Genomic DNA, 57,307 nt, shown 5'->3' on the forward strand with positions numbered 1-57,307 from the left:
AACGCCCGGTCCCATTCCGAACCCGGAAGCTAAGCCCTCCAGCGCCGATGGTACTGCACCCGACAGGGTGTGGGAGAGTAGGACACCGCCGAACATCCGTTACCGAAAGGGGACCCAACACACTGGGTCCCCTTTCGTGTTTTGTATGAAAGGAATGGCTGTGTCGGAAAGCAGTGGTGATCGTCGGAACTTCCGCGGAGACGGCACTCACCGTTCCGAAGGACACCAAGGACAGCAGGGAAACCGCGGTGGCCGCCCGTCGGATCGTCAGGGTTCACGTGACGACCGGCGTCAGGCGCCGAGCGGTGGGCAGGACCGTGCCGGCCGCCCCAACGGTGGCGGAGGCCAGTGGCGCGATCGCGACGATCGGCGCACCGAGAATCGCGGCGAGTACCGCGGTGGCGACAGTCGCACGGGCGATGCCCGCGGTGAGCGTCGCGGTGACGACCGTCGGCAGTTCGACAGTCGTGGTGACGACCGTCGCGGGACCGGCGGCGCCCCGCGCCGTCGTGGCGGCGAGGGCGGCTTCGGTCCGGCACGTGGCCGCGAGTCCATGGGCCCGAACCGTCGTGACGCTCGCCCCGACGAGCCGGATCTGCCTGACGAGGTCGAGGCCGGCGAGCTCGATCCCGCAGTACGCCGGGATCTGCTGAGCCTGGACAAGAACAATGCGAATGCGGTTGCCCGGCACCTGGTGATGGCCGGTCGGCTGATCGAGGACGACCCGCGTCTGGCACTCGCGCATGCCCGTGCCGCACGCCAGCGCGCCGGACGTATCGCGGTGGTTCGTGAGACCGCAGGAATCACGGCCTACCACGCTGGTGAGTGGGCCGAGGCACTGTCCGAGTTGCGTGCAGCCCGCCGGATGTCGGGTGGGCCGGGATTCCTCGCGGTCATGGCCGACTGCGAGCGGGGTCTGGGTCGTCCCGAGCGTGCCATCGAGCTGGGTCGCAGCGACGAGGCTCGGGCGCTCACCGGTGAGGACGCCAGCGAACTGCGGATGGTGGTCGCGGGTGCACGCATGGATCTGGGGCAGTTCGACCAGGCCGTGGTGACGCTGCAGACTCCGGATCTCGACGCGTCGCGCTCGGGTGCGGCTGCGGCCCGTCTGTTCTACGCGTACGCCGACGCGCTCGTCGCGGCCGGCCGGATCGAGGACGGACTCAAGTGGTTCCTCAACTCGGCGGCCGCCGATCTCGACGGTGACACCGATGCGGAGGAGCGTGTGGCCGAGCTGACCGGAGACGGTCAGTGACGGAGGCAGTGGGTGTCCCGCTCCGCGCGGGGTACGACGTGTTGCTGCTCGACCTCGACGGCACCGTCTACCAGGGGCCGGAGGTCATTCCGGGTGCGCGGGAAGCCCTCGACGCGGGCGACGAGCGTCAGCTGTATGTGACGAACAACGCCAGCCGGAGTCCTGCAGAGGTCGCCGCTCATCTGCGTGACCTCGGCTTCCATGCTGCGGACTCGGACGTCGTGACGAGCTCGCAGTCGGCGGCGCGCTTGCTGTCGGAGCGTCTCGCTCCCGGTGCAGCCGTCCTCGTCGTTGGGACGGACGCACTCGCGGCCGAGGTCGAGAACGTCGGTCTCCGTGCCGTCCGGCGGTTCCAGGACGAGCCGGTCGCCGTCGTGCAGGGGCACTCGCCTGCCACCGACTGGGTGATTCTCGCCGAGGCCACGTTGGCAATCCGGGCGGGTGCGTTGTGGATCGCCGCGAACGTCGACACGACGCTCCCGACCGAGCGCGGGTTGGTGCTGGGCAACGGATCGATGGTTGCCGCGGTGCGGACCGCCACCGGGCGGGAGCCGATCGTCGCGGGCAAGCCCGCTTCTCCGTTGATGGAGGATGCGCTGAATCGTGCGGGCACCGGACGGCCGCTCGTCGTGGGCGATCGTCTCGACACCGATATCGCCGGCGCGAACGCGGTGGGTGCCGAATCGTTGCTGGTCCTGACCGGGGTGAGCACGACAGCCGATCTGCTGCGCGCCGACGAGACGCACCGTCCGACCTACGTCGCCGAATCGCTGGACGCTCTCAACCGTCCGGCTTCGGCATCTGCGGTCGGCACTCGGCCGGGGTGGCCGGTGGAATTCGTCGGGGGAGACCTCGTGATCCACGCTGCTCCCGGTGTCCCGGACGGGACCCGCACGGGCGCGTTCCTGTCGGTTCTCGCTGCCGCGTGGCGGCATCCCGAGTTCGTCCGTGTTCGCGCCGGTGACGACACGGCGCGCGCCGCCGTGTCGTACCTTCTGGGCGAGATGTGACGCCGCGACCGGTCGGGTCACCGGCCGGTCGCAGGTGGTCTGTTGTCGGGCGAATGGGCTAGGTTTGCAGCGATGAGCACGTCAGTACCACTTCCAGGCCAACACCTCCCGGACGCCGGCGGCGGAGCCGATCCGGCGGGCGTCCACCGCCGTGTCGACGAGCTGCTGTCGCAGCTCGGGGACGCGTCCGGTAGCTCGCCCCAGTCTGGTGATGCCGAGGAACTCGCACGTCAGGCACAGATTCTCGAACGGGCTCACGATGTTCTCGTCGAGTCCCTGGCAGCAGTGGACAAGGTCTGAGGTGGCACGTCGAGCAAGAGTCGATGCGGAACTCGTGCGGCGGGGGCTCGCTCGCTCACGTGAGCATGCGGTCGAATTGATCTCGGCCGGACGCGTCCTCATCTCGGGGAACGTGGCAACCAAGCCGGCGACCGCGATCGAGGCCGGCACGCCGCTGCTCGTGACCGACGTCGACGAAGAGATCTCGTGGGCGTCGCGCGGTGCACACAAGCTGATCGGTGCGCTCGACGCGTTCATGCCCGAGGGACTCACGGTCGAGGGTCGGCGGTGCCTGGATGCGGGCGCCTCGACCGGCGGTTTCACCGACGTTCTCCTGCACAACGGTGCACGTGAAGTTGTCGCCGTCGATGTCGGCTACGGCCAGCTCGTGTGGCGGCTCCAGTCCGATGATCGTGTCCACGTGATCGACCGGACCAACGTCCGATCCATCGATGCGGAGACCATCGGAGGTCCGGCCGACCTTGTGGTGACCGACCTGTCGTTCATCTCACTCAAACTGGTTCTGCCGGCACTGGTCGCCTGCGCCGCCGAGGGCGCCGATCTGGTGCCGATGGTCAAGCCTCAGTTCGAGGTCGGCAAGGAACGTGTCGGCACCGGTGGCGTGGTCCGCGACCCCCAGCTGCGTGCGAGCGCGGTGCTCGAGGTTGCGCAGGCCGCGGCCGAACTCGGGTTGCGGACGGTCGGGGCAGTGGCGAGCCCTCTGCCGGGGCCGTCCGGCAACGTCGAGTACTTCCTCTGGCTGCGCAAAGACGTCACCGCCGTCGCCACCGGCACCGCACCGGCCGAGATCGGGGGAGCCGGCGGTCCCGAGCCGTCGGTGGAGGACCTCATTCGTCGTGCCGTTCAGGAAGGTCCACAGTGACCGATACCCCCGCGACCGCCGGCCAGGAGGTCGCCGCGCCGCGCCAGATTCTGCTGGTCGCCCATTCGGGCCGTGCCGAGATCACCGAAACGGCCCGTCGTGTCGCGGCCATCTGTGCCCGCGCGGGCATCGCGTTACGACTTCTCGAGAACGAGGTCGATCTGGAGCGGGTCGAATCACTCGGGACGGGGTCGGACCGGCCTGACGTCTCCGTGGTACCGGAAGGGCCGGGTGCTGCCTCGGATTGCGAGATGGTGATCGTGCTCGGCGGCGACGGCAGCTTCCTGCGTGCGGCCGAGCTGGCGCAATCCGCGGATGTCCCCGTCCTGGGTATCAATCTCGGGCGGATCGGGTTCCTCGCTGAGGCGGAGGCCGAGCACCTCGAGGCGGCGATGGAGCAGGTGGTGCGGCGCGAGTACCGCATCGAGCACCGGATGACACTGGACGTGATGGTCCGGATCGAGGACCGGATCGTCCAGCGCGGATGGGCGCTCAACGAGGCGAGTATCGAGAACCGGTCCCGGCTCGGCGTGCTGGAAGTGGTCCTCGAGGTCGACGGCCGTCCGGTCTCCTCGTTCGGCTGTGACGGAGTGCTCGTCGCGACACCGACCGGATCGACGGCGTACGCTTTCTCTGCCGGCGGACCGGTCGTGTGGCCGGAACTTGAAGCGCTGCTGGTCATTCCGAGCAACGCGCATGCGTTGTTCGCGCGTCCACTGGTCACCAGTCCCGAGTCGATCGTCGCTGTCGAGACGGTAGCGGACAGCCACGACGGCCTCGTGTTCTGCGACGGACGGCGCACGCTGGAACTGCCGGCTGGTGCCCGCGTCGAGGTGATACGCGGCAAGGATCCGATCCGCTGGGTCCGTCTGGATTCCGCGCCGTTCGCGGACCGGATGGTGCGCAAGTTCGATCTTCCGGTGACGGGGTGGCGAGGGAGGAAGCGGTAACTGTGCTGGCGGAGATTCGGATCGACAACCTCGGAGCCATCTCGTCGGCCTCCGCTCAGTTCCACGCAGGCCTGACGGTACTCACGGGTGAGACCGGCGCCGGCAAGACCATGGTCGTCACCAGCCTGCATCTGCTCAGCGGTGCGCGCGCCGACGCCGGACGCGTGCGCGTGGGCGCGGCGCGTGCGGTCGTCGAGGGCCGGTTCACCGTCGACGACTCCGCCCCACAGGTCGACCGCGAGGTTGCGCGACTGCTCGAGTCGTGCGGTGCGGAGCGGGACGAGGACGGCAGCATCATCGCGGTGCGCACCGTGGGCGGCGACGGACGGTCCCGAGCCCACCTGGGCGGGCGCAGTGTCCCGGCCGGCGTGCTCTCCGAGTTCACCGACCCGCTGCTCACCGTGCACGGGCAGAACGACCAGCTGCGCCTCCTGCGGCCGGATCAGCAGCGTGCCGCGCTCGATCGGTTCGCGGACAAGACGATCGGCCCGCTGCTCACGCGCTACCGCAAGCATCGAGCCGAGTGGGTCGAGGCACGGACGGAGCTGATCGAACGGACCAGCCGGACGCGGGAACTCGCGCAGGAGGCCGATCAGCTGACGTTCGCGCTCGAGGAGATCGACCGCGCCGCGCCGACACCGGGCGAGGACACCGACATTGTCACCGAGGTGCGCAGGCTCGGTGATCTCGATTCGTTGCGTTCGGCCGCCGAGGGCGCGCAGGCCGCGCTCGCCGGCATCGACGACGACGCGCTGGGCGGAGCGTCGGCGGCCCTCGACCTGTTGGGTGAGGCCCGCTCGCGGATCGAGTCGTCGGACGATCCGGCCCTGGCGGGACTGGGGCCGCGGCTGGGCGAGGCGATCGCTGTCGTCGCGGACGTTTCGGGCGAGCTGTCCGGGTACCTGTCCGGGCTACCGAGCGATCCCGGTGCGCTGGACACTCTGCTGACCCGTCAAGCCGAACTGAAGGCACTGACGCGTAAGTACGCGGCAGACATCGACGGTGTGCTGGCGTGGGCCGACACGGCCCGTGAGCGGCTCGCGAAGATCGATGTCTCTGCGGACGCGCTCGCGGACCTGTCTGCTCGCGTCGACGAGACCGCGAAGCTCACCGCGGAGGCCGCGGTGAAGCTGACGGCCGCCCGCACGAAGGCGGCGACGAAGCTCGCGAAGGCGGTCAGCGATGAGTTGGCCGGTCTCGCGATGGGACGGGCCGCGCTCGACGTGTCGGTGCGGGCCCGCGAGGCCGGACCCAACGACTCGGCGCCGCTGGCGGTCGACGGCCGGGAACTGCATGCCGGAGCGTCCGGGGTCGACGAGGTGGAGTTTCGGCTGGCCGCGCACAGCGGAGCCCAGGCACTGCCGATCAGCAAGAGCGCGTCGGGCGGTGAGTTGTCCCGCGTGATGCTCGCGCTCGAGGTGGTGCTCGCGGGCTCGGATCGGGGCGCGACCATGGTCTTCGATGAGGTGGACGCCGGTGTGGGCGGCCGCGCGGCGGTGGAGATCGGACGTCGCCTCGCTCGTCTCGCGCGGACCCATCAGGTCATTGTCGTCACTCATCTGCCGCAGGTGGCGGCCTTCGCCGACACACACCTCGTGGTGGACAAGACCGACGACGTGCGCCGCGGCGTCGACAGTGGTGTGCGCACCCTGACCGAGGACGATCGGGTGGTCGAACTCGCTCGCATGCTCGCCGGCCTGGACGACACGGAGACCGGCCGCGCGCACGCCGAGGAGTTGTTGTCGATCGCGGGGCAGGAGCGCAGTACCGCCCACGCATAGCACGAAAACCGACTTTTCTGTTGGTATAGCTGTGACGGGTGTGGTAGTCGATACGGCGCGCCTCCACGATCATCCGCGTGCGACGGGCGATCATCGAGGTCATGAAGATGCCGGCGCTGCTCTCCCGAAAGACCGAATCCCTACCCGGAATCAGTGGCATCGCTCGAGTCGACCGCGACACCACCAAGTTGCTGCGTCGCGTCGGACACGGCGACATCGTCGTCCTCGACGAGATCGATCTGGACCGCGTCACGGCGGACGCCCTGGTGGCCGCCGGCGTGCTGGCGGTCGTCAACGCGTCCCCGTCCATCTCGGGTCGCTACCCGAACCTCGGTCCCGAGGTGCTGCTCGCCAACGGCATCGTGCTGGTCGACTCGGCCGGGACGGAGATCTTCAAGGCGATCAAGGACGGGTCGAAGATCCGCCTGCACGAGGGCAGTGTCTTCGCCGGTGACCGTGCCCTGGCGAAGGGTGAGGAGCAGACCGAGGCCGAGATCTCCGATCGCATGATCGAGGCCAGGACCGGGCTGGTCGACCATCTCGAGGCCTTCTCGGGCAACACGATCGAGTTCATCCGTTCCGAGAGTCCGCTGCTGATCGACGGCGTCGGCGTGCCGGACATCGACGTCGACCTCGAGGATCGCCATGTCGTGGTCGTGGCCGACGGACCGGACCACCAAGCCGATCTGAAGGCTCTCAAGCCGTTCATCAAGGAGTACTCACCGATCCTCATCGGTGTCGGCGCCGGCGCCGACACCCTGACGAAGGCGGGATACCGCCCCGACCTGATCGTCGGCGATCCCGAGGACATCACCGCCGAGACCCTCAAGTGCGGTGCCGAGGTTGTGCTGCCGGCCGACCCGGACGGTCACGCGCAGGGACTGTCCCGGATCCAGGACCTCGGCATCGGCGCGATGACGTTCCCGGCGTCGGCGTCGCCGTCGGATCTGGCGCTGCTGCTGGCCGACCATCACGGCGCGTCGCTCATCGTCACGGTCGGCAGCACCGTCTCGCTCGACGAGTTCTTCGACCGCGGCCGCCGCGATACCAACCCGGCGGCCTTCATGACGAGGCTCAAGGTCGGGCCCAAACTGGTGGACGCCAAGGCCGTGGCGACGTTGTACCGCAGCCGGGTGTCCGGCGCGGCGATCGCGCTGCTGGTGCTGGCGGCGCTGACCGCGGTGATCGTGGCGCTCGTCGTCTCGAACATCGGCGGTGACGCAATGGACTGGGCAATCGACACGTGGAACAGCTTCGCGCTGTGGGTTCAGGGGCTGTTCAAGTGATTTCGATGCGTCAACATGCCATCTCCATAGCGGCGATCTTCCTGGCACTCGCGATCGGCGTCGTGCTGGGTTCCGGGCTGCTGTCGAACGGGATGCTCTCCGGGCTGCGGGACGACAAGGCCGAGCTGCAGAACGAGATCGAGGATCTGAACCAGGAGAACAACCAGCTCGGCGAACAGCTCATGTCGGCGGACGGTTTCGACTCCGCCGTCGCGGACCGAATCGTCCGCGACACCCTCGCGCAGCGTTCGGTGATCCTCGTCACGACGCCGGATGCCGATCCTGCCGACATCGACGGGATCAACCGTGTCGTGGCCCAGGCCGGTGGCGCGATCACCGGTCGCGTGTCGCTGACCAAGTCGTTCGTCGACTCCGTCAACGGCGATCAGTTGCGCACGACGGTGACGAACATCATTCCAGCGGGCATCCAGTTGCGGACCGGCGCGGTGGACCAGGGCAGTCTGGCGGGAGACCTGCTGGGCTCGGTGCTGCTCCTGAACCCGCAGACGGCGCAGCCGCAGACCACTCCCGAGGAGCGCGGTCTGGCGCTCGAGACGCTGCGTGGCGGCGGCTTCATCGACTACGACGGAAACGTTCAACCTGCACAGTTGGCGGTTGTGCTGACCGGTGAGGGGGATCCCGAGAACACCGGCGGTAACCGGGGCGCGGTGATCGCACGGTTCGCGGGAGCGCTCGACGGGCGTGGCGCCGGCACCGTGCTGGCGGGCCCACCGGCCGCCGCGGAGGGCAGTGGGCCGATCGCGGTGGCCCGTGCGGACGCGGCCGTCTCGGCGGTGCTCACCACGGTCGACAACGTCGATCGGGAGTCGGGTCGAATCACGACGGTGCTGGCGCTCCAGGAGCAGCTCGGAGGCGGTTCCGGACGGTACGGGACGGGTCCCGGCGCCACCGCGGTGACCGTCGGCGCGCCGACGCCGTAGGACAGGTGTGACGCCTGTCGCTCCCGAACCGGAGCGTCGTGCGAGGCGGCCGGGCGAGAAGGTGTTACCGTGAAGTCCCGTGGGTCGGCAGGCCCCAGAACGCTCAACTCAGACCAAGTCCTGCACAGTCGTCACGGGAGCCCCTTTGCCACAGTCACGCATCCAGTCGCGTAGCGCCACCAAGCACATCTTCGTGAGCGGGGGTGTCGCCTCCTCTCTCGGTAAGGGATTGACCGCTTCCAGCCTCGGTGAGCTGCTCACCGCGCGCGGACTGCGCGTGACCATGCAGAAGCTCGATCCCTACCTCAACGTCGATCCCGGAACGATGAACCCGTTCCAGCACGGCGAGGTCTTTGTCACCGAGGACGGCGCCGAGACCGACCTCGACGTCGGACACTACGAGCGGTTCCTCGACCGCGACCTCAACGCGTTCGCGAACGTGACGACCGGTCAGGTCTACTCCGCGGTCATCGCCAAGGAGCGCCGCGGCGAGTACCTGGGCGACACTGTCCAGGTCATCCCGCACATCACCGACGAGATCAAGAGCCGCGTCCTCGCGATGGCCGGCCCCGACGCCCAGGGCCAGGTGCCCGACGTCGTGATCACCGAGATCGGTGGCACCGTCGGCGACATCGAGTCCCAGCCGTTCCTCGAGGCGGCCCGCCAGGTGCGCCACGACGTCGGCCGGGAGAACGTCTTCTTCCTGCACGTGTCGCTGGTGCCGTACCTCGGCCCCTCCGGTGAGCTCAAGACCAAGCCGACGCAGCACTCGGTGGCCGCGCTGCGCAACATCGGTATCCAGCCGGACGCGCTGATCCTGCGCTGCGATCGTGACGTCCCGCAGGCGCTCAAGGCGAAGATCGCGCTGATGTGCGACGTCGACGTCGACGCCTGCATCTCCACGCCCGACGCGCCGTCGATCTACGACATCCCGAAGGTGCTGCACAGCGAGGGACTCGACGCCTACGTCGTCCGTCAGCTCGGCCTGCCCTTCCGTGACGTGGACTGGACGGTGTGGGGCGACCTGCTCGACCGCGTGCACAACCCGCGCGAGACGGTCCGCGTCGCGCTGGTCGGCAAGTACGTCGACCTGCCGGACGCCTACTTGTCCGTCACCGAGGCACTGCGCGCCGGTGGTTTCGCGCACCGCTCCAAGGTCGAGATTTCGTGGGTTCCGTCCGACGAGTGCGAGACCGAGGAAGGTGCCCAGGCCGCGCTCGGCGAGGCCGACGCCGTCCTGATCCCCGGCGGTTTCGGTATCCGCGGCATCGAGGGCAAGCTCGGCGCGATCCGCTTCGCCCGCACCCGCCAGATCCCGCTGCTGGGCCTGTGCCTGGGCCTGCAGGCCGTCGTCATCGAGGCGGCGCGCTCGGTGGGTCTGAAGGACGCGAACTCCGAAGAGTTCGATCCGGACACCAAGCACCCGGTCATCTCGACGATGGCCGACCAGGAGCACATCGTCGCCGGCGAAGCCGACCTCGGCGGCACGATGCGCCTGGGCGCCTACCCGGCGGTGCTGGCCAAGGGATCGGTCGTCGCGAAGGCGTACGACAGCGAGAACGTCTCCGAGCGCCACCGTCACCGCTACGAGGTCAACAACGCGTACCGCGATCGCATCGCCAAGAGCGGTCTGCAGTTCTCCGGCACGTCGCCGGACGGCCATCTCGTCGAGTTCGTCGAGCTGCCCGCGGACAAGCACCCGTTCTTCGTTGCGACGCAGGCGCATCCGGAGCTCAAGAGCCGTCCGACCCGTCCGCACCCGCTGTTCTCGGCGTTCGTCGCCGCTGCCCTCGCCCGCAAGGCAGGTATGCAGGCGCCGGTCGACGCACCGGCCGATCCGGCCACCGCGGACAGCGTCGGATAGCGCACCCGTATGAGCCTGCCGGGGGAGCACGAGTTCGACACGGTCGACTCACGCGACGTGTACAGCGGGGCGATCGTGGCCCTGCGCGTGGACCGGGTCGCGATGCCCGGCGGGCGAGAAGCTGATCGGGAGGTCGTCGAGCATCACGGGGCAGTAGCCGTCGCGGTGCTCGACGACACCGACCGGCTGGTTCTGATCAAGCAGTATCGGCACCCGCTGGGCCGCCGACTGTGGGAGCTACCGGCCGGTCTGCTCGACGAGCCCGGTGAGGTGCCGTTGGATGCGGCGCGCCGCGAACTCGTCGAGGAGACCGGGTTGGCCGCCGACCGGTGGTCGGTGCTGGTCGATGTCGCGTTGTCGCCGGGGTTCACCGACGAATCGGTGCGGGTGTTCCTGGCTCAGGGTCTGCACGACGTCGGACGTCCGGACGCGCACGACGAGGAGGCCGACCTCGAGATCGCCCGCGTGCCGCTCGACGACGCGGTGGCGATGGCACTGCGCGGCGAGATCGTCAACGCGACCGCGGTGTCGGGGATCCTCGCGCTGGCGGCGGCCCGCGCACGCGGTGCGGTCCTGCGCCCGGCCGACGCGGACTGGGTCGACCGGCCCGACACGTTCGCGCGACGCAAACACGCCGGGGCGGACCGCGGACCGGCATGACGGCGCTCGGCGGACAGATCGACACGTACCTGGACCACCTGGCCGTCGAGCGCGGTGCCGCGCGCAACACCCTCAGTTCATACCGGCGCGACCTGGACCGGTATGCGCGGTTCCTCGCGGACCGCGGCATCGAGGATCTGCGATCGGTCGGCGAGGCCGATGTCAGTGAGTTCGTGGTGTCCCTGCGCAAGGGTGATCCCGAGAGCGGAACCGTCCCGCTCGCCGCGAGTTCGGCGGCGCGGGCGTTGATCGCGGTCCGCGGTCTGCACCGGTTCGCGGCCGCCGAGGGGGTGACGTCGGTGGACGTCGCCCGGGCCGTGAAACCGCCCACCCCCGGCCGTCGTCTGCCCAAATCGTTGTCCCTCGACGACGTGCTCGCGGTCCTGGACGCGGCCGGTGGCGACGGCGCCTCCGACAACCCGCGCACCCTCCGCGACAGGGCGCTGCTCGAGTTGCTGTACTCGACCGGTGCGCGGATCTCTGAGGCGGTGGGACTGGACGTCGACGACCTCGACACCGAGTCTCGCGCGGTGCTGCTGCGGGGCAAGGGCGGCAAGGAACGCGTCGTCCCCGTCGGCCGGCCCGCGATCGCCGCGATCGACGCCTATCTGGTGCGGGGACGCCCCGCGCTGTCGGTGCGGGGCACGCCGGCGCTGTTCCTCAACATCCGCGGCGGCCGGTTGTCCCGGCAGAGCGCGTGGCAGGTCCTGCACACCGCAGCCGAGAAGGCCGGCATCACGGTCGCGGTGTCGCCGCACACGCTGCGGCACTCGTTCGCCACTCACCTGCTCGACGGCGGCGCGGACGTGCGCGTCGTCCAGGAACTCCTGGGCCACGCCTCGGTCACCACGACGCAGATATACACCATGGTCACGGTGGGTGCCCTCCGTGAAGTGTGGGCGCAGGCCCACCCCCGCGCACGTTGACGCGGTTGCGTGTTGGCAGTCGTTTGAGATCACGAAGCGGTAGCGTTACGGCATCAGCTATCGACAGGACGGGATCAACAGGACGGGGAGCATCGGACCGTGGTGACACCGCAGCCGCCTGAGGCGGAGCCAGCGCACCCGTATTCCAGGGGCGCGCTGTCATATGCAGAGAAGATCGAGATCGGGCAGGGCATCGAGACCGAATCGGAGGCGCCGTTGGGGCCCACCGGACGCCCGCTGCGCGAGGTTCCCGAACCGGCGCCCGTCAGCGGTCACGGGCCCGCCCGGATCATCGCGATGTGCAACCAGAAGGGTGGCGTCGGCAAGACGACGTCGACGATCAATCTGGGCGCCTCGCTGGCCCAGTACGGACGCCGCGTGCTGCTGGTGGATCTCGACCCGCAAGGCGCCTTGTCCGCGGGTCTCGGTGTGGCACACCATGATCTGGATCTGACGGTCCACAACCTGCTGGTGGAGCGCACGTCGATCGACGACGTCCTGATGCGCACCCGGATCGACGGACTGGATCTGCTGCCCAGCAACATCGACCTCTCGGCCGCCGAGATCCAGCTGGTCACCGAGGTGGGTCGTGAACAGACGCTCGGACGCGTGCTGCACCCGGTGCTCGACCGCTACGACTACGTGCTGATCGACTGCCAGCCGTCGTTGGGGCTGCTCACCGTCAACGCGCTCGCGTGCGCCGACAGCGTGATCATCCCGATGGAGTGCGAGTACTTCTCGCTGCGCGGTCTCGCGCTGCTCAACGACACCGTCGACAAGGTCCGGGACCGACTCAATCCCCGGCTCACGCTCGAGGGCATCGTCGTGACGATGTTCGACAGCCGCACGCTGCACGCTCGCGAGGTGATGTCGCGGGTCGTGGAGGTGTTCGGTGACCTGGTGTACGACACGGTCATCAACCGGACTGTGCGGTTCCCCGAGACCAGCGTAGCGGGGGAGCCGATCATCACGTGGGCCCCCAAGTCGGGCGGCGCCGAGGCCTACCGGGCGCTTGCCCGCGAGGTGATCCACCGTTCCGGCCGGTAGCGATGTGAGTACCGATGTCGCAGCGGCGGCGCCGGCCGAGCGGTCGGCCGGAGAGCAGTCGGGCTTCCGGCTGCGCCTGCGCAATTTCGAGGGACCGTTCGATCTGCTGCTGACGCTCATCAGCCAGCACCAGTTGGATGTCACCGAGGTGGCGCTGGCGGAGGTGACCGACGAGTTCATCTCGTACACCCGCAGCCTCGGCAGTGAGATGGGTCTGGATCAGACCACCGAGTTCCTGGTGGTGGCGGCGACCCTGCTGGATCTGAAGGCGGCACGACTGCTGCCCGCCGGCGAGGTGGACGACGACGAGGACCTGGCTCTGCTCGAGGCCCGCGACCTGCTGTTCGCGCGGCTGCTGCAGTACCGCGCCTACAAGCAGGTTGCGCAGCTGTTCGGAGAGCTCGAGACCGCCGCCCTGCGCCGCTATCCGCGGTCGGTGTCGGTCGAGGACCGATTCGTCGGGCTGCTGCCGGAGGTGCTGCTGGGTGTCGATCCCCGGCAGTTCGCGGAGATCGCCGCGACCGCGTTCCGACCGCGCCCGGTTCCGACCGTCGGACTGGATCACCTGCACGTCCCGACGGTGTCGGTGCCCGAACAGGCGGTACGGATCCTCGAGCTGCTCCGTGCGCGCGGCGCCGGCGTCTGGGCCCCGTTCGGGGATCTGATCGTCGAGTGTGAGAGCCAGGTGCAGATCGTCGCGCGGTTCCTGGCGCTGCTCGAGCTCTACCGGGAGCGATCGGTGCAGTTCGAGCAGCCCGAGCCGTTGGGGGATCTGCTGGTGAGCTGGACCGGCGAGGAAGTGTCGGCACCCGCGAGTGAGGAGGACTACGAATGACGTCGATCGATGCGGACGACATGAGCCCGTTCGAGGACGAGTTCGTCGAACTGCCCGACGACCGGCTCGCTGCCGCGCTCGAGTCGATGCTGCTGGTCCTCGATACTCCTGCCGCCCCCGCGACCCTCGCGTCGGCGCTCGGGCTGCCCGAGGCCCGGATCGAGACGATGCTGCGGACCATGTCCGCCGACTTCACCGCCCGCGGCAGCGGCATCGACCTGCGCTACGCCGGTGACGGCTGGCGGTTCTACACCCGCAACGAGTTCGCTCCCTACGTCGAACGCCTGCTCCTCGACGGTGCCCGCTCCAAGCTGACCCGTGCCGCGCTCGAGACGCTCGCCGTGATCGCCTACCGGCAGCCGCTGACCCGGGCCCGGATCAGTGCCGTCCGCGGCGTCAACGTCGACGGCGTGATCCGCACCCTGCTGGCGCGCGGTCTGATCACCGAAGCGGGCCCTGATCCGGATACCAATGCCACCACGTACGCGACCACCGAACTGTTCCTCGAACGTCTCGGCTTGGCGTCTCTGACCGATCTGCCGCCCATCGCGCCCCTTATTCCCGACGTCGATGTGATCGATGACATCGCTGAGAGCCTCGAAGCCGACCCGCGATTTGCGAGAATGGACAACGCAACACCTTCGACGGGGTCGGCAAACGCGCCGCACCCCGAGATCGACCCAGATAACTGACAGGGATCAAAAGTGAACAAGCCCGCTCGCCGTGATGGCACACCGGACCGCAAGAAGAAGCCGACGACAGGCCGCCCCGACGCTTCGGCAAAGAAGTCGCTGAACAAGCGTGGGAAGCCGAAGTCGACAAAGCCGCAGCGCGCCCAGGCGCCCGCGCCCAAGATCAGCAACGCCAAGCCCGCCCGCAACCAGTACGCGGAGGTCGATCGTGATCTCGCGCCCTTGAAGGGTGACGGGGTGCGGCTGCAGAAGGTACTTGCGCAGGCCGGTGTCGCCTCCCGCCGCGCAGCCGAAGAACTCATCGACCAGGGCCGAGTCGAGGTCGACGGCCGCATCGTCGTCGAACAGGGCCTGCGGGTCGATCCCGAGAACGCGATCGTCCGCGTCGACGGTATCCGCGTGGTCGTCAAGAAGGACCTCGTCCACATCGCGCTGAACAAGCCGCGTGGCTGGCAGTCCACGATGTCCGACGACCTGGGACGCCCGTGCATCGGTGACATCGTGTCCGAACGCGTCTCCGCCGGTCAGCGCCTCTTCCACGTCGGCCGGCTCGACGCCGACACCGAAGGCCTGATCCTGCTGACCAACGACGGCGACCTCGCGCACCGGCTGATGCACCCGTCGTACGAGGTGCCCAAGACGTACCTCGCCACCGTGCAGGGTGTCGTCGACCGCAACGTCGGCAAGCAGCTCAAGGCCGGTGTCGTGCTCGACGACGGCCCCGCCACGGTCGACTCGTTCGCCGTGATGGACATCAACGGCGGCAAGTCGCTGGTGAAGATCGTCCTGCACGAGGGCCGCAAGCACATCGTGCGCCGTCTGCTCGATGCCGTCGGGCACCCGGTGGTGCGTCTGGTCCGCACCGACATCGGTGCCGTCGCGCTCGGCGACGGGCGTCCCGGCACCCTGCGGGTCCTCGGCCGCGGCGAGGTCGGCGGCCTCTACGGGGCGGTGGGTCTGTGACCGCACCGACCCCACTGGTCGTCGCGATCGACGGCCCGTCGGGCACCGGTAAGTCGAGCGTGTCGCGTCGTGTCGCGACGAGCCTCAGCGCCCGCTACCTCGACACCGGTGCGATGTACCGGATCGCGACGCTGCACGTGCTGCGCCGCGGTGTCGACGTGACGGATCCCGCGGCGATCGCGGCGGCGACGGCGTCGCTGCCGCTGACGATCGGGACCGATCCGCAGACCGACGGCGTGCAGCTCGACGGTGAGGACGTCACCGACGAGATCCGCGGTGCGGCCGTCACGCAGGCGGTGTCCGCAGTGTCCGCGGTGCCCGAGGTGCGGACGTTCCTGGTGGATCTGCAGCGCCGCATCGCGGAGCAGGCCGGACGGATCGTCGTCGAGGGGCGCGACATCGGTACCGTCGTGCTCCCGGACGCGGACGTGAAGATCTTCCTGACCGCCTCCGCGGCGGCGCGGGCGACGCGACGCAACGCCCAGAACATCGCCGAGGGGCGTGGTGACGACTTCGCCGCCGTCCTGGCCGATGTGCAGCGTCGCGACCACCTCGATTCCACGCGCGCGGTATCTCCGTTGCGTCCCGCGGCGGATTCGGTGACGGTGGACACGAGCGAACTGGGTATCGAAGACGTGATCGGCAGGTTGCTGCTGGTGGTAGGCGACAGAACTGGAGCAGTGCAGTGACCGACGGTTTTACTGGAGATTCGACGGCGATCGAGTACGCCGGCGACGGAATCTGGAGCGAGGAGTCCGACTGGGACCTCGCGGACTACATCGACGGTGAGGACGGCGAAGACCACATCGCGGTACCGACCCTCGCGGTGGTCGGGCGACCGAACGTCGGAAAGTCGACGCTCGTCAACCGCATCATCGGCCGCCGTGAGGCCGTAGTCGAGGACATCCCGGGCGTGACCCGCGACCGTGTCTCGTACGACGCCAACTGGGCCGGACGCCGGTTCATGGTGCAGGACACCGGCGGCTGGGAGCCCGACGCCAAGGGGCTGCAGCAGTCGGTGGCCCGGCAGGCCGAGCTGGCGATGCAGACCGCGGACGCGATCCTGCTCGTCGTCGACGCCGTCGTAGGTGCCACCGCGACAGACGAGGCGGTGGCACGGGTGCTGCGTCGCTCGAAGACGCCGGTGATCCTGGTCGCCAACAAGGTCGACGACAGCCGCACCGAGTCAGAGGTGGCGTCGCTGTGGTCGCTCGGGCTCGGCGAACCGCGCCCCGTCAGCTCCATTCACGGCCGCGGCACCGGCGACCTGCTCGACGACGTCCTCGCCGTCCTGCCGGAGACCCCGCGTGAGGGCACCGGCGGTCAGGGCCCGCGACGGGTGGCGCTGGTCGGTAAGCCGAACGTCGGCAAGTCCAGCCTGATCAACAAGCTGTCGGGCGACGAGCGCTCGGTGGTCCACGATGTCGCCGGTACCACCGTCGACCCAGTCGACTCGCTGGTCGAGCTCGGCGGCAAGGTGTGGAAGTTCATCGACACCGCGGGCCTGCGCAAGAAGGTCAACCACGCCAGCGGGCACGAGTTCTACGCCTCGCTGCGGACCAAGGGTGCGATCGAGGCCGCCGAGGTCGCGATCCTGCTGATCGACGCGTCGAAGCCGATCACCGAGCAGGACCTGCGCGTCCTGAGCATGGTCGCCGAGACGGGTCGTGCGCTGGTGCTCGCCTTCAACAAGTGGGACCTGGTCGACGAGGACCGGCGGCTGATGCTCGAGAAGGAGATCGACCGCGAACTGGTCCGCGTGCCGTGGGCGCAGCGGGTCAACATCTCCGCGCACACCGGTCGCGCCGTCCAGAAGCTCGTTCCCGCGCTCGACACGGCGCTGGAGTCGTGGGACAAGCGCATCCCCACCGGACGCCTCAACAACTGGCTCAAGGAGGTCGTGGCGGCCACGCCGCCGCCGATGCGTGGCGGCCGCCTGCCCCGCATCATGTTCGCGACCCAGGCCGGCACCCGCCCGCCGACCTTCGTGCTCTTCACCACGGGCTTCCTCGAGGCCGGCTACCGCCGGTTCCTGGAGCGTCGCCTGCGTGAAGAGTTCGGCTTCGACGGCAGCCCCGTCCGTATCTCGGTGCGCGTGCGGGAGAAGCGGGACCGCAACAAGCGTTGACGGGTTCCCGGCTCGCACGGGTTTTGCAGGAATCACACCGGAGTTCTTCACCGAACAGGTGTGTGACGACGACAAAACCCGTGCGAGATCGGGTCCGCGATTGCCGAACATTGCCTCTGACCAGGCGATTAGCTTTCGCAAGCGTCACTGTTGTAATCTTCTGAGGCGCCCGAACGAGGGCGTGGACGGGCTGTGGCGCAGCTTGGTAGCGCACTTGACTGGGGGTCAAGTGGTCGCAGGTTCAAATCCTGTCAGCCCGACCGAGGAAAACTCAGGTGAGAGTCCATCTCACCTGAGTTTTCTTGTATCTGGGGACATCCTGAGACGCTCTGGCATAAGGCAGGCCCTCGGGATCGGCGTGGCCGCGGCTCCACTGGTTGTGGGTCGGAATGGCACCGCGATCGGGGCGTGCTTGCGCGGTGCCGCTCCTGTACGGGCGTTGTCGGCGACCACCGGCACTCCGAGCCCATTGCCTCGGGGCGAACAAGACAGGTACTCGAACAGGTAGAAGTACCGTCGCTCCCACCACGTCCGCTAGGGCACGCTCGATGCGTCCTGTTCAACAAGAACGCAGGGAGAGTGACCACGATGTTCCGCGGACGCAAGACGCTCATCACACTGGACGACGGCGGTTGGTGCTTCGCCAGGCTCGTCGGGCGTCAGCGTCGTGAGTCCGGTCTGCGCGTCGAACTTGTCCGTCCCGCCGCGAGCAAGCTGCCGACCTTCACCGTCGCCGCCCCGAACTGCGGGATCGGCTTCGCTCTGTAGCGAGCGCCGGAGGAGCGTGGACGATGTTGTGCTTCGGTCTCCGATGCGTCAGCGCGGATAGTCGGCTGGTCCGATCCGCCATAGAGATCGCTCGCCCAGCGTTGGCGGGATCGATCATTGCTCTCCGTCCCGTGCTCCGCGGACTTCAGGCCGGGGACGATCGCCCGCGCAGGATGGCGATCGTTGCGCTGGACAGTGGCGCCTGGTGTTTCGGCTGGATCATCGGCGGACTCAGCTCGAAGGGTGCCCGAGTTCGATCCCTCGCTCGCATGCCCGGCGAGAAGTACCCCACCTTCACGCTCGCCGCCCCGGACGACGAGGGCCCCAGCTCTTCGACGTCATGAACTGAGAACGGCGAGAAGCCCCGGCGCGAAGACTATTCGAGTCGGGCTTCGTGCATCGAGGGCCAACGCCAACGCCCCCTCGGATGTCCCGTCCGCACACTCGCTGATGCTTCCGGCTCCACGTCCTCACTGGGCGAAGCCTCGATGCACCCTGGATCCTCACGGTGCACGTCGCTTTCATCGTTTTGCCGGTTCAGGGTGGGGCCATGGACGAGCTTGTGGAGCAACTCCTGCCGTCCGACGGTCGTACCGGACCGCTGACGCCGGATCAGATCCAGGGCATTGTCGACCAGATCCCGACCTCGAGCGATCTGTACGTGACAACTGCACCGGGTTGATGTCGGCGATGCAGCTGATGCTCGCCGATGTCGATCGGCAGGCGATCGTCGAGGACTGCACGCGCCCCGGAGAGAATCTGGCGGGGCCGTTCGCCGAGCAGCTACTCGAGCTCATCACGTCCCTGGGGATTCCAGCTGTGCGCTCACCGGTCCTTGATCTGGGTGCCACGTCGTGCGGGCCCGCGGCGACAGCTGGCCGCTGGGCTGGGCGGATGCCCCGAAAGGATGACTTCGAGGGTGAAAACGCTCTGTCGAGGTGCGCGGGGAGGAGTTGGACTAACGTCCAACTCACTGCTCGCCTCCTGACTCGAGTGGTGGTGACGTCCCGTTCTTGACGGATCCCGGGAAGTTGCAGGCGGTGGCTTCCGCACGCATTTCGAACGCACATTTCGAAAGGGAGCCACCGCCCACCCGGTCGGTGTGACGAGATCGGCGTTACGGCCGGTGATCCGGCCCCGAGCCCCTTGCGGGCGGGTGGGATCTCTGGTGCCGCGGCGGACTCTCGCGATGCGGGAGCAACTTCTCTACTCTTCGGCTTCGTCTATCCGTTTGAGCGAGCCATCGAAAGCATGGTTCAACAACAAGCGTGTTCGCTCAGAGCGCGGCCCGCACGACGTCGTGCCGATCGCGCCTCCGTGATCCGCCCTGCCGCAACCGAACTGGCGCTGCACTTCGAATTGGTGCGCGGTGACCGCAGCTCGCCGCCGGTGGCGCCAAGCTCCTGAAGATCCCCGGTGTCGGTGTCGTGACTGCGGCTCGCATGCTGGCGCGCACCGGCGATCCCACCCGGTTCGTGAACGAGGTGGACAATCCCCTCGGCGGGCCGGCTTCACGGGACGTGGAGCGCTGTAGTCGGCCCTATGTCGGATACTTGGGGGCGAGCGTGGCGAAGGATCGACGCAGGAGTTCCACCGCGTCCATGGTCTCGTCAGGCTCCGCCCAGGTGGTCATCGCAACGTCGAAGCAGGCCAGCGACGCCTGCACCAGTGTCTGTGCTCGCAGTACCGCGAGATCGCCGGCGAGTCGCTCCTGCACGAGCGGGGTGAGCAGACTCGCCCACAGTAGATGCTTCTCCAGGTTGCGAGCGCGTAGGGACGCTGCGCTCGTCAGAACGCGCATGGTCCTCTTGCTTCCTTGTTCGTCCCTGTTCGGTTGAGCCAGCAGGGCTTCGAAGGACACGCGCAGAGAATCCCAGACCGGTTCATCGGCCGGCCGCGCGGCGAAGGCGTCGCGGACGAACTCACCCCAGGGAACGAGGTCGCCGATGACGGCGTCTTCCTTGGCCGGGAAGTAGCGGTGGAAGCTGCGGGCCGAAATGCCCACCTCGGCGGCGATCTGCTCGACGGTGACCGCATCGAAACCCTGCTGGGCGAACAGGTCGATCGCGACCTTGGCGATCCGTGCACGCACGGCCTCGCGCGTGATGTCGCGCAGGCCCGGATTCGATGAGCTTTCCACGATGGAAGCGTACAGTGTCGAAAGTGTCAGAGACTGCCACGTATGACGCATCATGACAATCGACGAAAGGCTTCATCATGGACACTCGCACTCTCGGCCGGCAGGGCCTGACCGCTGCCGCTCTCGGCTACGGGGCGATGGGCACCGCCACGGGTTATGGCCCCACCGACGACACCGAGTCGATCGCCGCGATCCGAAAGGCCCATGAGCTGGGCGTGACGATGTTCGACACCGCCGAGATGTACGGCTGGGGCGAAGGCGAGAAACTGCTCGGACGGGCGCTGGCACCCATTCGCGACGACGTGGTCATTGCGACGAAGTTCGGCTTCACCCGCTCTTTCGGCCTCGACTCGCGCCCGACTCACATCCGCGAGGTGGTCGAGTCCAGTCTGCGCAACCTCCGCGTCGACACGATCGACGTGCTCTACCAGCATCGCCCCGACCCGAACATTCCGATCGAAGACGTGGTCGGCACGATGAAGGAGTTCGTCGAGGCAGGCAAGGTCAAGTATCTGGGGCTGTCCGAGGCGGACGAGTCCACCATCCGCGCCGCGCACGCGGTACACCCGATCTCGGTGCTGCAGACCGAGTACTCGATCTTCGCGCGCGACGTCGAATCCCTGTTCCCCGTCCTCCAGGAGCTCGGTATCGGATTCGTCGCCTATTCACCGCTGGCCCGGGGCTTCCTCAGCGGCGCGGTAGCCTCCCGCGAGAGCTATGACGCCGACGACTTCCGCCAGCACATCCCCTGGTGGGCGCCGGAGAACTTTCACGCCAACATCGCCGTCGTCGACGAGTTGACCGCACTCGCCGGAAGCAAGGGCGCCACGCTCGCGCAGCTGTCACTGGCGTGGCTGCTGACCCGCGAGGACTACATCGTCCCGATCCCGGGATCGCGCAACCCGCAGCGCGTCGACCAGAACGTCACCGCGGCCGAACTGGACCTGACTCCCGACGATCTCGCCATCATCGAGCAGATCGCCCCCACAGGCGGCGTCGGCGGCCGGATGTAGGAAGCCGCACCCCTCGATCGAACGGCCCTCCGGTAGAGGATGCGAACGATGTTCGAATGCGCATCTGCTCGACGGCACACGCGGAAACCCTCAGCGGATGCGGGTGATCGCGTCCGGCCAGTTGTCGTACGTCGCGACGAGGACGTGCATCGGGGCGGCACAGCCGGTGTACCTCCAGACGCCCCACCGCCCACAGTCGTCACCGACGCGGATCTTGCGGACCGCCCACGGAGCGGGTGTTCGAGCGGGCGCCTCGGGCAGCCCGAGGAGGCGGCGCATCGCGTCGTACGAGATCTGTTCGCTCATCGGAACGTGCTCAGACGAAGTCGGGGCAGTACGCGACCGTCGCGGCGCCGAGGACGTTGGTGACCTCGGCGGTGGTGTAGCGGCCGTCACCGAGGTACTCGGTGGTCAGATCGGGCTTACTCTGCCCGCGGTACAGCGAATTGCACATCGACAGACCCATCCGGATCTGATCGCTCTCCGACTTCTCCATCAGCGTGAATTCGGTGATGTACGACAGGAACAGGATGTCCTCGCTGGTGAGGGTGCTGTTCGGTTCGGTCTCGCGCTCGGGCGGTGCGACGACGGCGGGGGAGTCGCCGACGGGGAGCGACGATGGTCCTGCGACGGAAGTGCGCGGTGTCGCATGGGTTGCCGGGACGGCTTCCGTCGGAGCGGCCGAGGTGGTCGCGTCGGGGGTCGGGTGGGCAATGACGACGGGCTCCCCGTCGGTGGGAGTGCCGCTGCAGCCCGTGAGGATCAGAGCAGTGGCGGAGAGAGCGGAGAAGAAGCCGAAGCGGGCCGAGCGGATCACGATGCGGAATCTTGCCCTACCAGGGCGACAAGATCTCTTCCGGGGCGTGCTCAGTTCCCGCTCGCGACGGGCCACACGATCGGCATGATGATCTCGGTGCGGGGCAGGGGGACGTCGGGGTCGTCGAGATAGCATTCCCACGGCTCGCCGGTTGTGGCGTAACCGTGTTCGGCGATCCACTGGGTCAGCGCGATGTAGGCCGACTCGACCGTGTCGTAGCTGCCGACGTGCACTGTGCTCGCGCACCGACCTGCCGGCAGCGACGCCGACTCGACCCGGCCGGTGGGCTCGATCGTGCGGGCCATCGGGAAGCCCGCCTCGACGTTCCAGATGCCGTCGGAGCGCGGCCGGAACCGTCCGAACGGTGGGCCGACGATCACGATGTCCTGGGCTGCAGCGGCGCGGGCCACCTCAGCGAACGCCGGGCCCAGGAACGCGGCGATGGAGTCGACGTCGACGTTGCCGTCGACGACGCCGGTCGGTTGTTCGTCGATGTCGCGAATCCGGATGTCGTAGCTCATGATTGCGGGCCCTCGAAACAGCCGTGGTAACCCCGCGCGGCGAACGTGGAGGCGGAACAGTAGGCGACCGTGGGGTAGTACGGCCCCATCGAGACGGCGGGATCGATGTCGCCGGACTGGGACGCCTGGACCGACATCGGGTAGAAGTCCGGTGACGGCAGCATGTTCCGCAGGATCAGGACCTTCTTCGGGACGTCGGTCGACCCCCACGGCAGCACCGTGACCGTCGAATCCGAGGCCGGCAGGTCCTCGGGGGCGCCAACGACGAACGTGTACCAGCCGTCGTCGTCGACCCGGGTCTGGAAGTCCGCGGCGCACGCCACCACCGGGTACGGCGAGACCAGGTCGTTCTGGCACATCGACCAGTAACGCACCTGACGATCCGGCTCGATCGCGGACACGCCCGCCCGGGTGTCGGGGAACGACGGCGCCTTGCCGCGCACCACGGCGACCCGTCCGGGCCGATGAGTCAACTGGGCGGCGATGTACTTGTTGTCGCCGTTCGGAAACAGGCCCGACGTGCTGGCCGGGTTCACGAACACCGCCTCGGGTGTGTCGTTGAGGAAGGTGCCCGACGCGGCGGTTTCGATCGCCCGGTCGATACCGCGCCGAGCCACATCGGCGACCGGGCCCGAGAACGATTTCGGGTCGAACGGCTGCGAGCACGGATGCACCGGGACGGTCGCTCCACCGAGCCTGTAGGTGACATCGGGTAGCGGCACGCCGCCGCTGAGCGAGCCTGGATCGTCGGGAACGTAGACCCGGACGATCAGGAAGCCGACCGGCGCGGCGTCGTCCCGCAGGGCCCGAATCTCGTTGCGCGTACGGTCGGCCGGTCCGGACACCAGCGTCGCGTGCCACCGCCGCGGATCGGGTGGCAGCGAACGGTTGTCGGCGTCGGTGAAGGGATTCCCGCTCCCGGGGTCGGGGAGAATCTGGTCGTCCCGCAACGTGTCGATCGTGTCGAGGTCCGTGCCGTAGGTGTTGAGCGAGAAGTAGCGTGCGGACGGGTAGGCGCCGGACAGCTCGATGGAATCCCGCGGACCCAGGGCGTAAGGGAGGACCCAGTAGGTGGCGTTGGTATCCGGGAAAGCGACATCGAGCGACTGACCGTCGGACATGAATCGCCACGCACAGGGCAGCGGATCGACGGGCGCGGCAATTGCCGGAGTGGGCGCTGCGACGAGCGCGGCCGCGGCACACAGGGCGGCCGAGCCGCCCAGGACGCGGCGGACGATCGATCGCGGCGACATGCGCATTGCAACCCCCATCGCAGGCCTTCACGATATCGAGGCCCCCGGACGGATGGGGCATGATCGGGCGAACAGCGGTTCGGCACGCAGGAGGCGGTCATGGCGGATTCGACGAGCGGCACCCGGGAACGGATCGAACTTGCGTTGCGGGCCTTCGAGCCCGAATCGGCGGCCCGCGCCGGCCGTCGTGAGGCGGCCGTCGCGATCGCGGTCATGCGCGGCGAGGACGGTGCTCCGGTGTTCCCCTTGACGCTGCGGCCCTCGAAGATGCGCGCCCATGCGGGCCAGTTCGCGCTGCCCGGCGGACGGCTCGACCCGGGGGAGACGGCGCAGGACGCGGCCCTGCGCGAGCTCGGTGAGGAACTCGGGGTGCACGTCGGCCCCGAGGACGTACTCGGGAGGCTCGACGACTTCGTCACCCACTCCGGCTACATCATGACCCCGTACGTGGTGTGGTCGGAGCAGTCGATCGCGTCCGTGGTGCCCAGCCCGGACGAGGTGGCCCACGTGTTCGCGATCGCGCTGGACGAACTCGACGTCCCGACGCAGTACACGACGATCCCCGGATCCACCGAGCGCGTCGCGTGCTGGCCCTTCCGCGGTGAGCACATCCACGCCCCCACCGGTGCGGTGATCCATCAGTTCTGCGAGGTGGTCCTGCACGGGCGGCACACCCGGGTCGCGTCGTTCGCGCAGCCCGCCTTCGCGTGGCGCTGAAACCCGCGTGAGTGCTCGCGCGCCGGACTAGCGTCGGGCTCGTGAGCATCCTGCGGACGGTTCTACGCGCCCTCGACCGCACCGGCATCGAACCGGTCGCGTGGCAACCGCCGCCCGCGCCCGCCGAGACGGGACCGTTCGCTCCCGGACACGAGCTCGACGGCTCCGAGCAGTGGCGGCTGCCCACCGGCCGCGGGCCCGAGGACGTCGCCGTCGACGGCGACGGCCGGGTGATCACGGGCGGCGACGACGGCCGGCTGTGGCGGTTCGACGCTGCCGGACGCGCCACCGAACTCGCGCACACCGGTGGCCGTCCGCTCGGGGTCGAGGTCCTCGACGCCGGCCGCTACCTGGTGTGCGACTGCGAACGCGGGCTGCTGCGGGTGGACGAGACCGGACGCGTCGAACTGCTCGCCGACTCGGCGCTGGGCCGACCACTGTTGGCGTGCAACAACTCCGCCGTCGGCCGGGACGGCATCGTCTACTTCACCGACTCGTCGGCCCGGTTCACCGTCCCGGAACACCGCCTCGACCTACTCGAGCACAGCGGTACCGGACGTCTGCTGCGGTTCGATCCACGCACCGGTGACATCGACCTGCTCGCCGACGGTCTGCAGTTCGCGAACGGTGTCGGCCTCGCGACCGACGAGTCCTACGTGATCGTCGCCGAGACGGGCTCGTACCGGATCCAGCGGGTGGAGCTGACGGGACCGCGGGCCGGCGCCGTCTCCGTATGGGCGGACAACCTGCCCGGAATCCCCGACAATGTCACGTCGCAGACCGCCGAGGGCATCTTCTGGGTGGCGCTGTACAGCCCCCGGATGGCGCTGCTGGACCGGGTGGCGCCGTACCCGAGTCTGCGAATCCTCACCGCTAATCTGCCGAGCCGCGTGCAACCCGATCCCGAACACCGGGCCTGGGTGCTCGCGCTGGACGGCGCCGGCCGCGTGGTGCACAGCCTGCGGGGCGGGAAGGGGAGCTACTCGCCCGTGACCGGCGTCCGCGAGACGCCGGACTGGCTCTACCTCGGCAGCCTCTCTGCGGGCGCACTCGCGCGGGTCCCGCGCTGCGAGCTGGGGCTCTGACCGGTCCGCCTCCGAACGGTCGGTCCCTGAAATGGGACACCGGGTGTGGAAAGCTGGCCTGCGACAGGGACGGGAACCCGAGAGGATTGTCGGTGGACGCGGTAGGACAGCAGAACGTGGGCTCGGAGCCGGACGCCGATCGCATCCTCACCATCCCGAATCTTCTCAGCGCGATCAGGCTCGCCGGTGTGCCGCTGTTCCTGTACCTGATGCTCGGTCCCCAGGCCGACGGGTGGGCGTTGGCGGTCCTGATGCTCAGCGGCTTCACCGACTGGGCGGACGGCAAGCTCGCCCGCCTGCTGAACCAGATGTCGCGTCTGGGCGCCCTGCTCGATCCGCTGGTGGACCGGCTGTACGTGATCACGACGCTGATCGCGTTCGTCGCACGCGACATCATCCCGTGGTGGGTCGCGGCCATTCTCATCGGCCGGGACCTGATCCTGGCGTTCACTCTGCCGGTCTACCGTCGCCGCGGGCTTCCGCCGCCGGAGGTCATCTACCTCGGCAAGGCGGCGACGTTCGCATTGATGTTCGCGCTCCCGCTCCTGTTGGCGGCGCAACTCGACTGGGGCTTCGCCACGATCGCCGACCCGTGGGGATACGCGCTGCTGATCTGGGGCACCGTCCTCTACGTCTGGACGGCGGGCCTGTACATCGCGAAGGCGGCCGAGGTGGCTCGCACGGTGCCGCGCGCCGTCACCCGGAGCGGCCCGTGACAGGTACACCCAGGCCGGTCCGACGGAATCCGGTCCCGTCGCTGCTGAAGTCGCTCATGAACGACCACCTCGACCCCGGGTACGCCGGAGCAGTCGAGGACCGGGAACAGGGGCACTCCAGACCGACCCGGATCGCGGCGGGAGCATGGATCTCGCTCGGCGCAGTCCTGGTCGGACTCGTGTTCGGGATCTCGTACGCGCAGGCGACCTCGTCCGCCTCCGATGTGGACCAGACGCGTACCGAGATGCTGACCAAGGTGCGCGACGCCGAGGATCGGGGCCGCGGCCTGGCCACCGGTCGGGACGAGCTGACCGTCCGCGTCGACGACCTCCGGGCCTCCGTCCTCGCCGGCGACGCCGAGGGCGCGCAGGTCCTCGACCAGTTGCGCACGCTCGAGTCCGCCGCCGCAGCCGAACCGGTGCACGGACCCGGGCTGGTTGTCACCCTCACCGATCCGGCGGCGAGGCCCGACCTGTCCGACTCGTCGCAGCGCGTCCCCGGCTCCCCACAGGCCGGCGTGCTCGACCGGGACTTGCAGGCCGTCGTCAACGCGTTGTGGGCGAGCGGCGCCGAGGCCGTCGCCGTCGGCGACGTGCGGGTCGGTCCGGCCGTCACCATCCGGCAGGCGGGCGGGGCGATGCTCGTCGACAACCAGCCGGTGCCGTCGCCCTACGGGGTGTCGGCCATCGGTCCGCCGCGCAAGCTGCAGACCGGGTTCGTGGTGAGTGACGCCTATCTGCGGATGTCGACGGTTCAGCAGTTGTACGGCGTGGGATTCTCCATCGCCGAGTCCGACGACCTGCAGCTCCCGGCAGCGGCCGGTCGTGAAGTGAGATTCGCACAGGAAACGGGGGCACCGTGAAAGGTGGATACGCGCTCTACGGAGTGCTCGCGCTCGTCGCCGGCATCGCGCTCGGGATCGTGTTCAGCCCGCAGGTGCCCGACGCCGTCCAGCCCTATCTGCCGATCGCAGTGGTCGCCGCGCTCGACGCCGTCTTCGGCGGGCTGCGCGCCTACCTCGACGGGATCTTCGACTCCAAGGTCTTCGTCGTCTCGTTCGTGTTCAACGTCCTGGTCGCGGCGCTGATCGTGTGGCTCGGCGACCAGCTCGGGGTCGGGACACAGCTGTCGACGGCGATCATCGTCGTCCTCGGTATCCGGATCTTCGGCAACGCTGCGGCGCTGCGGCGTCGACTGTTCGGGGCGTGATCGGCGTGGAACCTGACGACGACGGCCCCACCGACACCGCCGAGACCACCCAGACCACCGGACCCCGCAGCGAGGGCCGCCACGAGATGCCCTCGTCGACGCGGACACGGACGCGATCCCGATTCGCGTTCGCGCTGCTCGCGGTGCTGCTGATGGCAGCGCTCGGCGTCGCGATCGTGACACAGGTCAGCAGCACCGGCTCGGGTGACAACCTGGATTCGGCCCGACCTGCCGACCTGCTCGCGGTCCTGGGCAATCTCAACCAGCGCGAGGCCGCGCTCCGGCAGGAGATTGCCGGGCTCGAGCAGACGCTGTCGAAGCTCGAGGCCGGCGGGGGTAGTTCAGGCGCGGCCCTGGAGGAGGCGAAAGCCCGGTTGTCCGCGCTGTCGATCCAGGTGGGCACCGTGGCCGCGACCGGTCCGGGCGTCACCCTCACGGTCGAGGACCCCGGCTCGTCGGTGGGCTCGGAGGTGCTACTCGATCTCATCCAGGAGTTGCGCGCCGCCGGCGCCGAGGCGATCGAGATCAGCGGCTCCGGTTCCGAACCGATCCGCATCGGCGTCGACTCGTGGGTCAGCGGCGGGGGCGGGAACGTCACCGTCGACGGTCGGCGGATCTCGGCCCCGTTCCGGATCGTCGCGATCGGTGATCCACCGACGCTCGCGGCGGCCCTGAACATCCCCGGCGGTGTGGTCGACACCGTCGCGCGCAGCGGCGGACAACTGCGGATCGTGCAATCGCCGCAGGTCACCGTCTCCGCCTTGCGGGAGGTCAAACCGCGCCAATACGCTCAACCCGGAAACTGATCTTCTCCGGCCCGCTCGTGGGGCCGCCCCCGAAAGGAAGCCACCGTGAGTGAGCTCGCTACCCCCGCCGATCTGCGCTACACAGCAGAGCACGAATGGGTGCGGCGCACGGGTCCGACGACGGTGCGTGTGGGTATCACCGACTTCGCACAGTCGCAGCTCGGCGATGTCGTGTTCGTGCAGTTGCCGGCGGAGGGCGAGGACGTGACCGTGGGTGATTCCTTCGGCGAGGTCGAGTCGACGAAGAGCGTTTCGGACATCTTTGCGCCGTTGACGGCGAAAGTTGTTGCAGTCAACGCCGATCTGGACGGCAGCCCCGAGCTGGTCAACTCCGACCCGTACGGAAGCGGCTGGCTGGTGGACCTCGAGGTCGAGGACGAGGCCGGATTGGACGAGGTACTCGCCGCGACGTTGGACGCCGAGGCGTACCTCGCGGTTTCCGGCAGCTGATTCCCGGAGGATTTCGCCGGATTTCGCGGGTCTTCGCCCGGCCTGTCCACCTACACGCACCGCCGCTGTCAGGGTACGGTCGAGGTGAGCGAGATGCCTGTCGGTGCGCAGATTCGCATCGGAATGTGATGGTGGCCGAGATTCGTCGAGGCCGAGTGGTACCGCGTGACCCCGGGGACACAGAAAACGTTCCCGGGTAAACGGATTGAGGAGGAGAAACGGTGAGCGAGAACGGCAACGATGCGGTTTACGGAGAGACGCCGGCCGAGACCACATCGGTTTTCCGTGCGGATTTTCTCAACGAGATGGACAGCTCGTCCTCGCAGACGGCTGAGGCTCCGGTCTCCGGAGTCGAGGGGCTGCCCGCCGGTTCCGCGCTGCTCGTCGTCAAGAGGGGCCCGAACGCGGGCTCGCGCTTCCTGCTCGACCAGCCGACGACGTCCGCGGGGCGCCACCCCGACAGCGACATCTTCCTCGACGATGTCACGGTGAGCCGCCGGCACGCGGAGTTCCGTCAGGACGACGACGAGTTCCAGGTAGTCGACGTGGGCAGCCTGAACGGTACGTACGTGAACCGTGAGCCGGTGGACTCCGCTGTCCTGGCGAACGGCGACGAGGTGCAGATCGGCAAGTTCCGCCTCGTGTTCCTGACCGGCCCGCGCGGCGGCAACGCCGGCCCGCAGATCGGCGAGTCCGCGGCTGGTGCGGGCAACCAATGACAGCCGTCCGGCAGGAGGCCGCCACTGGCATGTCGATCGGCACGGTGCTCGATCGACTGCGCCCGGATTTTCCGGACGTGACGATCTCCAAGATCCGATTCCTCGAGGCAGAGGGGCTGATCAGTCCGGAGCGGACGCCGTCGGGGTATCGGCGATTCTCGATCGCCGATTGTGAGCGACTGAGGTTCGTGCTCACCGCGCAGCGGGATCAGTACCTGCCGCTCAAGGTGATCAAGGAACAGTTGGAGGCGATCGACAGCGGTGTCGCGACCGTCGGCGCGGTGGATTCGCTGCCTCGGCGGCCGCGCACCCTCGCGGTGGCACCCGGTGAGGTGTCGCCCGAGGAGTTCCGTGCCGATCGTGAGGTGCGGATCAGCCGGGACGATCTGATCGCACGGTCGGGTATCGACGAACGATTCCTGGGTGACCTGCTTCGTAGCGGCCTCGTCGTGCCCGGCGCCGCCGGATTCTTCGACGAGGACGCCGTGACGCTGTCACGGACCGCGAAGGCGATGTCGGAGTTCGGTCTCGAGGTCCGGCACCTGCGGGCGTTCAAACTGGCCGCCGACCGCGAGGCAGGCCTGGTCGCGCAGATCGCCGGGCCGGTGGCGAAGGGTCGCGATGCGGGTGCGCGCGACCGAGCCGAGGAGATGGTGCGTGAACTCGCGGCGCTGTCCCTGACGCTGCACACCTGCCTGGTGAAGGCGGCGGTGCGCGGGGCTCTCGATCGCTGACGGCCGCAGCGGGTTCGAATAGAATCGGGGCAGTACGTCAAACGGGGCTTGTTCGCCGTTCGAGGTGGACCCGGTCACCGGTACGAGGTGGAGGACGCGATGAGTGAGATGCGTGTGATCGGAATCCGTGTCGAACAGCCGCAGAACCAGCCGGTGTTGCTTCTGCGTGAAAGCAACGGCGACAGGTACCTGCCGATCTGGATCGGGCAGACCGAGGCCACAGCGATTGCGTTGGAGCAGCAGGGGGTAGAACCCGCACGCCCGCTCACGCACGACCTCATCAAGGATCTTCTCGAGGCCTTCGGTCACACCCTGCGTGAAGTGCGGATCGTCGACCTTCAGGCCGGGACGTTCTACGCCGACCTCGTGTTCGAGGGCGACGTCCGGGTATCGGCCCGTCCGTCGGACTCGGTGGCGATCGCGCTGCGGATCGGTGTTCCGATCTATGTGGACGAGGCGGTTCTCGCGGAGGCGGGTCTGGTGATGCCCGACGAGCGCGAGGACGAGGTGGAGAAGTTCAAGGAGTTCCTCGAGTCCGTGTCGCCGGACGATTTCAAGGCGACCGACGGCTGACGATCTAAGCCTCAACTTTAGGTTGAGGGTTTTGGGCGTGTTGCATTGACCTCCGTTCGTCGAGGCCATACCGTCACGTGCTGTGAACGACCGCCGCGCGGTATGCGCGGGGCGTACCCTGAGTGGATCCACCGTTCGGGTTTACTCGATGTCACGAGTGAGCGATGTGCAGGTAGCGGGGAATCGTCGAGGCTCCGCGCCTGTCAGCCGCTGCTGAACACGCGAGAGGGAGTAGTCCGTGGGAGATCGGCCGCAGGAGCACCAGTTGAACCTCACCGACGAGGCGACCATCGGTGCGTTGAACGTCGACGAGGACGTGCAGCCCGGGTTGTTCCCCGACGATTCCGTCCCCGACGACCTCGTCGGATACCGCGTGCCGATCGCGTGCCAGATCGCCGGCATCACCTACCGCCAGCTCGACTACTGGGCACGCACCAACCTGGTTGTCCCGTCGATCCGCGGCGCCGCGGGATCCGGCAGCCAGCGCCTGTACTCATTCAAGGACATCCTCGTCCTGAAGATCGTCAAGCGTCTCCTGGACACCGGGATCTCGCTGCAGAACATCCGCGTGGCGGTCGACCACTTACGTCGGCGGGGTGTGCGGGACCTCGCCCGCATCACCCTGTTCTCCGACGGCACCACCGTGTACGAGTGCACGTCCGCCGAGGAGGTCGTCGATCTCCTGCAGGGCGGTCAGGGCGTCTTCGGCATCGCGGTGAGCGGCGCAATGCGCGAGCTCACCGGAACGATCGCCGATTTCCCGGCCGAACGCGCCGACGGCGGCGAGGCCGCCCAGGCCCCCGAGGACGAGCTCGCCTCGCGGCGCAAGAGTCGCGGCGACCGCAAGACCGGCTAGCCTGTTCTGGGCTTTCGTCCAGGTGCCAGGTCGTGGCATAGACTGACGGTGCGTCGCCGTCGTGCGGGAGAGTTCCGGGCGCAGCTGTAGCTGCTGCTCGGACGCCGAAGGAGCAATACCTCCCCGTCAATCTCTCAGGCACCCAGGACCGTGCGGGCTCCGACGCCTCTGGAAAGCGGTGGGAGTACCCACCCGCCCACGGGGAAAGGCGCGCACATCCGGTGGATGCGGCGGCAGCTGAATCTCTCAGGCGCTCGGGTCTCCCGAGCAGGCGACAGAGGGGGAGGACCGTTCCATTCGTGGAGCGCATCCTGCACCTGTCGAACCGCCTGGGAGTTCACTTGATCGACGCTCGTAGCCATTCGTTCGCCGACCGCCACGTCGGCCCGGATTCGGCCGAATTGGGCCGCATTCTCGAGGTAGTCGGTGTGGGTTCGCTCGACGAACTCGCCACTCGCGCGGTGCCGGCCAGCATCCTCGACCCGACCTCCGGCGGTGTCGCTGCGGGTCTCGAGGCGCTCGACGCCCCGCTGACGGAGCACGACGCGCTCGCCGCACTGTCCGCACTGGCGGCGAAGAACACGACGGCCGTGTCGATGATCGGGCTCGGCTACTACGACACGCTCACCCCGCCGGTGCTGGTGCGCAACATCCTCGAGAACCCCGCCTGGTACACGGCGTACACGCCGTATCAGCCCGAGATCAGCCAGGGCCGACTCGAGGCGCTGCTCAACTTCCAGACCATGGTCGGCGATCTGACCGGCATGCAAATCGCCAACTCGTCGATGCTCGACGAGGGCACCGCCGCGGCCGAGGCGATGACGCTGCTGCGTCGTGCGTCGCGGAGCAAGTCGCCGCGCTTCGTCCTCGACACCGACCTGTTCCCGCAGACGCGTGCCGTGGTGATCACCCGCGCCGAGCCGCTCGGCATCGAGATCGTCGAGGCGGACCTGACGCAGGGGCTGCCGGACGGTGAGTTCTTCGGCGTCCTCGCGCAGCTTCCGGGCGCGTCGGGCCGGGTCGTCGACCACTCCGCGATGATCGCGGAGGCCCACGAGCGCGGTGCGCTGGTCGCGGTCGGCGCTGATCTGCTGGCGATGACGCTGCTGACCCCGCCGGGTGAGCAGGGGGCCGACGCCTGTTTCGGCACCACGCAGCGGTTCGGTGTCCCGATGGGCTTCGGTGGCCCGCATGCCGGGTACCTCGCCGTGCACACCAAGCACGCCCGTCAGCTCCCGGGCCGCCTGGTCGGCATCTCGGTCGACGCCGACGACAACAAGGCGTACCGCCTGGCGCTGCAGACACGCGAACAGCACATCCGTCGCGAGAAGGCTACGAGCAACATCTGCACCGCGCAGGTGCTGCTCGCGATCGTCGCGGCAATGTACGCCAGCTACCACGGGGCCGAGGGCCTGAAGGCTATCGCGCAGCGCGTCCATCAGCGTGCCGAGTTCCTCGCCGCGGGCCTGCGCGCTGCCGGCGTCGAGGTGGTCCACGAGCAGTTCTTCGACACCGTCCTGGCCCGAGTGCCCGGTCGCGCCGAGGAAGTGGTCGCGAACGCCAAGGCGTGGGGCGTGAACCTGCGTCTCGTCGACGGAGACCACGTCGGCGTTGCGTGCGACGAGGCGACCACGGAGGCCCACGTTCAGTCCGTGCTCGCAGCGTTCGGCCTGCCGGCGGGCACCGACATCGACAACGTCCCCGCGCCGTTCGGTGACCGGACCACCCCGTACCTGCAGCACGAGTCGTTCACCAAGTACCGCACCGAGACCGCCATGCTGCGTTACCTGCGGGCGCTGTCGGACAAGGACATCGCGCTCGACCGCAGCATGATCCCGCTGGGTTCGTGCACCATGAAGCTCAACGCGACCGCCGAGATGGAACCCATCACGTGGCCCGGCTTCTCGAAGCTGCATCCGTTCGCGGCCGAGGACGCGCCCGGGATGATGAAGGTCATCGAGGACCTGCAGAACTGGCTGGTCGCCATCACCGGCTACGACGCGGTGAGCCTGCAGCCCAATGCCGGCAGCCAGGGCGAGTACGCGGGCCTGCTGGCCATCCGCAACTACCACCTCAGCCGCGGCGACGATCACCGCGACACCTGCTTGATCCCGTCCAGTGCTCACGGCACCAACGCGGCGTCCGCGGTGATGGTCGGGATGCGCGTCGAGGTCGTCGCGTGCCGCGAGAACGGTGACGTCGATCTGGACGACCTGCGGGCCAAGATCGCCGATCATGCCGAGCGTCTCGCCGCGATCATGATCACCTACCCGTCGACGCACGGCGTGTACGAGCACGAGATCGGTGAGATCTGCGCGGCCGTCCACGACGCCGGCGGCCAGGTGTACGTCGACGGTGCGAACCTGAACGCGCTCGTCGGGCTCGCGCGGCCGGGACGCTTCGGCGGCGATGTCAGCCACCTGAACCTGCACAAGACGTTCTGCATCCCGCACGGCGGCGGTGGCCCGGGCGTCGGCCCGATCGGTGTCCGCTCGCACCTCGCGCCGTTCCTGCCCGGGCATCCGATGGCCCCCGAACTGGGTGGCTCGGGGCCGGTTTCGGCGGCGCCCTACGGTAGCGCGTCGATCCTGCCGATCACCTGGACCTACATCAAGATGATGGGTGCCCAGGGCCTGCGCCGTGCGTCGCTCACCGCGATCGCCTCGGCCAACTACATCGCCCGTCGTCTCGACGAGTACTTCCCGGTCCTCTACACCGGTGAGAACGGGATGGTCGCGCACGAGTGCATCCTCGACCTGCGTCCGCTCACCAAGGAGACCGGCGTGACGGTCGACGATGTGGCGAAGCGTCTGGCCGACTACGGCTTCCACGCGCCGACCATGAGCTTCCCGGTCGCGGGCACGCTGATGGTGGAGCCCACCGAGAGCGAGAACCTCGACGAGATCGACCAGTTCTGTGAGGCGATGATCGCGATCCGTCGCGAGATCGACCGAGTCGGGGCAGGGGAGTGGCCCGTCGAGGACAACCCGCTGCGAGGCGCCCCGCACACCGCCGAATGCCTTGTTTCCGAGTGGAATCACCCGTACTCGCGGGAGATCGCCGTCTACCCGCTCGGCACGGGCCGGCCCAAGGTGTGGCCGTCCGTGCGTCGAATCGACGGCGCGCACGGGGACCGGAACCTCGTGTGCTCGTGCCCGCCGATCGAGGCGTACAGCAGCTGAGCTGACTGAATCCGACACCGGGCGAGGCCCCGGTCGTTCTCTGGAACGACCGGGGCCTCGCCGATTCGGCGCTCGGGCCGGATCGACCCGGGCGGAGGTCCGTGCAGCACGGAACTCTGGAGAATCCCGAATTCGGGGGTTCGTCTACATCGGCGGGAGGAGGGGGAGCGGACGGGCCCTCGTCGCACCTGACAATTCGGTCCCGTCGCGCACTCGCAGAGCCCGACCGGGCGTTCCGATACCGAAACGTCGTTGACCGGCCCGAGTGGGCGGGCAGATGATCGATGGATGGTCGAAGTGCCGGACGAGATACGGGCTGCGCGACTAGCGGAGTTGTTCGACCTCGTGGTCGACAGCTACGACAACGTGGGGGTGCCTTTCTTCGGGCCGATCGCGGAACGACTGATAGCGGAGGTCGACCCACGCGCGGGTGCGCGCGTGCTGGACATCGGATGCGGACGCGGCGCCGTCCTGTTCCGACTCGCGGAGGCTGTGGGCCCCGGTGGGGAAGTGGTCGGCATCGACGTGTCGCCCAAGATGGTCGCGGCCACCGCTCACGAGGCGCGCGCCCGGGGGCTGACGAACGTGAGTGTCCAGGTGATGGATGCGACGGCGCCGACGCTTCCGCGGGGCGCGTTCGACGCGATCACGGCGTCGTTCATGATCTTCTTCCTGCCGGACCCCGCGGCGGCCCTGACCGCGTGGCGATCGCTCCTGGTGCCGCACGGAACCGTGGGCGTGTCGACGTTCGGGGCGTGGGATCCGCGCTGGGAGCAGATGGAGGATCTGTTCGGGCCCTACCGGGATCGCGCCTTCTTCCGTATCGATCCGCGGGATCCGAACGGGCCCTTCGGCAGCGACGGCGCCGTCGAGGGATTGATGCGAACCGCCGGCCTGGTCCATCCGCGCACCGTCGCTTTCGATCTCGATCTGTTCTTCGACGACACGGAGCAGTGGTACGCGTGGACTCGCTCGCACGGGCAGCGACAACTGTGGGATTCGATTCCGGCCGGTGACCTCGATCGGGTTCGTGACGCCGCGCTCGCGCGGGTCGACGGCTGGCGCGACGAGCAGGGACGGATCACGTCACGGCATCGGATCAGGCTGACACTCGCCCAGCGGCCGTAGTCCGGCCGGGATGCGCAGCAACGGGAGGGGCGGCATGTCGCGGATTCTGGTGGCGGTACTCGTCGTCGCGGCACTGTTCGGGGTAGGAGTCGCGTCGTTCCGGGCGCTGTCCGATGTCGCAGGGGAGGATGGTGCGCGACCGGTGGAGAACAGCGCGTTCACGGTCCGCGGGCGTACCGTGACCTGCGCCGAGTTGCTTCCCGATGGGTGCGACTTCGATCTTCAGCATGCCTACGACCGGTGGGGCGAAGGCCTCGGTGCCTACGTGACGAGCGACCTCGGCCCGTGGGGTAGGGGGTTGGGCGCCCAGGAGGCGGCACAACTCGGCCTCGAAGCATGCATCACCGCCGGCGTTCCGGGGCGGACGTTCCTGGAATACCTCGACCGGGTGCGGGTCGACCGCCCGGAGGCGACCAGTCCGGAGCTGTTCCCGTTCTGGGATCAGGCGCGTCGGATTCTCTGCCCGTCGCTGTAGTCCGGCAATCGCCGGAATCCGGACCGGTGTCGGTGTACGGAAATCGGTATGCGACGGAATCCGTATGAATCCAGAATTCCAGGGCCTGCCATGCAGCAATCTCACCCCACCGACACCTCGGTTTCGAGCAGCCAAGACGACGGGGCACACCCCACACTCACCCTGCCGGGCGGCTGGCCAACTCGAGGATCGTGATCTCCGGCGGGGCGCCGACCCGAACGGGCGGCCCCCACGCACCCGCCCCGCGGGACGTGTAGAGGACGGTGTCGCCGATCCGATCGAGTCCGGTCACCGACGGCTGCTGCAGGGGGACGAGGTAGCCGAGCGGCCACATCTGTCCGCCGTGCGTGTGGCCCGACAACTGCAGGTTCACGCCCAGTTCCGACGCCTCGATCGCCTGCTTCGGCTGGTGCGCCAGCAGCATCACGAAGCGTTCCGGATCCCGGCCGGCCAGTGCCGCGGGCAGGTCCGGTTCGTACGGGGCGGGGGAGGTGCGGTCGTGGATGCCTGCGAGGTCGATCACCGCGCCGCCGCGCGCGATCTCGACGCGCTCGTTGCGGAGCGTGCGGATGCCGAGCCGGTCCCACAGGTCCAGCCATCGGCCACCGTCGCCGGCGTAGAACTCGTGGTTGCCGCTGACGCCGTACACGCCGAGCGGCGCGCGCAGGTCGCGCAACGGCTCGAGGTCCGGTCCCACCTTCGCGACCGTGCCGTCGACCAGGTCGCCGCCGAGCAGGATCAGTTCGGGTTTCTGCTCGTTGACCAGTTCGACGACCTTGCGGGTGAACCCGACGCCGCGAGCCGGGCCGACATGCAGGTCCGTCACGAGCGCGATCCGCATGCCGGCGAACTGACTCGGCAGGCGCCGCAGCGGCACCCGCACGCGCTCGATGCCCGGTGTGCGGGCCTCGGCGACGCCGTAGCCGGCGGCCCCGACGGCGGCCACCGCAACCGCGGCCGTCGCACCGCGCAACACGCGGCGCCTCGACGGGTCGGTGGGTTGCGGTCGACCCGCCAGGCGGGCAATGCCCGATCCGGCGGCGACCAGGACCAACCCGAGCACCAGGTACAGCAGCGCCGCGAGCCACACCCAGCCGACGAAGCCGGGGATCCGGGCCCACGTCGGGTCGAAGACCTCGCCGCTGCCGAGACCGATCAGCGCCAGCACCCACAGGGTGATCAGGGCGATGTCGACGGCGCGTGCCGCGCGACCGGTCAGCCCGGTCGCGCGGACGAGACGTCGGTGCACCCACCAGCTCACCAGCGCCAGGAAGACGCCGAACACGGCGATGCGGACCATGGTCTACGACAGCATCTGTCCGAGCGCGGCACCGAGTTCGGGACCCTGTGTCGACGGCACCGCGGTGAAGGTTCCACCGGTCTGTTCGGCCATCGCCTGCAGGGTCGCCTGGTCGCTGTTCTCGGCGATCGAGATGACGTCGACCCGGACCGGTTGTGCGGAACCGGTGAGCTCGCGGGTGAGTTGCTGCTTGGTGGTGGACGTGTCGTCGTTGGGTCCGTCGGTGATCAGCAGGACCGAGTTGGGGCGGTCGGCGACGAACCCGGAGACGGCGCTCTTGTGGGCGGCGATCACCGACGCGTACGTCGACGTCGCGGTCGCTGGGCGCAGCGACTGCAGCGCACTGTCCAGCTGTTGCCGTCGTGTGCCCTCGGACAGCGGCCCGGTGGACACCTTCACCAGGTACGGCTTGTTGCCGTCGAGCCCGCGGCTGTACACCCACAGGCCGATGTCGGACGAGTCGGGCAGGCTCGCGATCTGTCGGGACACTGCGTCGACGGTGTTGCTCAGGCGGGTGCCGGTGCCGTCGTCGTAGCCCATCGAGCCGGAGACGTCGAGCAGGATCGTGGTGGCCTGCGGGACGGCGGGATTCGCGAACGTCTGCAGCAGGTGTTGCTGGGCGGGGCCGGTGGCCGGTGCGAGCACCTGTCCGATCGGGGGCATCGGCGCCTGATCCGTTGCGGCCGGGATGTCGTCGCCGACCCGGAATCCGGCATCGACGAGAGTCCGGACCTGCTCGGGCTGACGGAGGAAGTCCACGAACTGGGCGGCGGCGCGGCCGAGGGTCTCGTCGACCCACGGCGTCGCCAGGATCGCGGCGGGATGATCGGCGACCGGCGTCGCACCGGCGGGCGCGAAGGCGACCAGCCCGGACGCCTTCTTACCGAGGGCGCGGATCTGCTGCTCGGTCGAGGGCACTGTGTGGAAGGTGCCCTTCGCCGGTTCCGGCTGGGCTGCCAGTGCCGAGGTCGCGTCCGCGATCGATGTCGGCGCCCCGTCGATGGCCTTGCCGCCGTTCGCGAGGGCCGCGATCGCGGCGGTCACCTGCGGCGAGGCGGCCTGCGTCTCGTCGAGCGGACCCGCGCCGACATCGGCGGAGGACGCGGCGACGGCGTCGAGCGCCTGATCGGTGGGGGAGCCCGCGGGCAGCGTGAGTTTCAGTGAGCCCCAACCGGGTAGCCCGAGCCCGTCCAGCGTGTCCTTGCCGGACTGCAGTGCGGGCAGGTTCTGCCACCCGGTGCCCGCCGCGGTGAACGCCAGAGCCAGTTCCCTCGGGGCGGCGAGCACCACCGGGCTGGTGGCGAGCGACTTGGGCTGTCCGTCGACCACACCGCCGGTGGCTGCCACGCGGTTGACCGACTGGCTGCTCGACGGGATCCACAGCGCCGGCGCCGGCCCGAGATCGCCGTTCCACGGCCCCCTGGGGGCGCCGCCGAGGGCGTCGGCGACGGCGGCGGAGTGGTGTGCGGTCACCGACACCGTCACGCAGTGGTCCCGGACCACCGGATCGGTGGCGGTGTAGCGGGCCGCGAGTTCGCGGATCTGGTCGGCGATGTCCGGCGATGCGGCCACCTCCAGGGTGGCGTCGCCCTCGACACACGCACCCGCCGCCGTCGTTCCCTCATTACTGGTGCGGTCCCGCAGTTGGAACCAGCCGACGACGGCGAGAACCAGGAGGATCACCGACACCACTGCGATGACCGGGCCCTTGCTGACGCCGCGTGCGCGTCGGTCACTGCGATGTTGCCCCACGTGTTCAACCGCCTCGCTTCACAACCGAAGGACCGGCTCCTGACCGGCCCTGACGAACGCAGTCTAGTTGCGAATACGGACATCCCGACGCGCGCGGCCCCGACACCTGTGACGGTGCCGGGGCCGCATGCGGACTCAGGTCGCGATCAGGCGTTGGCGGCCTTGTACTCGCGGCGACGGCGATGCAGGATCGGCTCGGTGTAGCCGCTGGGCTGCTTGCCACCCTCGAGGATCAGTTCCTTCGCCGCCTGGAAGGCGATGCAGGAATCGAAGTTCGGGGCCATCGGACGGTACGACGCGTCGCCCTCGTTCTGCCGGTCGACGACCGGCGCCATCCGCTCGAGGCTCGCGACGATGTCGGCCTCGGTGACGATGCCGTGGCGCAGCCAGTTGGCGAGCAGCTGACTCGAGATACGCAGCGTCGCGCGGTCCTCCATGAGTGCGACGTCGTGGATGTCGGGCACCTTGGAGCAGCCGACGCCCGCGTCGATCCAGCGCACCACGTAGCCGAGGATCGACTGGCAGTTGTTGTCGAGTTCCTGCTGCTTCTCGGCCTCGGACCAGTCGGTGCTGGGCGCGAGCGGGATGGTGAGGATCTCGTCGACGGTCGCGCGGGGCTTGCCCTTGAGCTGATCCTGGACCGCGAACACGTCCACCTGGTGGTAGTGCGTCGCGTGGAGGGTCGCGCCGGTGGGCGAGGGCACCCATGCGGTGTTGGCGCCGGCCTTCGGGTGGCCGATCTTCTGCTCGAGCATGTCGGCCATCAGGTCGGTCATGGCCCACATGCCCTTACCGATCTGCGCCTTGCCCTGCAGACCCGTGGCCAGTCCGGTGTCGACGTTCCAGTCCTCGTACGCGGTGATCCACGTCTGCTTCTTCATGTCGGCCTTGCGCACCATGGCACCGGCCTCCATCGAGGTGTGGATCTCGTCGCCGGTGCGGTCGAGGAAGCCGGTGTTGATGAACACCACCCGCTGGTCCGCTTCCTTGATGCAGGCCGCGAGGTTGACGGTGGTGCGCCGCTCCTCGTCCATGATGCCGACCTTGAGCGTGTTGGTGGGCAGGCCCAGAACCTCTTCGACGCGGCCGAACAGCTCGGTGGTGAACGCGACCTCTTCGGGGCCGTGCTGCTTGGGCTTGACGATGTAGATCGAGCCGGTGCGGGAGTTGTTCAGCGGACCGTGGTCCTCGTCGATGCTCAGGCCGTGGACCGCGCACGCGCCGGTGATCAGCGCGTCGAGGATGCCCTCGGGCAGCTCGTTGCCGTCGGCGTCGACGATCGCCGGGTTGGTCATCAGGTGACCGACGTTGCGCACGAACAGCAGCGAGCGGCCGTGTAGCGCGAGCTCGCCGCCGTCCGGGGTGGTGTAGGTGCGGTCACCGTTGAGCGTGCGGGTGACGGTCTTGCCGCCCTTGTCGAACGACTCGGACAGGTCGCCGCGGTTGAGTCCCAGCCAGTTCCGGTAGCCGACCACCTTGTCGTCGGCGTCGACGGCCGCGACGGAGTCCTCGAAGTCCATGATCGTGGTGATCGCGGACTCGAGCACGACATCCTTGACGCCGGCGCCGTCGGTCTGGCCGATCGGGGAGGTCGGGTCGATCTCGATCTCGACGTGCAGGCCGTTGTTGCGCAGCAGCACCGACGTCGGGGAGTCCTTGTCGCCGAGCAATCCGACGAACTTCTCGGGCTGCGCGAGCCCGGTGATGACCTCACCGCCCAGCTCGACCGCCAGCTTGTCGTCGACCACGAAGTAGCGGGTGGCCTCGGCGTGCGAACCCTTGGCCAGCGGCGCGGCGGTGTCGAGGAAGTTGCGGGCCCACGCGATGACCTTGTCGCCGCGAACCTTGTTGTAGCCGGGCTTTCCTCTGGGCGCCTTCTCGGCACCGCCCTCTTCGGAGATCGCGTCGGTGCCGTACAGCGCGTCGTACAGCGAGCCCCAGCGGGCGTTGGACGCATTGAGCGCGAAGCGGGCGTTGAGCACGGGAACCACCAGCTGCGGGCCGGCGGTGGTGGCGATCTCCGCATCGACGTTCTCGGTCGCGACCTGGAACGGCGCCGGCTCGGGCAGCAGGTAGCCGATCTTCTGGAGGAACGCCTTGTACTCGGCGGCACCCTGCGGCTTGCCGGCGCGCTCGCGGTGCCACGCGTCGATCTGCGCCTGCAGATCGTCACGCTTGGCGAGCAGTGCCTTGTTCTTCGGCGCCAGGTCGGCGAAGACCTTGCCCGCGCCCTCCCAGAACGTCTCGGCGGACACGCCGGTGCCGGGAAGAGCCTCATCGTTCACGAAGTCGTAGAGAACCTTGGCGACCTGAAGACCACCGACCTGCACGCGTTCAGTCATTGAACTGCCTCACTTTTCCGGTACCACCAGCAGCATCCACAGCAGGGACGCCGAACGGGACGACAACAATGTTACCCGGCGGTAGCTTCCGGAGGAGATCAGTCCGGTGCGGCTGCCGGGACGGCATCGACGAATACAGCTGGAGAGCTGAGGCGCGTGAGGTGGGCGCCGACTGCGGTGGGACGAACGGTGCGCGTCCGGATGCAGACTCGATCACGAAAGGCGAGTTGGCCGATCGTGCACAGATGATACTGGCCGGTCACGATCACCGCGCGGCGGCCCGGGGCCTTGCTGGGTGACGCCTCGACGAGCGGTCCGGCACATGCGGTGAGCGGCGCTGCTGTTGACGCGGCGGCGTTCCTGCCGTTTCGTGTGGAGCGAAGTTGATCAAGTACAGGAGGTACACGTGAGCGACTACGACGCCAAGATGATCATGCTCTCGACCGAGAACCTGGACGAGGCCGTCAAGTTCTACACCGAGACCCTCGGGATGACGCTGAAGTTCCGGGACGGCGCGCACTTCGCGGCCCTCGACGGGGGATCGGTGACGATCGCGCTCGCGACCGCCGTCGACCATCCGATCCCCGGGAAGGTCGTCGTCGGCATCAAGACCGCCGACGTCGACGCCGCGGCGAAGGCGATCGAGGAAGGCGGCGGGGCCATCGTGAAGGGCCCGTACGACGACGCCCACGAGCGGCGCGCGGTGGTCTACGACAACAACGGCAACGGCCTGGTGTTCTACAGCCCGCTCGCCCGGAAGTAGTCGCCCCAAGGTGAAGGCCCGCAGCGTGTGACGCTGCGGGCCTTCGTCGTTCTATCCCTGCTTGGCGGTCGCGGCCGCTGCCGCCGCGAGCCGCTCCGCCGCGTCTGTGAGCGGAATACCGTCCTCGACGAGCGCCGGCACCAGCAGATCCATGCACTTGCCCAGCATCACCACCAGCAACACCCGCAGCGCGCTGATGTCGGCGGCGACGCGGACCCGGTCGGTGCTCACACACGACAGCCGCGAGTACGCCTGCTCGACCGTCTGCCACTCGCCGAGCAGACCCTCGACCAGCAGTTGCGCCCGGACGACCGGCGCGGCCGCAGGGTACAGCGCCTCCTCGGCGGCCCGATGCCAGGGGCGCAGCGTGAACTCGGCGAAGTCGACGACGGCCCGGTGTGCGGCCTCGAACTCGGGGCCACCCTGGCCGACGGTGCGGAACACGTCGCGCTCGAGCCCCGCGATGCGACCGAGCAGGTCGAACATCGTCGCCTGCAGCTCGACGGCCGCCTCCTGATTCGTCGTGTCGGTCATCGAAATCCTCTCGTCCCGTGGGCTCGGCGCCCCGCCCGTCGATCACACAGTAGGTGTCCGGCCTCCGCGCGACTGCGCTGTCGTACTCACCGATACGCTTTCCGGCGTGCGTGGTGAATACAAGGTTCCCGGTGGCAAGCTCGTCGTGGTCGACGTCGAGGTGGAGGACGGGCGCCTGTCGCGGGTGTCGTTGTCCGGTGACTTCTTCCTCGAACCGGACGAGGCGCTCGACGACATCACCGCCGCGGTCACCGGCATGCCCGTCGCTGCCGATTCCGCGCAGTTGGGTCAGGCGATCTCAGGGGCGCTGGGTGACGACGTCGCGATGATCGGCTTCACTCCGGAGTCGGTGGGCATCGCGATCCGACGCGCTCTCGGCCACGCGACCAGCTGGCACGACCACACCTTCGACGTCATCGAACCCGTCGTGCTGGATCCGGCGATGCACGTCGCCCTCGACGAGGTGATCACCCGCGAGGTGGCGGCCGGGGAGCGCCGCCCGACGCTGCGGTTCTGGGACTGGGACTCGCCGCTGGTGGTGCTGGGGTCGTTCCAGTCGGTGCGCAACGAGGTCGACGAGGAGGCGGCGGCCCGGCACGGCATCGGCGTGGTCCGGCGCATCTCCGGCGGCGGCGCGATGTTCATGGAGCCCGGCAACTGCATCACCTACTCGCTGGCGGTGCCGACCTCGCTGGTCGACGGGCTGAGCTTCGAGCGTTCGTACGAGTTCCTCGACCAGTGGGTGATGGGTGCGCTCGCCGACGTCGGCATCAACGCCCGCTACGTGCCGCTCAACGACATCGCCTCCGACAAGGGCAAGATCGCCGGGGCCGCGCAGAAACGCTTCGCCGCCGGCGCGGTGCTGCACCACGTGACGATGGCCTACGACATCGACGCCGACAAGATGACCGAGGTGCTGCGCATCGGCCGCGAGAAGATCTCCGACAAGGGCATCACCAGCTCCGGCAAGCGGGTCGACCCGATGCGCTCACAGACCGGCATGGATCGCGACGACATCATCGCCGCGTTCCTCACGCACTTCCGCGCCCGTTACGACACCCACACCAGTTCGTACACCGACGCCGAACTGGCCGCCGCGAGGGAACTGGTCGAGAACAAGTTCGCGAACCCGGAGTGGACCTACCGCGTGCCCTGACCGCCGGCGCCGCGCGCGAATCGGCGCCGTGCGCGCGCAACGGTGCGCGCGGGACGCCGATTCGCGCGCGGGGCGCGACGGCTCGACTGCTACAGCGATCCGGTGCGGCCTTCGGCGTTGTGCTGGTTGGCAAGATCCGTAGCGGCGTTGGCGCCGAGGTCGGCCCCCACGGAACCGCCGGCGAACCCTCCGATCAGCGTCGCTGCAGCTGTCGCCGCCATAGCGGGCCCCAGCGTTACCGGCCAGGACGCGGGACCACCCGCTGCGACAACGGCGGCGGCGATGGCCCCGACGGGCACGCCGATCAACGAACCCCCCATCACGTGGCCGGCGGTAGCTCCCAGGAACTGGCCGGTGTCGGTGTAGTCCGCGACGCGCTGCTGGGGCGTGGGTGCGTACCCGAGCTGCAGAACATTGAACGGTCGCGCGTTCAGGTCGTACGGGTTGTACAGCGGCGGAACCTCGATCTGCGGCATCTCGGGCAGGGCCGGGATGTTCGCGGATCCGGTGTCCTGTGCGTGCGCGGTGCCGGCGGAGGCGGCGACGATCGCGACCGGCAGCGCGCCGGCGACGACGGCGCGTCGCGCCCAACGGTTCTGCTTCGCAGCATGGCGAGCCATGAGAATTCCCCCTGAATTCGGTGCCGCGTGGGACGCGGCGATGGTGTGCATCGGCGTCCCGGGCGGGCGCCGCAAGGCTGCGGTAGACGCGCGAGATGTGCTCGAAATGTCCCCCCCAGACCGTCGAACAATTTAGTGGTTACGGGCGGATATAGCTAATCGGCGAGGATCGTCTCGGCCGCGTGGTCGGTCAGCAGCGTCCGGCATCGCCCGAGCAGTCGCCCGCGCAACTGCGCCGCGCGCTCCGAGAGCGCCACCTGCTCGCGGACGTAGTCGGCGCGGCCCTGCGGAGTCTCGATGCGGACGGGCTCGTAGCCGTAGTCGGCGAGGTCGTAGGGGCTGGCCTTCATGTCGAGTTCCCGCGCGTCCGTTGCCAGACGGAAACAGTCGATGACCAACTCGGATTCGACGAGCGATCCGAGCTTGGTCGCCCACTTGTACAGGTCCATCCCGGCGTGCAGACAGCCCGGCTGCTCGCGCGCGACCTGCTCGTCCCGGCTCAGCGGCACCTCGTTGCGGGGTGCGGCGTCGGCGGTGAAGAAGCGGAACGCGTCGAAGTGGGTGCAGCGCAGACTCATCGACTCGACCACCTCGTCGGTGCCGGCGTGCCCGAGCCGCAGCGGGACCTGCGAGTGGCGTACCGCCTCGTCGCCGCCGCGGTAGACCATCGCCCACTCGTGCAGGCCGAAGCAGCTCAGGTGCGGGCGTCGCTGCGCGGTCGCGGACAGCAGTGCGGCGATGTACTCGACGGTCGCGCGTCGGTGTTCGAGGACGTCGGGGGAGACGGTCACGCCCCGCGCGGTGGCCGCGTAGCCGGCGTACTTCAGGTAGTCCGTCGCCGCGGCGCCGCCGAGGGCGGTGCCGAAACCGGGATGCCAGCGGCGCAGCTGATTGGGGCGCACGCTGTAGTACGTGAACAGGAAGTCGTGGACCGGGTGACTCTCGCCGGCCGCACGACGTTGCAGGTGCGGCCCGACGAGATCCGCCACCACCTCGTGGTGGCGGTCTCGTCGGGCAGTCCACACCTCTTCCGGCAGAACTGCCGAACTCACTACTCTCAGACCGCCTTCTGACCGGGAATCACGTCGTCGATCCGGTGCGTGCCGTCGCGCACGGTGCCGACGAACTCCTCGACCAGATCCTCGAGCGCGACGATACCGATCACGCTGCCGGACGCGTCGACCACGGCCCCGAGGTGTGAGCTGGCGCGGCGCAGCCCGGCAAGAGCGTCGTCGAGCGGCAGGGTCACCGAGATGCGGGGCAGGCGTCGGATGTCGGAGCGCGGGATCACCGTCTCCGGTCCGGCCGATTCGTCGGCGACCCGGTCGAGCACGTCCTTGAGGTGCAGGTAGCCGACCAGTGAGCCGTCGGCGTCCCGCACCGGGTACCGCGAGTAACCGGTCTCGATGACCGCCTCCTCGACGGAACCGAGGGTGGTGCCGTCGCTGGACAGCGGCACCGTGCGGACCTTGTCGGACGGGATCATGACGTCGGCGACCGTGCGGCCCTCCGTCTCGAGCGCCTGCGTCAGACGCCTGTGCTCCTCCTCGTCGATCAGGCCCTCCGTGTGGGATTCGCCGATCATCTCCGACAGTTCGATCGCGGAGACGGTCGCGTCGAGCTCGTCCTTGGGCTCGACGCGCAGCATCCTGAGGATGCCGTTGGCACTGATGTTGTAAAAGCCGATCAGCGGGCGCACCAGTTTGATGAACCCGAGGTGGATCGGCACCAGCAGCATCGCTGTCTTCTCCGGTCCGGCGATCGCGATGTTCTTCGGGACCATCTCGCCGAGCAGGATGTGCAGGACCACGACCAGCGCCAACGCGATCGTGAACGCGATCGGGTGCAGCAGTCCGTCCGGGACACCGAGGGCGTCCATCGGGGCCTCGATCAGGTGCGCGATGGCCGGCTCGCCGACCTTACCGAGCAGGATCGAGCAGATCGTGATGCCCAGCTGCGCGCCCGCGAGCATCAGCGACAGGTTCTCGCCCGCCGAGATGACCGTGCGGGCCCGCTTCTTGCCCTGCGCGTGCAGGGCCTCGAGGCGGTCGCGGCGGGCGGTGATGAGTGCGAACTCGGCACCGACGAAGAACGCGTTGCCGGCGAGCAGGACGACGGTGAGCAGAACACCGAACAGGTCACCCACGGTCGTTCTCCTCTCGCGTCGCGCCGATGGCGGGGACCGGCGTGAGGAGCACCCGGTCGATCCGTCGGCCGTCCATCGTCAGTACCCGGGCGATCCAGCCGCGGCCGTCGGGGCCGATCGGATTGCCGTGCGAATCGGGCAGCGGTACCTCGTCGCCCTCGACCGGGATCCGGCCTAGACAGGTCAGCACCAGGCCGCCGAGGGTGTCGTACTCGCCCTCGGGGGCGGTGTACCCGGTGGCCCGGGTGATCTCGTCGGTGCGCAGCAGTCCCGAGCAGGACCAGCTGTGACCCACGCGCTGGACGTCGATCTCGGGCTCGTCGTGCTCGTCGCGGACGTCGCCGAGGATCTCCTCGATGAGGTCCTCCATGGTCACGATGCCGGCGGTGCCGCCGTACTCGTCGACGACGAGTGCGACCTGCATGCCGTCGGCCCGGATCTGTTCCATCACCGAGTCGCCGTCGAGCGAGGACGGGACGACGGGCACGGCCTGCGCGAGGCTGTCGAGTCGTGTCATGCCGCGGCGCGCCGCCGGGACGGTGAACGCGTGCTTGATGTGCACGACGCCCATGGTGTTGTCGAGATCGCCGTCCACGATCGGGAACCGGGAGAACCCGGTGCGCGAGGCGGCGTCGATGAGGTCGACGACGGTGGCGTCGGTGTCGAGGGACTCGATCTTCACACGCGGTGTCATCAGCTCCTCGGCGCTGAGCTCGCCGAACCGCAGCGAGCGGTTCACCAGCAGCGCGGTGCCGGCGTCCAGCGATCCGCGTTCGGCGGACGTGCGGACGAGAGACCCGAGTTCCTGCGGGGACCGTGCCGAGCGCAGTTCCTCGGCGGGTTCGATGCCGAGGCGTCGGACCACCCAGTTGGCGGTGCCGTTGAGGCCGTTGATCGCCCACTTGAAGATCAGCGAGAAGCCGGCCTGCAGGCCGGCGGTGGCGCGGGCGGTGGGCAGCGGCCTGGAGATGGCCAGGTTCTTCGGGACCAGCTCACCGAAGATCATCGAGAACGACGTCGCGATGATCAGGGCCAGCGCCAGCGAGATTCCGCTCGCCGTCGACGCGGACAGCCCGATCGCATCGAGGATCGGGGTGATGAACCGGGCCAGCACCGGTTCGGCGAGGTAACCGGTGATCAGTGTCGTGATCGTGATGCCGAGCTGGGCGCCGGACAGCTGGAACGACAGCGTGCGGTGCGCGTGCTGGACCTGTCGGGCGCGTCGGTCACCGTCGCGTGCGTGGGCGTCGACGGTGCTGCGCTCGAGCGCGGTGAGGGAGAATTCCGCCGCCACGAAGATGGCGGTGCCTGCGGTCAAGGCTACGAAGCCGACCAGGCTGAGGGCAGTCAGTGCGATGTTCACGTCAGCACCGCCCGCCGAGTAGTTCGGGGCCGCCGGGTTTGTCTCCCGGCTCGGTAGAGGACCCCTCCGAGGTTTCGGAGGAACCTTCGACACCGGCGGACTCGGCATTCGAGCCCGGGGAGGTTGCCACGGGGGGTGCGTCGGGGGGTGTGTGTATGGGTGCCGCGGGCACCGGAGTCCTCTCTGTCGGGCGGCGCATTACGTCACGAACAACGGATGCTGCGCCGATCATATTTCCGGAAATAGAGCTTCCACTGTACCGGTCGAGGCATGAATGGGATGAAACGGACATGCGTTCGCGCTGTGGGTGGGGGAGTCACCAGCCGGACGGGAGCGGACGCCCCTCCGCGAACCCGGCCGCCGACTGGACGCCGATGACGGCCTTGTCGTGCAGTTCGTCGAGGGTCCGGGCACCGGCGTACGTGCAGGTGCTGCGGACCCCGGCGCAGATGTGGTCCAGCAGGTCCTCGACGCCCGGTCGCGCCGGATCGAGGAGCATCCGGGAGGTGGAGATGCCCTCCTCGAACAGACCCTTGCGGGCACGGTCGAACGCGGTGTCGTCGACGGTGCGGGCCGCGACGGCCCGCTTGGACGCCATCCCGAAGCTCTCCTTGTACCGGTTGCCCTCCCGGTCGATCCGCAGCTCGCCGGGCGACTCGTACGTTCCCGCGAACCACGACCCGACCATGACGTTCGCCGCGCCCGCCGCCAGCGCGAGCGCGACGTCGCGCGGATGCCGCACGCCGCCGTCCGCCCACACGTGCGCACCCAGTTCGCGCGCGGCGGCCGCGCACTCGGCCACCGCGGAGAACTGGGGGCGGCCGACACCGGTCATCATCCGGGTGGTGCACATCGCGCCGGGGCCGACGCCGACCTTGACGATGTTCGCGCCGGCCTCGATGAGGTCCCGGGTGCCTCGGGCGGACACCACGTTGCCGGCGACGAGCGGGACCCCCAGGCCGAGCGCGGCGACCGAACGCAGCGCGTCGAGCATCCGCTGCTGGTGTCCGTGCGCGGTGTCGAGCACCAGCAGGTCGGCGCCCGCATCGGCGAGCGCCTTCGCCTTGGCCGCGACGTCTCCGTTGACGCCGACCGCGGCGGCGACCCGAAGTCGGCCGTGCTGGTCGACCGCGGGTGTGTAGATCCCGGCCCGGATGGCGCCGGTGCGGGTGAGGACGCCGGCGAGCATGCCGTCGGCGTCGACGATCACCGCGAGCGGATCGTGCCGCGACTCCAGCAGGGCGAACACCTCGCGGGGTGTCGCCGTCACCGGCGCGGTCGCGAAGTCGCGCACCGCGACGGCGCCGACACGTGTGAAGCGGTCCACGTCCGCGCAGGACGATTCGGTGAGCACCCCGACCGGCTTGCCGCCGTCGACGACGACGGCGGCCCGGTGCGCGCGCTTGTGCAGCAGCGTCAGCGCATCCGAGACGGCGTCCTCGGGATCGAGGGTGATCGGCGTGTCCGCCACCAGATGCCGGTTCTTGACGAAATCGACGGTCTCGGCGACCGCGGACGACGGCACGTCCTGCGGGATGACCACGAGCCCACCGCGCCGGGCGACGGTCTCGGCCATCCGCCGTCCCGCGACCGCGGTCATGTTGGCGACGACGATCGGGATCGTGGTCCCGGACCCGTCCGACGTCGCGAGGCTCACGTCGAAGCGCGACGCGACGTCAGTCCGGTTCGGGACGAGGAACACGTCGTCGTAGGTGAGGTCGTACGGCGGGCGGTGCCCTTCGAGGAACTCCACAGTGGCCGAGCGTACTGCCCGCACCAGCCCCGTGCCCGGTATCAGGCGAGCGTCGGGTCCGTGTCGTCTGCCGGTGCCGACTCGGGGCGTTCGAGTCGTCCGTCGCCGTAGCGGGCGAAGCGGCCCGTCTCGCGGCTGTAGACGGGGGCCTCCGACGGCCACGGCCAGCCGCCGAACCTGGTGGTCCGGTAGTCGTTGTATGCCTGCATGATCTCGCGTTCGGAGTTCATGACGAACGGGCCCTGCGCGGCGACCGGCTCGCCGATGGGCACGCCTTGCAGCATCAACACCGTCGACCGGGTGTCCGCGCGCACGGACAGGCTGTCGCCGTCGTCGGGCGCGTAGCCCCACCCGGATTCGACGGCGGTGCCGTCGATGTCGACGCGGGCCCCGTCGCCGTGGACGTAGAGGACCCGCCGGGCGTCGGCGGAGGCCGCGGAGGGGAGTTCGATCGCCGCGCCCGGTTCGAGGTCCACCAGCCAGATGGCCACGTCGGCGCTGTCCTCGGCCGCCCAGGAGTGGGCGGGCGGTGCCAGCGCGTCCCGGTCCCCGAAGCGGCCGGCGATCACCCGCACGTGCGCGGTGCCGGTCTCGCCCACGACCTCGACGGCGGGGATGTCCTCGTTCCAGAGCATCTTGAACTCCGGCGGCGCGGACTTGTTGCGGGCCGGCAGGTTCAGCCAGATCTGGTACAGCTCGAAGTCGTTGTCGCGGTCGGTGTTCAGGAGGGGGAACATCTCCGAGTGGCTGACCCCGCCTCCCGCGGTGACCCACTGCACGTCGCCGCCGCCGTAGCGGGCGCCGGCGCCGGTGGAGTCGGCGTGATCGACGAAGCCGCGCCGGACGATCGTGACGGTCTCGAACCCGCGGTGCGGGTGTGCGGGGAAACCGGGCACCGTCGTGCCGTGGTACATGTTCCAGCCGGACGGATTGCCGAAGTCCTGGCCGAGCGGGCGGTCGGAGACGTCGACGGCGGGCGTCATGTCCGCGGTGCCCTCCGGGTAGTGGTCGACGTGGTGGACCGCGAACAGGAACGGATCGAGTGCCTGCCACGGGCCGCCGAGGCGGAAGATCTGTCCCGAGCGGGTGGTCGAACCCATGCTTCCTCCTGATGTGGATCGGGCGAACCCGATAGTTGAAGATTTGATTTCATTCTCGGGGGTGGCAACGCGGACCGGCCGCCGGGCATTCCCGTCAGTCCGCGACCGGCTCGGGCGCCCGCTGCAGTGCGGCCTGATCGCGGGAGAGTGCGATCGTCGTCCCCACCATGACGGCGGCGGCGACCACGATGACCGCGATCCCGGCACCGGAGACGCGCAGGCGCTCGTCGAGCACCGTCATCCCGAGGAACACCGCGATCACCGGCTCGCCGATCGTCATCGCCGGCAGCGACGCCGACAGCGGGCCCACCTGGAAGGCGCGCTGCTGCAGATACACGCCGACGATCCCGGACGCGAGCAGCGCGTACGTCTGCCACGCGCCGATCACCTCGACGAACCCGCGCTCGAACAGATCGGTCACATACTTGGTGAACGCCACCGCCACCCCGTACAGCGCGCCGCTCGCGGCGCCGAGCAGCAGCGCCCGCCGACCCGGGGCGACCCGCGGGGACAGGCCGACCAGCGTCGCGACCGCGATGGCGGCCACCACCGCGGTGAGCGGGACGGCCCACTGCGCCCACGGGGCGTCGACGCCGCCCGCGGTGGGATTGCCGACGACGAGGAACACCGCCAGCGCGGCGCTGAGCGCGACCGCCAGCCCCCACGAACTGCGCGGGAACCGGGTCCCCGAGAACCGCGCCGACAGCGGCAACGCGAACAGCAATGCCGTCACCAGTAGTGGCTGCACCACCAGCACCGAACCCAGCGCCAACGCCACCACCTGCATCAGGTAGCCGCCGCCGTCGCCGAGCAGGCCCGCCCACCAGCGGGGACTGCGCATCAGCGACGCGATGAGGGGCTGCTCCTCCGGCACCTGCGACGCCGCGCTCTGCTGCGCCACCGACGCGCACGCGAACAGGAACGCGGCGACCAGTGCGCACAGGACGGAGGCGAGCATGGCGCTCAGGCACCCCCGCGGCGTCGCCGGCTGCGCGGCGCCGCACCGGGCCGGGCCCGACGCTGGTCGCCGCGGCCGGGCTTCTGCGCCCCGTCGCGGTCCTTCTGCCCGGCGGCGCCGCGGGGCGGTAGCGCGGTGCCGCGCAGCGACACCCGGGTCGGCCGCTCGTCGGCCGTCCGCTGGGGCGCCACCGGATCCGGGATGGGCACGCCGCTGGGACGGCGTGCACCGGTGATCGCGGCCAGCCGCGGGTCGTTCGGTCCGACCGCGATCGGTTCCGCCTCGACGCCGGCCGCACGCATAACCTTCGCCGCCGGGGCACGCTCGTCCTCGGTCACCAGCGTGACCACCGCGCCGGCCTCGCCGGCCCGCGCCGTGCGGCCCGCGCGGTGCAGGTAGGCCTTGGATTCGGTCGGCGGATCGACGTGCACGACGAGGGAGACGTCGTCGACGTGGATGCCGCGCGCGGCGACGTCGGTGGCGACCAGCACCGGTCGGGTGCCGTCGGCGAATTCCGCCAGCGTCCGCGTCCGGTAGCCCTGGGGCTTGTCGCCGTGCAGCGCGCCCGCGTCGATGCCGACGGCTCGCAGCTGCTCGTGCAACCGGTCCACCCCGTGCTTGGTCCGCACGAACAGCAGCGTGCGTCCCGCCCGGGAAGCGATCCGCGCGACGACCTCCGCCTTGTCCGACCGCTCGACGTACAGCACGTGGTGCGTCATCGTCTCGACGGACGCCTCCGGCGGCGCGGTCGCGTGCAGCACTGGATCGGTGAGATACCGCCGGACCAGGGCGTCGACCTCGCCGTCCAGCGTCGCGGAGAACAGCAGCCGCTGCGCCTGCGCGGGCGTCCGATCGAGCACCTCCGTCACCTGGGGGAGGAACCCGAGTTCGGCCATGTGATCGGCCTCGTCGACGGCGGTGACCACGACGTCGTCGAGCGTGATCGTCCCCGACGCGAGGTGATCGGCGATCCGGCCGGGCGTGCCGACGACGACGTCCGCGACGCGCGAGAGCCGCACCGCCTGCCCCTTGAACGGCACCCCGCCGACGAGCAGCGCGATCCGCAGGCCCAGCGCGAGCGCCGACTCGTCGAGCGCCTTGTCGATCTGGGCGGCCAGCTCACGGGTGGGGACCAACACGATGGCGCGCGGGCGACCCGGTCGGCTCGCCTTTCCGATCAGCCGCACCAGCATCGGCAACCCGAACGCGAGGGTCTTCCCGGACCCGGTCGGCGCCCGGCCGAGCACGTCCCGTCCGGCGAGGATGTCCGGGATCGTCGCCGCCTGGATGGGGAACGGGGTCTTCACCCCGTCACGGCCCAATGCGTGCACGAGCGTGGGCGGAAGCCCCAACTGTGCGAAGGTGACGTCGGAGCGGTCGGACATCGGGATGGGGTGCCTCCGTAAGGGCCGGTGAGGAACCGGGCCGCAGACCCGGGCACAGACGCAGCTCGCGTGTGAAGTCACAGGTTACCGCGTACGGCGGATGACAGAATTCAGCTTTTCCCGTGGACGATCCTCTCGCGCCACGGTCCACGAGGAGGTAGACGTGTCCGAATCCCGCAGTTCCAGGCCGTCGGTGTCCGACGCCGAGTTCCGGCACCTGCAGCGGTGCGTCGAACTCGCCGCCGAGGCCCTGCTGGCCGGCGACGAGCCGTTCGGATCGGTGCTCGCCACCGCCGACGGCACCGCAGTGGCCGAGGACCGCAATCGGATCGCCGGCGGCGACCGGACACGGCATCCGGAGTTCGAACTCGCCCGCTGGGCCGCCGAGAACCTGACCATCGACGAGCGCGCCGGCGCGACGGTCTACACCTCGGGCGAACACTGCCCGATGTGCGCGGCCGCGCACGCCTGGGTGGGTCTGGGCCGGATCGTCTACGTCGCCTCCACCGAACAGCTGGTGGGCTGGTTGACCGAGATGGGGGTGGCGCCGGCCCCGGTGAGCCCGCTGCCGATCCAGGCCGTCGCCCCCGGTGTCACCGTGGTCGGACCGATCCCGGAACTCGTCGAGGACGTGCACGTGCTGCACCGGCAACTCCACGGCGCCTGACCGCAGACGTGCGACGGGGGCGGACGCTGGTCGCGTCCGCCCCCGTCATCTGTCCGCCGACGAGGCTCAGGCCTCGATCTCGGAGCGGTCACCGCTCCAGAGGGTGTGGAACTTGCCCGGCTTGTCGATGCGCTCGTAGGTGTGCGCACCGAAGAAGTCGCGCTGGCCCTGCGTCAGGGCCGCCGGCAGGCGCTCGGCGCGCAGGCCGTCGTAGTACGACAGCGACGACGCGAACGCCGGCACCGGGATGCCGAGGGTGGTCGCGGTGACGACCACGCGACGCCAGCTGTCGATCGCGTTCTCGATCGCCTCGCGGAAGTACGGCTCGACAATCAGCGACGTGAGGTTCGGGTTGCTGTCGTATGCATCCTTGATGCGGTTCAGGAAGCGGGCCCGGATGATGCAGCCGCCGCGCCAGATGGTCGCCAGGTCACCCGGGGTGAGGTTCCAGTCGTACTCCTCGCTGCCCGCGCGGATCTGATCGAAGCCCTGCGCGTACGCGACGATCTTCGATGCGTACAGCGCGCGGCGGATATCCTCGGTGAACTGTTCGACATCGGTCGGCTTGGCGCCCAGGTCGCCCGACGCCAGGCCCTGCGCGGCCTTGCGCTGGTCACGCGAACCGGACAGCGCGCGGGCGAACACGGCCTCGGCGATGCCGGTGACCGGCACACCGAGATCGAGCGCGGACTTGACCGTCCAGCGGCCGGTGCCCTTCTGCTCGGCGGCGTCGACGATGACGTCGACCAGTGCCCTGCCGGTCTCGGCGTCCTTCTGCCTGAGCACCTCCGCGGTGATCTCCACGAGGTAGCTCTCGAGCTCGCCCGCGTTCCACTCGGTGAACACGTCGGCGATCTTGTCGGCGTCGAAGCCGAGGGCGTCACGGAACAGGTTGTAGGCCTCGCCGATCAGCTGCATGTCGGCGTACTCGATACCGTTGTGCACCATCTTCACGAAGTGACCCGAGCCGTCGGGGCCGATGTGCGTGCAGCACGGGGTGCCGTCGACGTGCGCCGAGATCGACTCGAGCAGCGGGCCGAGCGCCGCGTACGACTCCTTGGGACCGCCGGGCATGATCGACGGGCCGTTGAGGGCACCCTCCTCGCCGCCGGAGATGCCCGCGCCGACGAAGTGCAGACCGCGCTCGCGCAGCGCCGCCTCACGACGGATCGTGTCGGTGTACAGCGCGTTGCCGCCGTCGATGATGATGTCACCGGGCTCCATCGCGTTCGCGAGTTCCTCGATGACCGCATCGGTCGCGTCGCCGGCCTTGACCATGATCAGCACGCGTCGCGGCTTCTGCAGCGCGCCGACGAACTCCTCGATGGTCTCGGTGCGGACGAAATCACCGTCGCTACCGTGCTCGGCGATCAGCGCATCGGTCTTGGCGACACTGCGGTTGTGCAGCGCCACGGTGTGGCCGTGGCGGGCAAAGTTGCGGGCGATGTTGGATCCCATAACGGCGAGCCCGGTAACGCCGATCTGGGCGCGGGCAGCCTCGGTGCTGGCAGAGGTCTCGGTGGTCATGGTTACAGCTTCCCTCGTTACCCCCGCGAAACGCGAACCGGCCCCGCTGTTCGGGATATGGCACCCGTCACGCACATCGGCCCCGGCTGCCCGTCAACGGGCGGCCGGGGCCGATGCTCAGGTCTACCGATCGATCACCGACCGGTCCGCGTGTTACTGGTTGCGGCCGCGGCTCGGGCCGTCGAAACCGTCGTAGCTGCGGCGGTCGGTGCGGCTACGGAAGCCGCTCGAACGCTGCTCGGACGGCGCACCGCTGCTGCGGCGGTCTCCGAACGACCGGTTGTCGCGGTCGCCGAAGTCCCGGCGCGGGCCGCGATCGTCCCGGTTGCCCCGGAAGCCGCCGCCGTCGCCGTCGCGGCGGGGACCGCGGTTGTCGCGGTCGCCGAAGTCGCGGCGCGGGCCGCGATCGTCGCGGTTACCGAACGAACGGTTGTCGCCGTCCCGACGGGGACCGCGATCGCCGAAGCTGCGGTCGTTCCGGTCGTTCCGGTCGTTGCGGTCGTTGCGGAAGCCGCCGCCCCGCGAGTCGTTGCCGCGGAAGCCGCCACCGTCCCGGTTGTCCCGGTTGCCCCGGAAGCCGCCACCGTCGCCGTCGCGGCGCGGCGCACGGTTGTCGCGGTCGCCGAAGTCGCGGCGCGGGCCGCGGTCGTCGCGGTTACCGAAGGAGCGGTTGTCGCGGTCACCGAAGTCCCGGTGGGGACCACGGTCGTCCCGGTTACCGAAGTCCCGGCGCGGGCCGCGATCGTCGCGGTTACCGAAGGAACGGTTGTCGCGGTCACCGAAGTCCCGGCGCGGACGGTCACCCTGCGGGCGATCGTCCCGGTTGCCCCGGAAGCCGCCGTCACGGTTGCTCGAGTTGCCGCGGAAGCCGCCACCGTCGCCGTCGCGGCGCGGTGCACGGTTGTCCCGATCGCCGAAGTCGCGGCGCGGGCCGCGGTCGTCGCGGTTACCGAAGGAACGGTTGTCGCGGTCACCGAAGCTGCGGTCACCCTGCGGGCGATCGCCGTAGCTGCGCTGGCCGCTCGGACGATCGTCACGCGAACCGAAGTCCCGGCGCGGGCCACGGTCCCCGAAGTCGCGGCGCGGGCCGCGATCGTCACGGTTGCCGCCGCGGAAGCCGCCCTCGCGGCGCGGACCACGGTCGCCGAACGACCGCTCACGGCGATCGCCGCGGCCGTCACGCTCGCTGCGGAAGTGGCTCTCGCGCACCGGTTCTCCACTGGGGGTGCGGGCGCCGGTGATGGTCGCGAGCTCCTCAGAGCCCGGTGCCACGGGCAC

General features: G+C 69.1%; 57 protein-coding genes, 1 tRNA gene, 1 rRNA gene, 1 pseudogene and 1 riboswitch (1 of these 61 cut by a window edge). Of the genes and pseudogenes, 40 read left to right on the top strand and 20 right to left on the bottom strand.

What is annotated here, in order from left to right:
* The 3 genes from rrf to DEU38_RS21750 form a co-directional block, all read left to right on the top strand.
* Positions 1 to 94 (top strand): 5S ribosomal RNA (gene rrf / locus DEU38_RS21740); the annotation flags it as partial.
* 60 nt (positions 95 to 154) lie between these two features.
* Positions 155 to 1,255 (top strand): hypothetical protein, encoded by a 1,101-nt coding sequence (locus DEU38_RS21745; RefSeq protein ID WP_397484742.1) that lies wholly within the window; start codon positions 155 to 157, stop codon positions 1,253 to 1,255.
* Positions 1,252 to 2,265, top strand: a complete 1,014-nt coding sequence (locus tag DEU38_RS21750; protein WP_258558096.1) for an HAD-IIA family hydrolase — start codon at positions 1,252 to 1,254, stop codon at positions 2,263 to 2,265. Before DEU38_RS21745 ends, DEU38_RS21750 begins: the two co-directional genes overlap by 4 nt.
* A gap of 81 nt (positions 2,266 to 2,346) precedes the next feature.
* Here DEU38_RS21750 and DEU38_RS28650 read toward each other — a convergent pair whose 3' ends face one another.
* Positions 2,347 to 2,523, bottom strand: coding sequence for a hypothetical protein (locus DEU38_RS28650; protein ID WP_181818896.1), 177 nt, complete (start codon positions 2,521 to 2,523; stop codon positions 2,347 to 2,349).
* A gap of 43 nt (positions 2,524 to 2,566) precedes the next feature.
* Between DEU38_RS28650 and DEU38_RS21760 the strand changes: the two genes are divergently transcribed.
* The 19 genes and pseudogenes from DEU38_RS21760 to DEU38_RS29415 all read left to right on the top strand — a co-directional run.
* Positions 2,567 to 3,427, top strand: a complete 861-nt coding sequence (locus tag DEU38_RS21760; protein ID WP_114723490.1) for a TlyA family RNA methyltransferase — start codon at positions 2,567 to 2,569, stop codon at positions 3,425 to 3,427.
* A complete protein-coding gene (locus tag DEU38_RS21765) occupies positions 3,424 to 4,377 on the top strand; it encodes an NAD kinase (RefSeq protein WP_114723491.1) in 954 nt (317 codons plus the stop codon). Before DEU38_RS21760 ends, DEU38_RS21765 begins: the two co-directional genes overlap by 4 nt.
* A 2-nt stretch (positions 4,378 to 4,379) precedes the next feature.
* Positions 4,380 to 6,158, top strand: a complete 1,779-nt coding sequence (gene recN / locus DEU38_RS21770; protein WP_114723492.1) for a DNA repair protein RecN — start codon at positions 4,380 to 4,382, stop codon at positions 6,156 to 6,158.
* Positions 6,159 to 6,259: 101 nt separating this feature from the next.
* On the top strand, positions 6,260 to 7,444 hold the full coding sequence (gene steA, locus DEU38_RS21775) for a putative cytokinetic ring protein SteA (RefSeq protein ID WP_114723586.1): 1,185 nt from the start codon (positions 6,260 to 6,262) through the stop codon (positions 7,442 to 7,444).
* Entirely contained in the window at positions 7,441 to 8,385 is a 945-nt protein-coding gene (locus DEU38_RS21780; RefSeq protein WP_114723493.1) for a copper transporter, read from the top strand. The genes steA and DEU38_RS21780 overlap by 4 nt, the downstream gene beginning before the upstream one ends.
* Positions 8,386 to 8,530: 145 nt before the next feature.
* Positions 8,531 to 10,249: a CTP synthase gene (locus DEU38_RS21785; RefSeq protein ID WP_114723494.1), complete on the top strand. Its 1,719-nt coding sequence runs from the start codon at positions 8,531 to 8,533 to the stop codon at positions 10,247 to 10,249.
* A gap of 9 nt (positions 10,250 to 10,258) precedes the next feature.
* Complete coding sequence (locus DEU38_RS21790) at positions 10,259 to 10,909, top strand: NUDIX hydrolase (protein WP_114723495.1); 651 nt, start codon at positions 10,259 to 10,261, stop codon at positions 10,907 to 10,909.
* Entirely contained in the window at positions 10,906 to 11,835 is a 930-nt protein-coding gene (gene xerD / locus DEU38_RS21795) for a site-specific tyrosine recombinase XerD (RefSeq protein WP_114723496.1), read from the top strand. Before DEU38_RS21790 ends, xerD begins: the two co-directional genes overlap by 4 nt.
* Positions 11,836 to 11,991: 156 nt before the next feature.
* Complete coding sequence (locus DEU38_RS21800) at positions 11,992 to 12,882, top strand: ParA family protein (RefSeq protein ID WP_397484746.1); 891 nt, start codon at positions 11,992 to 11,994, stop codon at positions 12,880 to 12,882.
* Between the two features lie 4 nt (positions 12,883 to 12,886).
* Positions 12,887 to 13,717 (top strand): ScpA family protein, encoded by an 831-nt coding sequence (locus DEU38_RS21805; protein ID WP_114723498.1) that lies wholly within the window; start codon positions 12,887 to 12,889, stop codon positions 13,715 to 13,717.
* Positions 13,714 to 14,409: an SMC-Scp complex subunit ScpB gene (scpB, locus tag DEU38_RS21810; RefSeq protein WP_114723499.1), complete on the top strand. Its 696-nt coding sequence runs from the start codon at positions 13,714 to 13,716 to the stop codon at positions 14,407 to 14,409. The genes DEU38_RS21805 and scpB overlap by 4 nt, the downstream gene beginning before the upstream one ends.
* A 12-nt stretch (positions 14,410 to 14,421) precedes the next feature.
* Entirely contained in the window at positions 14,422 to 15,372 is a 951-nt protein-coding gene (locus DEU38_RS21815) for a pseudouridine synthase (protein ID WP_114723500.1), read from the top strand.
* A complete protein-coding gene (cmk, locus tag DEU38_RS21820) occupies positions 15,369 to 16,061 on the top strand; it encodes a (d)CMP kinase (RefSeq protein WP_114723501.1) in 693 nt (230 codons plus the stop codon). Before DEU38_RS21815 ends, cmk begins: the two co-directional genes overlap by 4 nt.
* The gene (gene der, locus DEU38_RS21825; RefSeq protein WP_114723502.1) at positions 16,058 to 17,500 is read left to right on the top strand and encodes a ribosome biogenesis GTPase Der; all 1,443 of its coding nucleotides are present in this window, start codon (positions 16,058 to 16,060) and stop codon (positions 17,498 to 17,500) included. The genes cmk and der overlap by 4 nt, the downstream gene beginning before the upstream one ends.
* 186 nt (positions 17,501 to 17,686) lie before the next feature.
* Positions 17,687 to 17,760: transfer RNA gene (locus DEU38_RS21830), tRNA-Pro, on the top strand.
* A gap of 328 nt (positions 17,761 to 18,088) precedes the next feature.
* Complete coding sequence (locus tag DEU38_RS21835; RefSeq protein WP_114723587.1) at positions 18,089 to 18,268, top strand: enoyl-CoA hydratase; 180 nt, start codon at positions 18,089 to 18,091, stop codon at positions 18,266 to 18,268.
* Between the two features lie 131 nt (positions 18,269 to 18,399).
* Positions 18,400 to 18,612 carry an enoyl-CoA hydratase gene (locus tag DEU38_RS21840; RefSeq protein WP_254622513.1) on the top strand — a complete coding sequence of 71 codons (213 nt, stop codon included), beginning with the start codon at positions 18,400 to 18,402 and terminating at the stop codon, positions 18,610 to 18,612.
* Between the two features lie 206 nt (positions 18,613 to 18,818).
* On the top strand, positions 18,819 to 18,950 hold the full coding sequence (locus DEU38_RS29410; RefSeq protein ID WP_258558097.1) for a hypothetical protein: 132 nt from the start codon (positions 18,819 to 18,821) through the stop codon (positions 18,948 to 18,950).
* A gap of 727 nt (positions 18,951 to 19,677) precedes the next feature.
* Positions 19,678 to 19,740 (top strand): annotated as a pseudogene (locus DEU38_RS29415) (transposase); the annotation flags it as partial.
* A 68-nt stretch (positions 19,741 to 19,808) separates the two neighbouring features.
* Here the strand turns inward: DEU38_RS29415 and DEU38_RS21855 are convergent.
* A complete protein-coding gene (locus DEU38_RS21855; protein WP_254622512.1) occupies positions 19,809 to 20,408 on the bottom strand; it encodes a TetR family transcriptional regulator in 600 nt (199 codons plus the stop codon).
* A gap of 77 nt (positions 20,409 to 20,485) precedes the next feature.
* Here DEU38_RS21855 and DEU38_RS21860 point away from each other — a divergent pair, with 77 nt between their 5' ends.
* The gene (locus tag DEU38_RS21860) at positions 20,486 to 21,421 is read left to right on the top strand and encodes an aldo/keto reductase (RefSeq protein ID WP_114723504.1); all 936 of its coding nucleotides are present in this window, start codon (positions 20,486 to 20,488) and stop codon (positions 21,419 to 21,421) included.
* Positions 21,422 to 21,511: 90 nt separating this feature from the next.
* Here DEU38_RS21860 and DEU38_RS21865 read toward each other — a convergent pair whose 3' ends face one another.
* The 4 genes from DEU38_RS21865 to DEU38_RS21880 are packed head-to-tail and all read right to left on the bottom strand — an operon-like array spanning position 21,512 to position 24,018.
* Positions 21,512 to 21,727, bottom strand: a complete 216-nt coding sequence (locus DEU38_RS21865; protein ID WP_114723505.1) for a hypothetical protein — start codon at positions 21,725 to 21,727, stop codon at positions 21,512 to 21,514.
* Between the two features lie 10 nt (positions 21,728 to 21,737).
* Positions 21,738 to 22,238, bottom strand: coding sequence for a DUF732 domain-containing protein (locus tag DEU38_RS21870; RefSeq protein ID WP_114723506.1), 501 nt, complete (start codon positions 22,236 to 22,238; stop codon positions 21,738 to 21,740).
* Positions 22,239 to 22,288: 50 nt separating this feature from the next.
* On the bottom strand, positions 22,289 to 22,759 hold the full coding sequence (locus tag DEU38_RS21875; RefSeq protein ID WP_114723507.1) for a GyrI-like domain-containing protein: 471 nt from the start codon (positions 22,757 to 22,759) through the stop codon (positions 22,289 to 22,291).
* Positions 22,756 to 24,018 carry a hypothetical protein gene (locus DEU38_RS21880; protein WP_397484747.1) on the bottom strand — a complete coding sequence of 421 codons (1,263 nt, stop codon included), beginning with the start codon at positions 24,016 to 24,018 and terminating at the stop codon, positions 22,756 to 22,758. The genes DEU38_RS21875 and DEU38_RS21880 overlap by 4 nt, the downstream gene beginning before the upstream one ends.
* Before the next feature lie 93 nt (positions 24,019 to 24,111).
* On the opposite strand from DEU38_RS21880, the gene DEU38_RS21885 reads away from it, so the two are divergent.
* The 14 genes from DEU38_RS21885 (at position 24,112) to DEU38_RS21950 (ending at position 36,663) form a co-directional block, all read left to right on the top strand.
* Positions 24,112 to 24,729: a CoA pyrophosphatase gene (locus tag DEU38_RS21885; protein ID WP_114723509.1), complete on the top strand. Its 618-nt coding sequence runs from the start codon at positions 24,112 to 24,114 to the stop codon at positions 24,727 to 24,729.
* Between the two features lie 41 nt (positions 24,730 to 24,770).
* Positions 24,771 to 25,814: an SMP-30/gluconolactonase/LRE family protein gene (locus tag DEU38_RS21890; RefSeq protein ID WP_114723510.1), complete on the top strand. Its 1,044-nt coding sequence runs from the start codon at positions 24,771 to 24,773 to the stop codon at positions 25,812 to 25,814.
* A gap of 92 nt (positions 25,815 to 25,906) precedes the next feature.
* Entirely contained in the window at positions 25,907 to 26,530 is a 624-nt protein-coding gene (locus DEU38_RS21895; protein WP_114723511.1) for a CDP-alcohol phosphatidyltransferase family protein, read from the top strand.
* Between the two features lie 56 nt (positions 26,531 to 26,586).
* Positions 26,587 to 27,393 carry a DUF881 domain-containing protein gene (locus DEU38_RS21900; protein WP_114723512.1) on the top strand — a complete coding sequence of 269 codons (807 nt, stop codon included), beginning with the start codon at positions 26,587 to 26,589 and terminating at the stop codon, positions 27,391 to 27,393.
* Positions 27,390 to 27,740, top strand: a complete 351-nt coding sequence (locus tag DEU38_RS21905; RefSeq protein ID WP_114723513.1) for a small basic family protein — start codon at positions 27,390 to 27,392, stop codon at positions 27,738 to 27,740. The genes DEU38_RS21900 and DEU38_RS21905 overlap by 4 nt, the downstream gene beginning before the upstream one ends.
* An 86-nt stretch (positions 27,741 to 27,826) precedes the next feature.
* A complete protein-coding gene (locus DEU38_RS21910; protein WP_114723590.1) occupies positions 27,827 to 28,546 on the top strand; it encodes a DUF881 domain-containing protein in 720 nt (239 codons plus the stop codon).
* 45 nt (positions 28,547 to 28,591) lie between these two features.
* A complete protein-coding gene (gene gcvH, locus DEU38_RS21915; protein WP_114723514.1) occupies positions 28,592 to 28,996 on the top strand; it encodes a glycine cleavage system protein GcvH in 405 nt (134 codons plus the stop codon).
* Positions 28,997 to 29,217: 221 nt separating this feature from the next.
* Positions 29,218 to 29,715 (top strand): FHA domain-containing protein, encoded by a 498-nt coding sequence (locus DEU38_RS21920; protein ID WP_114723515.1) that lies wholly within the window; start codon positions 29,218 to 29,220, stop codon positions 29,713 to 29,715.
* Positions 29,712 to 30,449 (top strand): MerR family transcriptional regulator, encoded by a 738-nt coding sequence (locus DEU38_RS21925; protein WP_114723516.1) that lies wholly within the window; start codon positions 29,712 to 29,714, stop codon positions 30,447 to 30,449. Before DEU38_RS21920 ends, DEU38_RS21925 begins: the two co-directional genes overlap by 4 nt.
* Before the next feature lie 99 nt (positions 30,450 to 30,548).
* Positions 30,549 to 31,022 carry a bifunctional nuclease family protein gene (locus tag DEU38_RS21930; protein WP_114723591.1) on the top strand — a complete coding sequence of 158 codons (474 nt, stop codon included), beginning with the start codon at positions 30,549 to 30,551 and terminating at the stop codon, positions 31,020 to 31,022.
* Between the two features lie 238 nt (positions 31,023 to 31,260).
* A complete protein-coding gene (locus DEU38_RS21935) occupies positions 31,261 to 31,878 on the top strand; it encodes a MerR family transcriptional regulator (RefSeq protein WP_114723517.1) in 618 nt (205 codons plus the stop codon).
* A 54-nt stretch (positions 31,879 to 31,932) separates the two neighbouring features.
* Positions 31,933 to 32,039: riboswitch (glycine riboswitch) on the top strand.
* A gap of 180 nt (positions 32,040 to 32,219) precedes the next feature.
* Positions 32,220 to 35,060, top strand: a complete 2,841-nt coding sequence (gene gcvP / locus DEU38_RS21940) for an aminomethyl-transferring glycine dehydrogenase (RefSeq protein WP_114723592.1) — start codon at positions 32,220 to 32,222, stop codon at positions 35,058 to 35,060.
* A 288-nt stretch (positions 35,061 to 35,348) separates the two neighbouring features.
* The gene (locus DEU38_RS21945; RefSeq protein ID WP_114723518.1) at positions 35,349 to 36,188 is read left to right on the top strand and encodes a class I SAM-dependent methyltransferase; all 840 of its coding nucleotides are present in this window, start codon (positions 35,349 to 35,351) and stop codon (positions 36,186 to 36,188) included.
* Between the two features lie 34 nt (positions 36,189 to 36,222).
* Positions 36,223 to 36,663, top strand: a complete 441-nt coding sequence (locus tag DEU38_RS21950; protein WP_114723519.1) for a hypothetical protein — start codon at positions 36,223 to 36,225, stop codon at positions 36,661 to 36,663.
* 157 nt (positions 36,664 to 36,820) lie between these two features.
* On the opposite strand, the gene DEU38_RS21955 is transcribed toward DEU38_RS21950, so the two are convergent.
* From DEU38_RS21955 to DEU38_RS21965, 3 genes are all read right to left on the bottom strand, one after another.
* A complete protein-coding gene (locus tag DEU38_RS21955; RefSeq protein WP_114723520.1) occupies positions 36,821 to 37,963 on the bottom strand; it encodes a metallophosphoesterase in 1,143 nt (380 codons plus the stop codon).
* Between the two features lie 3 nt (positions 37,964 to 37,966).
* Entirely contained in the window at positions 37,967 to 39,715 is a 1,749-nt protein-coding gene (locus DEU38_RS21960) for a substrate-binding domain-containing protein (protein ID WP_114723521.1), read from the bottom strand.
* 146 nt (positions 39,716 to 39,861) lie between these two features.
* The gene (locus DEU38_RS21965) at positions 39,862 to 42,057 is read right to left on the bottom strand and encodes a malate synthase G (protein WP_114723522.1); all 2,196 of its coding nucleotides are present in this window, start codon (positions 42,055 to 42,057) and stop codon (positions 39,862 to 39,864) included.
* Between the two features lie 406 nt (positions 42,058 to 42,463).
* Here DEU38_RS21965 and DEU38_RS21970 point away from each other — a divergent pair, with 406 nt between their 5' ends.
* Entirely contained in the window at positions 42,464 to 42,820 is a 357-nt protein-coding gene (locus tag DEU38_RS21970; protein ID WP_114723523.1) for a VOC family protein, read from the top strand.
* Positions 42,821 to 42,871: 51 nt separating this feature from the next.
* Here the strand turns inward: DEU38_RS21970 and DEU38_RS21975 are convergent, their stop codons facing one another.
* Positions 42,872 to 43,354, bottom strand: a complete 483-nt coding sequence (locus tag DEU38_RS21975; RefSeq protein WP_114723524.1) for a hypothetical protein — start codon at positions 43,352 to 43,354, stop codon at positions 42,872 to 42,874.
* A 106-nt stretch (positions 43,355 to 43,460) separates the two neighbouring features.
* Between DEU38_RS21975 and DEU38_RS21980 the strand changes: the two genes are divergently transcribed.
* Positions 43,461 to 44,510 carry a biotin/lipoate A/B protein ligase family protein gene (locus tag DEU38_RS21980; RefSeq protein WP_114723525.1) on the top strand — a complete coding sequence of 350 codons (1,050 nt, stop codon included), beginning with the start codon at positions 43,461 to 43,463 and terminating at the stop codon, positions 44,508 to 44,510.
* 89 nt (positions 44,511 to 44,599) lie between these two features.
* On the opposite strand, the gene DEU38_RS21985 is transcribed toward DEU38_RS21980, so the two are convergent.
* The 8 genes from DEU38_RS21985 to DEU38_RS22025 all read right to left on the bottom strand — a co-directional run bounded on the left by DEU38_RS21985 (position 44,600) and on the right by DEU38_RS22025 (position 53,835).
* Complete coding sequence (locus DEU38_RS21985; RefSeq protein ID WP_114723526.1) at positions 44,600 to 45,130, bottom strand: hypothetical protein; 531 nt, start codon at positions 45,128 to 45,130, stop codon at positions 44,600 to 44,602.
* Between the two features lie 155 nt (positions 45,131 to 45,285).
* A complete protein-coding gene (locus DEU38_RS21990) occupies positions 45,286 to 46,182 on the bottom strand; it encodes a 3-methyladenine DNA glycosylase (RefSeq protein ID WP_114723527.1) in 897 nt (298 codons plus the stop codon).
* Positions 46,183 to 46,187: 5 nt separating this feature from the next.
* Positions 46,188 to 47,276 carry a hemolysin family protein gene (locus tag DEU38_RS21995; protein ID WP_114723528.1) on the bottom strand — a complete coding sequence of 363 codons (1,089 nt, stop codon included), beginning with the start codon at positions 47,274 to 47,276 and terminating at the stop codon, positions 46,188 to 46,190.
* Positions 47,269 to 48,639, bottom strand: coding sequence for a hemolysin family protein (locus DEU38_RS22000; RefSeq protein WP_114723529.1), 1,371 nt, complete (start codon positions 48,637 to 48,639; stop codon positions 47,269 to 47,271). Before DEU38_RS22000 ends, DEU38_RS21995 begins: the two co-directional genes overlap by 8 nt.
* 316 nt (positions 48,640 to 48,955) lie before the next feature.
* Positions 48,956 to 50,392 carry a GuaB1 family IMP dehydrogenase-related protein gene (locus DEU38_RS22010; protein WP_114723530.1) on the bottom strand — a complete coding sequence of 479 codons (1,437 nt, stop codon included), beginning with the start codon at positions 50,390 to 50,392 and terminating at the stop codon, positions 48,956 to 48,958.
* 41 nt (positions 50,393 to 50,433) lie between these two features.
* Entirely contained in the window at positions 50,434 to 51,492 is a 1,059-nt protein-coding gene (locus DEU38_RS22015; RefSeq protein ID WP_114723531.1) for a pirin family protein, read from the bottom strand.
* 94 nt (positions 51,493 to 51,586) lie between these two features.
* Positions 51,587 to 52,450, bottom strand: coding sequence for a DMT family transporter (locus DEU38_RS22020; protein WP_397484743.1), 864 nt, complete (start codon positions 52,448 to 52,450; stop codon positions 51,587 to 51,589).
* A 5-nt stretch (positions 52,451 to 52,455) separates the two neighbouring features.
* Positions 52,456 to 53,835, bottom strand: coding sequence for a DEAD/DEAH box helicase (locus tag DEU38_RS22025; protein WP_114723533.1), 1,380 nt, complete (start codon positions 53,833 to 53,835; stop codon positions 52,456 to 52,458).
* A 163-nt stretch (positions 53,836 to 53,998) separates the two neighbouring features.
* Between DEU38_RS22025 and DEU38_RS22030 the strand changes: the two genes are divergently transcribed.
* Complete coding sequence (locus DEU38_RS22030) at positions 53,999 to 54,502, top strand: nucleoside deaminase (RefSeq protein ID WP_258558099.1); 504 nt, start codon at positions 53,999 to 54,001, stop codon at positions 54,500 to 54,502.
* A gap of 66 nt (positions 54,503 to 54,568) precedes the next feature.
* Here DEU38_RS22030 and gndA read toward each other — a convergent pair whose 3' ends face one another.
* Together gndA and DEU38_RS22040 are read right to left on the bottom strand one after the other, a co-directional pair.
* Positions 54,569 to 56,029, bottom strand: a complete 1,461-nt coding sequence (gene gndA, locus DEU38_RS22035; protein ID WP_114723535.1) for an NADP-dependent phosphogluconate dehydrogenase — start codon at positions 56,027 to 56,029, stop codon at positions 54,569 to 54,571.
* Between the two features lie 153 nt (positions 56,030 to 56,182).
* Positions 56,183 to 57,307, bottom strand: partial view of a DEAD/DEAH box helicase gene (locus DEU38_RS22040; protein ID WP_258558100.1) — the final stretch only. 1,227 nt of this gene lie beyond the right edge of the window; the window shows 1,125 of its 2,352 coding nt (coding positions 1,228–2,352); the start codon falls outside the window, past its right edge; it ends in the stop codon at positions 56,183 to 56,185.

Source organism: Rhodococcus sp. AG1013, from assembly GCF_003350365.1.
Lineage (GTDB): Bacteria > Actinomycetota > Actinomycetes > Mycobacteriales > Mycobacteriaceae > Prescottella.

Coding starts and splice junctions, on each gene's coding strand:
- steA (WP_114723586.1), top strand. CDS start 6,260: ATGAAGATGCCGGCGCTGCTCTCCCGAAAGACCGAATCCCTACCCGGA.
- DEU38_RS21985 (WP_114723526.1), bottom strand. CDS start 45,130: ATGGCTCGCCATGCTGCGAAGCAGAACCGTTGGGCGCGACGCGCCGTC.
- DEU38_RS21790 (WP_114723495.1), top strand. CDS start 10,259: ATGAGCCTGCCGGGGGAGCACGAGTTCGACACGGTCGACTCACGCGAC.
- scpB (WP_114723499.1), top strand. CDS start 13,714: ATGACGTCGATCGATGCGGACGACATGAGCCCGTTCGAGGACGAGTTC.
- DEU38_RS21865 (WP_114723505.1), bottom strand. CDS start 21,727: ATGAGCGAACAGATCTCGTACGACGCGATGCGCCGCCTCCTCGGGCTG.
- DEU38_RS21945 (WP_114723518.1), top strand. CDS start 35,349: ATGGTCGAAGTGCCGGACGAGATACGGGCTGCGCGACTAGCGGAGTTG.
- DEU38_RS21875 (WP_114723507.1), bottom strand. CDS start 22,759: ATGAGCTACGACATCCGGATTCGCGACATCGACGAACAACCGACCGGC.
- DEU38_RS21910 (WP_114723590.1), top strand. CDS start 27,827: ATGCCCTCGTCGACGCGGACACGGACGCGATCCCGATTCGCGTTCGCG.
- DEU38_RS22020 (WP_397484743.1), bottom strand. CDS start 52,450: ATGCTCGCCTCCGTCCTGTGCGCACTGGTCGCCGCGTTCCTGTTCGCG.
- DEU38_RS21955 (WP_114723520.1), bottom strand. CDS start 37,963: ATGGTCCGCATCGCCGTGTTCGGCGTCTTCCTGGCGCTGGTGAGCTGG.
- DEU38_RS21835 (WP_114723587.1), top strand. CDS start 18,089: ATGTTCCGCGGACGCAAGACGCTCATCACACTGGACGACGGCGGTTGG.
- DEU38_RS21885 (WP_114723509.1), top strand. CDS start 24,112: ATGGCGGATTCGACGAGCGGCACCCGGGAACGGATCGAACTTGCGTTG.
- DEU38_RS21900 (WP_114723512.1), top strand. CDS start 26,587: ATGAACGACCACCTCGACCCCGGGTACGCCGGAGCAGTCGAGGACCGG.
- DEU38_RS22025 (WP_114723533.1), bottom strand. CDS start 53,835: ATGTCCGACCGCTCCGACGTCACCTTCGCACAGTTGGGGCTTCCGCCC.
- DEU38_RS21950 (WP_114723519.1), top strand. CDS start 36,223: ATGTCGCGGATTCTGGTGGCGGTACTCGTCGTCGCGGCACTGTTCGGG.
- DEU38_RS21965 (WP_114723522.1), bottom strand. CDS start 42,057: ATGACTGAACGCGTGCAGGTCGGTGGTCTTCAGGTCGCCAAGGTTCTC.
- DEU38_RS21975 (WP_114723524.1), bottom strand. CDS start 43,354: ATGACCGACACGACGAATCAGGAGGCGGCCGTCGAGCTGCAGGCGACG.
- DEU38_RS22015 (WP_114723531.1), bottom strand. CDS start 51,492: ATGGGTTCGACCACCCGCTCGGGACAGATCTTCCGCCTCGGCGGCCCG.
- gndA (WP_114723535.1), bottom strand. CDS start 56,029: ATGACCACCGAGACCTCTGCCAGCACCGAGGCTGCCCGCGCCCAGATC.
- DEU38_RS21860 (WP_114723504.1), top strand. CDS start 20,486: ATGGACACTCGCACTCTCGGCCGGCAGGGCCTGACCGCTGCCGCTCTC.
- DEU38_RS21745 (WP_397484742.1), top strand. CDS start 155: ATGGCTGTGTCGGAAAGCAGTGGTGATCGTCGGAACTTCCGCGGAGAC.
- DEU38_RS21880 (WP_397484747.1), bottom strand. CDS start 24,018: ATGCGCATGTCGCCGCGATCGATCGTCCGCCGCGTCCTGGGCGGCTCG.
- xerD (WP_114723496.1), top strand. CDS start 10,906: ATGACGGCGCTCGGCGGACAGATCGACACGTACCTGGACCACCTGGCC.
- DEU38_RS21925 (WP_114723516.1), top strand. CDS start 29,712: ATGACAGCCGTCCGGCAGGAGGCCGCCACTGGCATGTCGATCGGCACG.
- DEU38_RS29410 (WP_258558097.1), top strand. CDS start 18,819: ATGGACGAGCTTGTGGAGCAACTCCTGCCGTCCGACGGTCGTACCGGA.
- DEU38_RS21930 (WP_114723591.1), top strand. CDS start 30,549: ATGAGTGAGATGCGTGTGATCGGAATCCGTGTCGAACAGCCGCAGAAC.